This is a genomic window from Streptomyces sp. NPDC055254 (assembly GCF_053606025.1).
On record NZ_JBSGQV010000003.1, the window covers coordinates 1 to 57,671 of the forward strand.

General features: G+C 74.0%; 41 protein-coding genes, 2 pseudogenes and 1 riboswitch (1 of these 44 running past the window's edge). Of the genes and pseudogenes, 32 read left to right on the top strand and 11 right to left on the bottom strand.

The annotated features are described in order from the left end of the window. Positions 1-464: 464 nt before the first annotated feature. The 3 genes from ACWFQ8_RS04165 to ACWFQ8_RS04175 all read left to right on the top strand — a co-directional run bounded on the left by ACWFQ8_RS04165 (position 465) and on the right by ACWFQ8_RS04175 (position 3,984). The gene (locus ACWFQ8_RS04165; protein WP_453784629.1) at positions 465-1,565 is read left to right on the top strand and encodes a protein phosphatase 2C domain-containing protein; all 1,101 of its coding nucleotides are present in this window, start codon (positions 465-467) and stop codon (positions 1,563-1,565) included. Positions 1,566-1,640: 75 nt separating this feature from the next. After that, the gene (locus ACWFQ8_RS04170) at positions 1,641-3,383 is read left to right on the top strand and encodes a pyruvate dehydrogenase (protein WP_453784630.1); all 1,743 of its coding nucleotides are present in this window, start codon (positions 1,641-1,643) and stop codon (positions 3,381-3,383) included. A gap of 211 nt (positions 3,384-3,594) precedes the next feature. Beyond that, positions 3,595-3,984: an ATP-binding protein gene (locus ACWFQ8_RS04175; RefSeq protein ID WP_453784869.1), complete on the top strand. Its 390-nt coding sequence runs from the start codon at positions 3,595-3,597 to the stop codon at positions 3,982-3,984. A gap of 76 nt (positions 3,985-4,060) precedes the next feature. On the opposite strand, the gene ACWFQ8_RS04180 is transcribed toward ACWFQ8_RS04175, so the two are convergent. Both ACWFQ8_RS04180 and ACWFQ8_RS04185 read right to left on the bottom strand, forming a co-directional pair. Beyond that, positions 4,061-5,146 carry a DUF2637 domain-containing protein gene (locus ACWFQ8_RS04180; protein WP_453784631.1) on the bottom strand — a complete coding sequence of 362 codons (1,086 nt, stop codon included), beginning with the start codon at positions 5,144-5,146 and terminating at the stop codon, positions 4,061-4,063. A gap of 191 nt (positions 5,147-5,337) precedes the next feature. Continuing rightward, positions 5,338-6,213, bottom strand: a complete 876-nt coding sequence (locus ACWFQ8_RS04185; protein ID WP_453784632.1) for a (2Fe-2S)-binding protein — start codon at positions 6,211-6,213, stop codon at positions 5,338-5,340. A 138-nt stretch (positions 6,214-6,351) separates the two neighbouring features. Here ACWFQ8_RS04185 and ACWFQ8_RS04190 point away from each other — a divergent pair, with 138 nt between their 5' ends. Beyond that, a complete protein-coding gene (locus ACWFQ8_RS04190; protein WP_453784633.1) occupies positions 6,352-7,050 on the top strand; it encodes a GntR family transcriptional regulator in 699 nt (232 codons plus the stop codon). Positions 7,051-7,159: 109 nt separating this feature from the next. On the opposite strand, the gene ACWFQ8_RS04195 is transcribed toward ACWFQ8_RS04190, so the two are convergent. Together ACWFQ8_RS04195 and ACWFQ8_RS04200 are read right to left on the bottom strand one after the other, a co-directional pair. Then, entirely contained in the window at positions 7,160-7,951 is a 792-nt protein-coding gene (locus ACWFQ8_RS04195; RefSeq protein ID WP_453784634.1) for a hypothetical protein, read from the bottom strand. A 187-nt stretch (positions 7,952-8,138) separates the two neighbouring features. After that, a complete protein-coding gene (locus ACWFQ8_RS04200) occupies positions 8,139-9,824 on the bottom strand; it encodes a PucR family transcriptional regulator (protein ID WP_453784635.1) in 1,686 nt (561 codons plus the stop codon). 254 nt (positions 9,825-10,078) lie between these two features. Between ACWFQ8_RS04200 and ACWFQ8_RS04205 the strand changes: the two genes are divergently transcribed. The 6 genes from ACWFQ8_RS04205 (at position 10,079) to ACWFQ8_RS04230 (ending at position 18,529) form a co-directional block, all read left to right on the top strand. Then, positions 10,079-10,975 (top strand): FAD binding domain-containing protein, encoded by an 897-nt coding sequence (locus tag ACWFQ8_RS04205; RefSeq protein WP_453784636.1) that lies wholly within the window; start codon positions 10,079-10,081, stop codon positions 10,973-10,975. A 2-nt stretch (positions 10,976-10,977) separates the two neighbouring features. Beyond that, complete coding sequence (locus ACWFQ8_RS04210) at positions 10,978-11,598, top strand: (2Fe-2S)-binding protein (protein WP_453784637.1); 621 nt, start codon at positions 10,978-10,980, stop codon at positions 11,596-11,598. Between the two features lie 2 nt (positions 11,599-11,600). Then, on the top strand, positions 11,601-14,006 hold the full coding sequence (locus ACWFQ8_RS04215; RefSeq protein WP_453784638.1) for a xanthine dehydrogenase family protein molybdopterin-binding subunit: 2,406 nt from the start codon (positions 11,601-11,603) through the stop codon (positions 14,004-14,006). Between the two features lie 317 nt (positions 14,007-14,323). After that, entirely contained in the window at positions 14,324-15,787 is a 1,464-nt protein-coding gene (locus tag ACWFQ8_RS04220) for an NCS2 family permease (protein ID WP_453784639.1), read from the top strand. Between the two features lie 104 nt (positions 15,788-15,891). Next, entirely contained in the window at positions 15,892-17,055 is a 1,164-nt protein-coding gene (locus ACWFQ8_RS04225; protein WP_453784640.1) for an XdhC family protein, read from the top strand. A gap of 217 nt (positions 17,056-17,272) precedes the next feature. After that, entirely contained in the window at positions 17,273-18,529 is a 1,257-nt protein-coding gene (locus ACWFQ8_RS04230) for a YncE family protein (protein ID WP_453784641.1), read from the top strand. A gap of 77 nt (positions 18,530-18,606) precedes the next feature. Here ACWFQ8_RS04230 and ACWFQ8_RS04235 read toward each other — a convergent pair whose 3' ends face one another. After that, on the bottom strand, positions 18,607-20,823 hold the full coding sequence (locus ACWFQ8_RS04235; RefSeq protein ID WP_453784642.1) for a terpene synthase family protein: 2,217 nt from the start codon (positions 20,821-20,823) through the stop codon (positions 18,607-18,609). 388 nt (positions 20,824-21,211) lie between these two features. On the opposite strand from ACWFQ8_RS04235, the pseudogene ACWFQ8_RS04240 reads away from it, so the two are divergent. After that, positions 21,212-22,093: pseudogene (locus tag ACWFQ8_RS04240) on the top strand (acyltransferase family protein); the annotation flags it as partial. Between the two features lie 145 nt (positions 22,094-22,238). Here the strand turns inward: ACWFQ8_RS04240 and cobN are convergent. Then, complete coding sequence (cobN, locus tag ACWFQ8_RS04245) at positions 22,239-25,916, bottom strand: cobaltochelatase subunit CobN (RefSeq protein ID WP_453784643.1); 3,678 nt, start codon at positions 25,914-25,916, stop codon at positions 22,239-22,241. Between the two features lie 40 nt (positions 25,917-25,956). Next, a riboswitch (cobalamin riboswitch) is annotated at positions 25,957-26,092 on the bottom strand. A 325-nt stretch (positions 26,093-26,417) separates the two neighbouring features. Here cobN and ACWFQ8_RS04250 point away from each other — a divergent pair. Genes ACWFQ8_RS04250 through ACWFQ8_RS04260 form a run of 3 tightly spaced genes read left to right on the top strand, consistent with a single transcriptional unit; the run spans position 26,418 to position 30,123 of the window. Then, a complete protein-coding gene (locus ACWFQ8_RS04250; RefSeq protein ID WP_453784644.1) occupies positions 26,418-27,941 on the top strand; it encodes a cobalamin biosynthesis protein CobG in 1,524 nt (507 codons plus the stop codon). Next, positions 27,938-28,585 (top strand): precorrin-8X methylmutase, encoded by a 648-nt coding sequence (locus ACWFQ8_RS04255; RefSeq protein ID WP_281207629.1) that lies wholly within the window; start codon positions 27,938-27,940, stop codon positions 28,583-28,585. Before ACWFQ8_RS04250 ends, ACWFQ8_RS04255 begins: the two co-directional genes overlap by 4 nt. Next, positions 28,582-30,123 carry a precorrin-2 C(20)-methyltransferase gene (locus ACWFQ8_RS04260; protein WP_453784645.1) on the top strand — a complete coding sequence of 514 codons (1,542 nt, stop codon included), beginning with the start codon at positions 28,582-28,584 and terminating at the stop codon, positions 30,121-30,123. Before ACWFQ8_RS04255 ends, ACWFQ8_RS04260 begins: the two co-directional genes overlap by 4 nt. A 72-nt stretch (positions 30,124-30,195) precedes the next feature. Here the strand turns inward: ACWFQ8_RS04260 and ACWFQ8_RS04265 are convergent, their stop codons facing one another. From ACWFQ8_RS04265 to cbiE, 3 genes are all read right to left on the bottom strand, one after another. Beyond that, positions 30,196-31,026: a cobalt-precorrin-6A reductase gene (locus ACWFQ8_RS04265; protein ID WP_453784870.1), complete on the bottom strand. Its 831-nt coding sequence runs from the start codon at positions 31,024-31,026 to the stop codon at positions 30,196-30,198. Between the two features lie 109 nt (positions 31,027-31,135). Continuing rightward, a complete protein-coding gene (gene cobM, locus ACWFQ8_RS04270; RefSeq protein ID WP_453784646.1) occupies positions 31,136-31,885 on the bottom strand; it encodes a precorrin-4 C(11)-methyltransferase in 750 nt (249 codons plus the stop codon). After that, positions 31,882-33,129: a precorrin-6y C5,15-methyltransferase (decarboxylating) subunit CbiE gene (gene cbiE / locus ACWFQ8_RS04275; RefSeq protein ID WP_453784647.1), complete on the bottom strand. Its 1,248-nt coding sequence runs from the start codon at positions 33,127-33,129 to the stop codon at positions 31,882-31,884. The genes cobM and cbiE overlap by 4 nt, the downstream gene beginning before the upstream one ends. Before the next feature lie 262 nt (positions 33,130-33,391). Between cbiE and ACWFQ8_RS04280 the strand changes: the two are divergent. The 3 genes and pseudogenes from ACWFQ8_RS04280 to ACWFQ8_RS04290 all read left to right on the top strand — a co-directional run. After that, positions 33,392-33,493 (top strand): annotated as a pseudogene (locus tag ACWFQ8_RS04280) (transcriptional regulator); the annotation flags it as partial. A gap of 146 nt (positions 33,494-33,639) precedes the next feature. Beyond that, the gene (locus ACWFQ8_RS04285; protein ID WP_453784648.1) at positions 33,640-34,572 is read left to right on the top strand and encodes an oxidoreductase; all 933 of its coding nucleotides are present in this window, start codon (positions 33,640-33,642) and stop codon (positions 34,570-34,572) included. A gap of 76 nt (positions 34,573-34,648) precedes the next feature. After that, positions 34,649-36,133, top strand: coding sequence for an NAD(P)/FAD-dependent oxidoreductase (locus ACWFQ8_RS04290; protein WP_453784649.1), 1,485 nt, complete (start codon positions 34,649-34,651; stop codon positions 36,131-36,133). Positions 36,134-36,199: 66 nt separating this feature from the next. On the opposite strand, the gene ACWFQ8_RS04295 is transcribed toward ACWFQ8_RS04290, so the two are convergent. Further along, a complete protein-coding gene (locus ACWFQ8_RS04295) occupies positions 36,200-37,195 on the bottom strand; it encodes a trypsin-like serine peptidase (RefSeq protein WP_453784650.1) in 996 nt (331 codons plus the stop codon). Between the two features lie 250 nt (positions 37,196-37,445). Here ACWFQ8_RS04295 and ACWFQ8_RS04300 point away from each other — a divergent pair, with 250 nt between their 5' ends. From ACWFQ8_RS04300 to ACWFQ8_RS04370, 15 genes are all read left to right on the top strand, one after another. Then, positions 37,446-38,141: a hypothetical protein gene (locus ACWFQ8_RS04300; RefSeq protein WP_453784651.1), complete on the top strand. Its 696-nt coding sequence runs from the start codon at positions 37,446-37,448 to the stop codon at positions 38,139-38,141. A 344-nt stretch (positions 38,142-38,485) separates the two neighbouring features. Then, positions 38,486-39,067, top strand: a complete 582-nt coding sequence (locus tag ACWFQ8_RS04305) for a DoxX family membrane protein (RefSeq protein WP_453784652.1) — start codon at positions 38,486-38,488, stop codon at positions 39,065-39,067. Positions 39,068-39,368: 301 nt separating this feature from the next. Then, complete coding sequence (locus ACWFQ8_RS04310; protein ID WP_453784653.1) at positions 39,369-40,667, top strand: hypothetical protein; 1,299 nt, start codon at positions 39,369-39,371, stop codon at positions 40,665-40,667. Beyond that, positions 40,664-42,730: a VMAP-C domain-containing protein gene (locus tag ACWFQ8_RS04315; RefSeq protein ID WP_453784654.1), complete on the top strand. Its 2,067-nt coding sequence runs from the start codon at positions 40,664-40,666 to the stop codon at positions 42,728-42,730. The genes ACWFQ8_RS04310 and ACWFQ8_RS04315 overlap by 4 nt, the downstream gene beginning before the upstream one ends. A gap of 77 nt (positions 42,731-42,807) precedes the next feature. Continuing rightward, the gene (locus ACWFQ8_RS04320; RefSeq protein WP_453784655.1) at positions 42,808-43,905 is read left to right on the top strand and encodes an AAA family ATPase; all 1,098 of its coding nucleotides are present in this window, start codon (positions 42,808-42,810) and stop codon (positions 43,903-43,905) included. Further along, complete coding sequence (locus ACWFQ8_RS04325; RefSeq protein ID WP_453784656.1) at positions 43,902-47,684, top strand: SAV_2336 N-terminal domain-related protein; 3,783 nt, start codon at positions 43,902-43,904, stop codon at positions 47,682-47,684. The genes ACWFQ8_RS04320 and ACWFQ8_RS04325 overlap by 4 nt, the downstream gene beginning before the upstream one ends. 242 nt (positions 47,685-47,926) lie before the next feature. After that, complete coding sequence (locus tag ACWFQ8_RS04330; protein ID WP_453784657.1) at positions 47,927-48,526, top strand: acyltransferase; 600 nt, start codon at positions 47,927-47,929, stop codon at positions 48,524-48,526. A 432-nt stretch (positions 48,527-48,958) separates the two neighbouring features. After that, positions 48,959-50,128: a hypothetical protein gene (locus tag ACWFQ8_RS04335; RefSeq protein WP_453784658.1), complete on the top strand. Its 1,170-nt coding sequence runs from the start codon at positions 48,959-48,961 to the stop codon at positions 50,126-50,128. After that, the gene (locus ACWFQ8_RS04340; RefSeq protein WP_453784659.1) at positions 50,125-50,898 is read left to right on the top strand and encodes a WecB/TagA/CpsF family glycosyltransferase; all 774 of its coding nucleotides are present in this window, start codon (positions 50,125-50,127) and stop codon (positions 50,896-50,898) included. Before ACWFQ8_RS04335 ends, ACWFQ8_RS04340 begins: the two co-directional genes overlap by 4 nt. Next, on the top strand, positions 50,898-52,154 hold the full coding sequence (locus ACWFQ8_RS04345) for a nucleotide sugar dehydrogenase (RefSeq protein WP_453784660.1): 1,257 nt from the start codon (positions 50,898-50,900) through the stop codon (positions 52,152-52,154). The genes ACWFQ8_RS04340 and ACWFQ8_RS04345 overlap by 1 nt, the downstream gene beginning before the upstream one ends. A gap of 3 nt (positions 52,155-52,157) precedes the next feature. Beyond that, positions 52,158-53,291: a non-hydrolyzing UDP-N-acetylglucosamine 2-epimerase gene (gene wecB / locus ACWFQ8_RS04350; protein WP_453784661.1), complete on the top strand. Its 1,134-nt coding sequence runs from the start codon at positions 52,158-52,160 to the stop codon at positions 53,289-53,291. Between the two features lie 132 nt (positions 53,292-53,423). Beyond that, positions 53,424-54,155, top strand: a complete 732-nt coding sequence (locus ACWFQ8_RS04355; protein ID WP_453784662.1) for a chain length determinant protein — start codon at positions 53,424-53,426, stop codon at positions 54,153-54,155. After that, positions 54,152-55,705, top strand: coding sequence for an oligosaccharide flippase family protein (locus ACWFQ8_RS04360; RefSeq protein WP_453784663.1), 1,554 nt, complete (start codon positions 54,152-54,154; stop codon positions 55,703-55,705). The genes ACWFQ8_RS04355 and ACWFQ8_RS04360 overlap by 4 nt, the downstream gene beginning before the upstream one ends. A 377-nt stretch (positions 55,706-56,082) precedes the next feature. Continuing rightward, positions 56,083-56,823, top strand: a complete 741-nt coding sequence (locus tag ACWFQ8_RS04365) for a hypothetical protein (protein ID WP_453784664.1) — start codon at positions 56,083-56,085, stop codon at positions 56,821-56,823. 2 nt (positions 56,824-56,825) lie between these two features. Next, positions 56,826-57,632, top strand: coding sequence for a glycosyltransferase (locus ACWFQ8_RS04370; RefSeq protein ID WP_453784665.1), 807 nt, complete (start codon positions 56,826-56,828; stop codon positions 57,630-57,632). 25 nt (positions 57,633-57,657) lie between these two features. On the opposite strand, the gene ACWFQ8_RS04375 is transcribed toward ACWFQ8_RS04370, so the two are convergent. Continuing rightward, positions 57,658-57,671: the 3' end of a glycosyltransferase gene (locus tag ACWFQ8_RS04375; RefSeq protein WP_453784666.1), read on the bottom strand. It continues 958 nt past the right edge of the window; only the last 14 of its 972 coding nucleotides appear in the window; its start codon lies beyond the right edge, outside the window; the stop codon is at positions 57,658-57,660.

Below are 57,671 nucleotides of genomic sequence, written 5' to 3' on the forward strand. Positions count from 1 at the left end.
CGCCCACCGTGCCTGCGCCCGGGCCGCCGGCCGCGCCCGTCGTGCCCCCAGCCGGGCCGCCGCCCGCGCGGGCTGTGCCTGCGGCCGGCCCACCGGTTCCGCCCGCTGTGCCTGCGGCCGGCCCACCGGCCTCGCCCCCGTCCCCCGTGCCTGCGTCCGGGCCGCCGCCCGCGCCCGCCGTGCCTGGGTCGGGGCCGCCGCCCGCGCCCGTCGCGCCCGCGTCCGGGCCGACGTATCCGCCGCCCGCAGCCGGGCCGCCGCCCGCGCGGGCTGTGCCTGCGGCCGGCCCACCGGATCTGCCCACCGCGCCCGCGGCCGGGCCGCCCGCCGTGCCTGCGTCCGGGCCGTCGACGCCTGCGGCCGGGCCGCCGCACCACCCTGCGGGCCGGTCGTCGCCCGGGCAGGCGGCGGCCGGGGCGCCCTACGGGGTGCTGCCGCCGCCGCGGGATCCGCGGGAGGGCGGGGTGACCGGGTACGCGCTCGGCGGTGTCGACGTGCCACCCGTACGGGAGCCCGGGCCCGGGGCCGTAGCGGAGTCCGAGCCGCCGGTGCGGCGCGGGGAGGCGCCGCGCGAGGACGCCCCCGCCCCGCCGGCGCAGCCCCCCGCCCCGCCGGCGCAGCCCCCGGCGGCTCCGGCACCGTCCGTCGCCAGGCCCGAGGTACGGCACCTCGGCGACCGCGCCCCCACCTACGCCGCCGAGCCGGGCGCGCTGCCGCCCGCCGATCCGGGCGCCGTCCACGCCCTCACCCCCGACACCGTCCTGGAGGGCGCGCGCTACGGCACGTACACCCTGCGCGCCGCCTCCCTGCGCGGGGACTCCGCCCGCTACCGGGGCGAGTCCCGCCGGGACTTCCTGCTCACCGCCCGCTTCGGCAGCGGCGACGACGCCCTGGTCCTGGTCGCCCTCGCCGGCGGCGACCGCGCCGCACCCGGCGCGGCGGAGGCCGCCGCCGAGCTGTGCCGCACGGTCGCGGCGGCCGTCGGGCGCAGCCAGGAGCGGCTGGCCGAGGACATCCGGGCCGGCCGGCGCGACGCCCTGCGCTCGGGGCTCCAGCGGCTCACCGACCGGGGGTACGGCCGACTGCGCGCCCGCGCCGCCGAGCTGGGACTCCCGGAGACCGCGTACTCCGCCGGGATGCGCGGGCTGCTCCTCCCGGTGGACCCGCAGTGCCGGACCCGGGTGTGCTTCGGCGCCGGCGCCGGCGGGCTCTTCCGGCTCCGCGGGGGCCGCTGGCAGGACCTGGAACCCGCCGGAACGGCGGAGACCGCACCGGCCACCGCCGCCGCACCCGGCGCGACCGCCGAAGCGGCCGCGGCCGCCGCCCCCGCCGAGCCCGCCGAGTTCCGGTTCCGCGCTTCCGTGGCCCGGCCCGGAGACACCCTCCTGCTGTGCACCGGCGGCCTCGCGGAGCCGATGCGGGAGGAGGCGGCGCTGTCGGCCGAGCTGGCCGCACGCTGGGCCGAGCCGGAGCCGCCCGGGCTCGCGGCCTTCCTCGCGGACACCCAGCTCCGCCTCAAGGGCTACGCCGACGACCGCACCGCCGCCGCGGTCTGGGAGGCGTAACCGGCGCATGCGTGGCTGGATGGGAGGCACACGTCCCGCAGGACAGGACCGCAGACCGCGAAGGGTGCCCCCCTCATGGCCAAGCAGAACGTGGCGGAACAGTTCGTCGACATCCTCGTACGCGCCGGCGTGCGCCGGATGTACGGAGTCGTCGGCGACAGCCTCAATCCCGTGGTGGACGCGATCCGCCGGACCGGCGACATCGAATGGATCCAGGTCCGCCACGAGGAGACGGCCGCCTTCGCGGCGGGCGCCGAGGCCCAGATCACCGGCCGCCTCGCCGCCTGCGCGGGCTCCTGCGGGCCCGGCAACCTGCACCTGATCAACGGCCTGTACGACGCCCAGCGGTCGATGGCCCCCGTCCTCGCGCTGGCCTCGCACATCCCCTCCGGCGAGATCGGGCTCGGCTACTTCCAGGAGACCCACCCCGACCAGCTCTTCCGGGAGTGCAGCCACTACAGCGAGCTGATCTCCAACCCGCGCCAGATGCCCCGCCTGCTCCAGACGGCCGTGCAGCACGCCATCGGCCGCAGCGGGGTCAGCGTGGTCGCCCTGCCGGGTGACGTCGCCTCCCTCCCGGCGCCCGAGAAGGCGGTGGAGAACGCGCTCGTCACGGCCCGGCCGACGGTGCGTCCCGGCGAAGGGGAGATCGAGAAGCTGGTCCGGCTCGTCGACGAGGCCGACAAGGTCACGCTCTTCTGCGGCAGCGGGACCGCCGGGGCGCACGCCGAGGTGATGGAGTTCGCCGGCCGGGTCAAGGCGCCCGTCGGGCACGCCCTGCGCGGCAAGGAGTGGATCCAGTACGACAACCCGTACGACGTCGGGATGAGCGGACTGCTCGGATACGGTGCGGCCTACGAGGCCACGCACGAGTGCGACCTGCTGATCCTGCTCGGCACGGACTTCCCGTACAACGCCTTCCTGCCCGACGACGTGAAGATCGTCCAGGTGGACATCAGACCCGAGCACCTGGGCCGCCGCTCCCGGCTGGACCTGGGCGTCTGGGGAGACGTACGGGAGACGCTGCGCGCCCTGAACACCCGGGTCAGGGCCAAGACCGACCGGCGCTTCCTCGACCGGATGCTGAAGAAGCACGCGGACGCGCTGGAGGGCGTGGTCAAGGCCTACACCCGCAAAGTGGAGAAGCACACGCCGATCCACCCCGAGTACGTCGCCTCGGTGCTGGACGAACTCGCGGACGAAGACGCCGTGTTCACCGTCGACACCGGCATGTGCAATGTGTGGGCGGCGCGCTATCTTTCCCCGAACGGCAAGCGCCGCATCATCGGCTCCTTCAGTCACGGCTCCATGGCCAACGCCCTCCCGCAGGCCATCGGCGCGCAGTTCACCGACCGGAACCGTCAAGTGGTCTCGATGTCGGGTGACGGCGGGTTCTCTATGCTGATGGGAGATTTCCTCACCCTGGTGCAGTACGACCTGCCCGTCAAAGTGGTCCTCTTCAACAACTCATCCCTCGGAATGGTCGAGTTGGAGATGCTGGTTTCCGGCCTTCCCTCCTACGGGACCACGAACAAGAATCCCGACTTCGCCGCGATCGCACGTGCGGCGGGCGCGTACGGGGTCCGCGTGGAGAAGCCCAAGCAGCTCACGGCGGCTTTGAAGGACGCTTTCCGGCACAAGGGACCGGCTCTGGTGGACGTGGTGACCGACCCCAACGCCCTGTCGATCCCGCCCAGGATCAGCGCCGACATGGTGACCGGATTCGCACTGTCGGCCAGCAAGATCGTGCTGGACGGGGGAGTGGGCCGGATGCTCCAGATGGCTCGATCCAACCTCCGCAACGTGCCCCGCCCGTAACCCCGAAGGAGTGCGGACCGGCCCGGGGGGCATGCATCCCGTAGGCCTGTTCGAGGGGCCGTCCGTTCCGGAGGAATGACGGGGGAGGTACATCGCCGTGCGGGTGGGGGCGAAGACCGGGAAGCTGTGGAAGAGAGGGCAGCCGGTACCGCGCGAGCCGTCCGCCACCGAGGACGGGGACACCGTGGACGCGCTCCGCATCACCCGGAGCGTGCGCCGGGCCGATCTGAAAGCGGTGGGCGAAGTCCGCAGGGCCGCACGGGAGTTGATGCGCCACCGGTGCAGGGCCGACGCCGCCGAGGCGGCGGAGCTGCTGATCACCGAACTGGTGACCAACGCCCTCGTCCACACCGACCAGGGCGCCGAGGTGAGCGTGATCCTGCGTGCCACCCGCCTGCGGGTGGAGGTCCGGGACTACGCCGCCCGCCGGCCCCGACCGCACGTACCGACCGCCGACGACGGTACGCACGGCCGGGGACTGGTGCTGGTGCAGGCGCTCGCCGACGCCTGGGGCGTGGATGCGCCGGCCCCGGACGGCAAGGTGGTGTGGTTCGAGCTGGAGGGCGCTCGCGACGGGGTGTACGAAGGAGGACCCGCCTGATCGGGCGGGCCCTCCCGGCCGTACGGGGTCCGGTGGGCCGGCGGAGTCCGGGGACGCCGCGGCTGCCGGGGTCCCGTCAGCCGAACTGCTGCTCCAGGTCCTTCAGTTTGCGCTCCAGCGAGTCGAGCCGGGGAATGGTCTGGGTGTCGTCCTCGGCGGTGAGGTCCACCGTGCGGGGGCCCGTCACCTCAGTGGACTCGGTTCGGTTCACGGCCTGGAGGGAGGGCCGGCCGGAGCCCCCGCCCAGGGGCAGCCGCGGAAGTGACGGCAGGTGTCCCGGGTCCGCTATGGCCGGCTCCGCGCCGACCGGCGCGGAGCCCGTTCCGGGGGCCAGCCCCGGCATGTCGCCCTCGCGGGCGCGTGCCCGGCCGAAGGCCCGGTTCTGGCGCCCCAGTGCCTTGATGTGCGCGCGGTCCAGCCGGTGCTGCTCCCGCCTGCGGTGGCGGTCCCGCTCCTTCTCCTTCTTGTCCTCGCGCACCTCGTCCACGGCCTCGTCGAGGGTGCGGACCCCCTCCAGCAGCATCAGCGACCAGGCGCCGAAGGTCTCCCGGGGTGCCCGCAGCCAGCGGACCATCCGGATCTGCGGCAGCGGCCGGGGGATCAGGCCCTGCTCGCGCAGGGCCGCCCGGCGGGTCTGCTTGAGGGCGCGGTCGAAGAGGACGGCCGCCGAGAGCGACATCCCGGCGAAGAACTGCGGTGCCCCGTCGTGGCCGAGACCCCGGGGCGCGTGCACCCAGTTGAACCAGGCGGCGGCGCCCGCGAACAGCCAGACCAGCAGGCGGGAGCCGAGCGCGGCGTCCCCGTGGCTGGCCTCGCGCACGGCGAGCACCGAGCAGAACATGGCGGCGCCGTCGAGGCCGAAGGGGACCAGGTACTCCCAGCCCCCGGTGAGGTTGAGGTTCTGCCGGCCGAAGCCGACCAGCCCGTGGAAGGAGAGCGCGGCGGCGACCGCCGCGCAGCAGAAGAGCAGGACGTACGAGGCGGTCCCGTAGACGGCTTCCTTGCGCCGTCTGCGTTCCTCGCTGCGCTCCCAGCTGTCCTCGGCCGCGGCCTTCTCGCTCTCCCGCCTGCCCCGGGCCAGTACCGCAACTGCCGCAAGTACGCCCAGGATCAGCAGGCTGCCGGGCAGCAACCAGTCCAGCGATATGTCGGTCAGTCTCATGCGGATGTCCCTTGCCTCGCGTATGCGGCTTTCCGGGCGCCATAGTGGCGCAGCCGGCCGGCCGTGCACGCGGGTTTCGGGTCAAGTGGACGCCAACGGGGGGCGGGGCCCGCCGGATAGGGTGTTGTCCTTCGAACTGGTGCCCGTGGAACGGGAATTCAGTTCGATTACGGCCACCCCTACGGGTGGGTTCAGGCGGTGGCGGCCGCCGTGAGCCGGGCGACGCGGTCCGCGTCGCAGGTCCGGGGGCAGGTCACGCAGGTGTCCTGCGGGCGGATCGTGTAGAAGAAGCAGCAGCCGGCCCGGTCCCGCGTGGGCAGCTCCGTGCCGTCCGGCCCGGTGAGCGTACGGAATCCCGCGCTCCCCGTGTACGGGGCGGTCGAGCCGGGCAGCAGTGCCTCCAGCTCGGACATGGCCCGCCCCTCCTCGCCGAGCAGGTGCCCGATGTACCAGAGGCTCTCGACGAGCTCGTCGGTCGCCATGCCCCACAGGGCCCGGCGGCCGCGCCGCATGCGCGGGCCGAAACCTTCCAGCACGGCGCCGAGGTGCTCGGCCACCGCCGCCCGCACCTCGTCGCGCAGCGCTGCCTCGTCGGGCACGACCCGGGCCCCGGGCAGAGCGGCCGCCGGGTCGTCCGGCAGGCAGGCGAAGGCCTCCGCGCGGACGGCCATCCGGCCGAGCGTCCGGTGGAAGGCGACGTCGGCGACGGGCAGCCGGGGCACCCGCCGGTGCAGGAACCACGGCATGGTGATCAGCAGGCAGGCGGGCCACGCGTAGCGGTGCAGCCCGAAGCCCGCGATGACATCGGGGCGGGCCCGCTGCCCGTAGTCCCTCAGCACCTGGGCGTCGTCCCAGGCGAGGAAGGCGTCCAGGGCGGCGCCGCCCGCCGCGAGCTCGTCCGCGCCGACCCATCCCGCACCGCGAGGGCCGGGTTCGTGCGCGGCCAGCTCCATCACCCGCAGCCCGCTGAAGACCTCGCCCAGCCGTGCGTACGCGTCCGCCATCGGCGAGCCGGTCGGGGCGGAACGGACGCTCGGCGGGGCACTGGGTGCACCGACGGAAGCCATGACGGACATGACGAACCACCGAATCACGCGATCGTTAACAGGTAAGCCTTACCTTACCTGATCAGTGGTGATCCGTCTCCTCCCGGCCCCGGCCGCGTCACCTATCCTCGGAGAGGTCGAAACCGGTAGGAGGACCGAGTGCACGACGCGGCCCACGCCACCGTAGAGACACACCCGTCGGTCCCGACGCAGAAGACACCCGGAACCCCCCGGCGCGTACTGCGCCATTCGGTGCGCGGGCAGATCCTGGACGCCCTGCGGGCGGCGCTGATCAACGGCGAGCTGGTCCCCGGGGAGATCTACTCGGGCCCGGCCCTCGGGGAGCGCTTCGGCGTCTCCGCGACCCCCGTGCGCGAGGCGATGCAGCAGCTGGCCCTGGAAGGGGCGGTGGAATGCCTGCCGAACCGGGGCTTCCGCGTCCTGGCGCGCACCCCGCGGGACCTCGCCGAGCTGGCCGAGGTCCGGGCACTGCTGGAGGTCCCCGTCATGCTGCGCCTGGCCCGTACGGTGCCGCCGGCCACCTGGGAGGCCCTGCGCCCGGCGGCGGCGGCCACCGCCGAGGCGGCGGCGGCCGGTGACGTACCCGGCTACGCGGACGCGGACCGGGCCTTCCACCGGGAGGTCCTGGCACTCGCCGGGAACAGCCGGCTGGTCGAGGTGGCGGAAGAACTCCACCGCCGCGCCCAGTGGCCCCTCCCGGGCGCTCCGCAGGTGCGGCGGGCGGATCTCGTCGCCGACGCGGCGGAGCACGCGGCGCTGCTGGAGTCGTTGATCGCGGGGGACCTCGCGGTCGTGGAGTCCCTCGTGCGCGAGCACTTCGCGGGTGCGTCGGCCTGACCCCGGGGGCCCCGCCCCGCGCCTCGAACGCCGGCGGGGCCGGACCTGCCGCCCGTCGAGGCGCGGCGTCCGGGGCCCCCGTGTCGGTACGGCGGCCGGGAGTCGGGAGCTACGCCGCAGGCGAAGGGGCGGGCGGGGTCGGCTGGAGTTGGTCCGCCAGCCATGTCGGGATGCCGCCCAGCAGGTGGAACAGCCGCCGCGCCTCAGCCCGCAGCCGGGCCGCCTCCGGCTCCGGTTCGGCCTCGGCCAGCGCCGCCAGCGCCGGGGCGGTACCGATCAGGAAGCCCAGTTCCTCCCGGATCCGCAACGACTCCGCGAAGCCCTTGCGCGCCTCCGCCACCTCGCCCTCCCGCAGGGCCAGCGCGGCCAGGTGGCGCCACGTGAACGACAGCAGCAGCGTGTCCCCGTGGGCCAGTGCCCCCGCGTGGGCCCGCCGGTAGGCCGGCCGGGCCGACTGCGGGGCGTCCGCCAGGTGCTCGGCCACCAGCCCGCGGCGGAAGTCCATCAGCGGCCGGGTCCGGGAGCCCGGCGGCAGCAGCGCCGCAGCCCGGCCCAGCGCCGAGCGGGCCTCGTCGGCCCGGTCCCGGACGCCCAACACGGTGGCTGCGTAGGCCAGTTGGCCCCGCTCGCAGGCGGCCGCCCCCCGGTCCTCGTCGTCCTGCGCGACCGCCTCGGCGATCCGCAGCGCGTCCTCCGCCTCGGCCCACCCCTGCCCCGTGAACAGGCAGCGCTCGACCAGCAGCGCCGTGCGCTGCACGGCGGCTCCGGCGTGTTCCACGTGCGGTGTCAGCAGCGCCGCCGCGTCGGTCCAACAGCCGCGCGAACGCAGCCGCCATATCGCCCGCTGGAGGGGGTCGTCCCCTCCGGTCGTTCCGGCACCCGACATGGCGGTATCCGCCACATTGCCCTCCCCAAAGCAACCAAGCAGCACATCGTTGAGCCCTGGGGCGAAATGAGAGCACGAATGGACCAGCTCGGCCAAGGGGTCGGGTGAACTCTTTCACAAAGTCCTGAAACCGCGTCGGCCGCCTCCGGCCGGATGCGGCCGGTCCGGGGGTGGATCGGGGGTGGATCAGGGGTGGATCGGCTCAGCTCATGCGCAGTGCGAGGAAGAAGTCGAGCTTGTCCTCCAGCCGCGAGAGGTCCCGCCCCGTCAACTGCTCGATTCGCCCTACCCGGTACCGCAACGTGTTGACGTGCAGGTGCAGCCGCGTGGCGCACCGGGTCCACGAACCGTCGCAGTCCAGGAAGGCCTCCAGGGTCGGGATGAGCTCCGCGCGGTGGCGCCGGTCGTAGTCCCGCAGCGGGTCCAGCAGCCGGGCCGTGAAGGCGCGCCGCACGTCGTCCGGTACGAACGGCAGCAGCAGGACGTGCGAGGCGAGCTCGTGGTGGCCCGCCGCGCAGACCCGGCCGGGACGTGCCGCGGCGACCCGGCGGGCGTGCCGGGCCTCCTCCAGCGCCCCGCGCAACCCCTCGGCGGAGTGCACGGCCGCGCTGACGCCCAGGGTGAGCCGGCCGTCGTCGGCGAGGCCCGCCGCCAGGGGGTCGCGTACGGCCGCCAGCAGCGTGTCGGCGTGCAGGGCGCCGACGGGGCCCTTGTCCTCCCCGTCGACGGACAGCGCGGGCAGCGGGACGAGCGCGATGGCCTCGTCACCCGAGTGGGCCACCGCGAGCCGGTCGGAGGGCTCGGGACCCGGGCCCTGCGACCGGCTCGGGTCGACGAGGATCTCCTCCAGCAGCGACTGGGCCACCGGACCGCCGGGGATGTCCCCGCCGTCCCAGTCGACCCGCGCCACGACGACCTGCCAGTGCGGCGCGGCGCCCACGCCGGGCAGCAGCACCGGGGCCGCCACCCGCAGCCGGGCGGCGATCTCGGCGGGCGGAGCACCCGTCTGGACCAGTTCCAGCACTTCTTGTGCCAGGCGGCGGCGCACCGTGCGCGCCGCGTCGCGCCGGTCGCGTTCGACGGCGATCAGCTGCGTGACGCCCTGGAGCAGGTCGAGGCGCTCCGCGGGCCAGTCGCCCGCGTCCGCCTCGACGGCCAGCAGCCAGTCCGACAGCACGCTCTCGCGCACGTCCCGGGTGGCCGTTCCGGCTGCTCCGCGCCCGTGTCCCCGGATCGGGAAGAGCGAGTAGGTAATACCCTGGATGGAGATCCGGTGCGGTCCCCTGCGGCCCGTCCGGACCGCCGCGAGGTGCTCGCTCGCCAGTGCTGCGCAGACGCCCGGTGCCAGCGGCTCGCCCGCCCCGGCGATCTGCCGGCCGGTGGGGGACAGCACCCAGGCCCGGAGATCGAGGTCGGTGGTGAGCAGATCCAGCACCACGTCGGGTCCGCCGCCGGCCGGACCCGACGTCATGAGGCGGCGGTGGCGGTCCACGACCGCCGCGAGATCGCCCGCGCGCTCTCCCGAGACCTGGCGCACCACGTACTCGGTGATGGTGGCGAATGCAACGTCTTCGTTCACGGCGAACAGCGGCAGCCGGTTGCGCCGACAGGCTGATACCAGATCGTCGGGGATGTCCCCGAGCTCCGCTTCACCCGCCGCGAGGCCCGCCACGCCCGCGCTCGCGAGGATTCGTACGAACGGCTCGGAGTCGGCTGAATTTCTTCGCCATGCCAGGCCGGTGAGGACGAGCTCGCCCCCTGTGAGGTATCGGCTGGGATCACGCAGGTCGGTCGTCATGACCCCGCGGACCGTCCGGTCGAGTTCGTCCTCGCCGCCCAGCAGCCGCAGCCCCAGCGCCTCGGTTTCCAGCAGTGCGCGCAGCCGCATGATGTCGCCGCCGATCTGTCTCGAATGTTGCCGTTGGAAATCGGGCAGGTGGTTGCATCCTGCCTTTCATACGAATCTACAAGACGGGAGAGGCCGCCAGCCAACTCCTTCATGGTTTCGGTGACTGCACCCGAGGGACACGTGGCTTGTGTACTGGCTCCACACCGCGTTAACAGCACGTGAACGTCCAGTCGAGGGCCGTTGGGCCTCCTGGCTTGAAGTGAACGACCCGATTGAGAAGAAGAGAGCCACACATGGACTTCCTTCGCCCCGCCAGCTGGGAGGAGGCGCTCGCCGCTAAGGCCGAGTTCCCCTCAGCTGTGCCGATTGCGGGTGGCACCGATGTGATGGTCGAGATCAACTTCGACCACCGTCGGCCGGAGTACCTCCTGGACCTGAACCGCATCGGCCTGCTGCGGGAGTGGGAGGTCGGCGAGGACGTGGTTCGTCTGGGCGCCTCCGTCCCGTACACCCAGATCATGGAGAACCTCCGCACGGATCTTCCGGGTCTCGCGCTCGCCTCGCACACGGTCGCGTCCCCGCAGATCCGCAATCGCGGCGGCGTCGGCGGCAACCTCGGTTGCGCCTCGCCGGCCGGCGACTCGCACCCCGCGCTCCTCGCGGCCGGGGCCGAGGTCGAGGTGGAGTCCGTACGCGGCTCCCGCCTGATCCCGATCGACGAGTTCTACACCGGCGTCAAGCGCAACGCGCTCGCCGCCGACGAGCTCATCAAGACCGTCCACATCAAGAAGGCGGACGGCCCCCAGCAGTACTCCAAGGTCGGCTCGCGCAACGCGATGGTCATCGCGGTGTGCGCGTTCGGTCTGGCGCTGCACCCGCAGACCCGCACGGTCCGTACCGGCATCGGCTCCGCCGCGCCGACCCCGATCCGGGCGAAGGCCGCCGAGGAGTTCCTGAACGCCGCGCTCGAAGAGGGCGGCTTCTGGGAGTCCGGCAAGGTCATCACTCCGTCGATCGCCAAGCAGTTCGGTGACCTCGCCTCCGGCGCGGCCAACCCGATCGACGACGTCCGCGGCACGGCGAAGTACCGCCGTCACGCGGTCGGCATCATGGCTCGCCGCCAGCTCGTCTGGACCTGGGAGCAGTACCGCGGTACCGGCAACGGCCGCTCGCTTGAAGGGGCTGCGTAATCATGCGCGTCAATTTCACTGTCAACGGTCGTCAGCAGGAAGCCGACGACGTGTGGGAGGGCGAGTCCCTTCTCTACGTGCTGCGTGAGCGTCTGGGCCTGCCCGGCTCGAAGAACGCCTGCGAGCAGGGCGAGTGCGGTTCCTGCACCGTCCGTCTCGACGGGGTGCCGGTCTGTTCGTGTCTGGTGGCCGCCGGCCAGGTCGAGGGTCGCGACGTCGTGACCGTCGAGGGCCTGGCGGACTTCGCCAAGCAGCGCGACGAGCACGGCCACGGCGGTGCCTGCGGCACCGGCGGCGGCTGCGGCGGCAAGGGCGGAGTCTCCCTGGACGCGGCCAAGCAGTGGCAGGCGCACGGTGGCGGCCGGGCGGGCGACTCGCAGACCGGCGACGGCGCCCCGCTCTCCACCATCCAGCAGGCGTTCATCGACGCCGGCGCCGTCCAGTGCGGTTTCTGCACCCCGGGCCTGCTGGTCCAGGCGGACGCGCTGCTGGAGGAGAACCCCTCCCCGTCCGACCAGGACATCCGTGAGGCCCTCTCCGGCAACCTGTGCCGCTGCACGGGCTACGAGAAGATCCTCGACGCGGTCCGCCTCGCGGCCGCCCGTCAGGCAGAGGCGGTCTGACCATGGCTCAGAACACGCGCACGGTTCCGGCGGGTACGCCGACCAACGTCACGCAGAAGCACACCAAGGGCGGCATCGGCGAGTCCACGCTGCGCCCGGACGGCACCCTCAAGGTCACCGGCGAGTTCGCGTACTCCTCGGACATGTGGCACGAGGACATGCTGTGGGGCCAGACCCTGCGCAGCACCGTCGCCCACGCCGAGATCGTCTCCATCGACGTCTCCGAGGCGCTCGCCATGCCCGGCGTCTACTCGGTGCTGACGTACGACGACCTGCCGGCCGAGATGAAGAACTACGGCCTGGAGATCCAGGACACCCCGGTCCTCGCCAACGGCCGGGTACGCCACCACGGTGAGCCGGTCGCCCTCGTGGCCGCCGACCACCCGGAGACCGCCCGCCGCGCGGCCGCCAAGATCAAGATCGACTACCGCGAGCTGCCGCTCGTCACGGACGAGGCCTCCGCCCTCGCCGAGGGCGCGCCGCTGATCCACGAGGACCGCGACGACCACCACATCGGTCATGTCCCGCACCCGAACATCGTGCACCGCCAGCCGATCATCCGCGGCAACGTGGAAGAGGCCCGCAAGCGCGCCGACGTCATCGTCGAGGGCGAGTACACCTTCGGCATGCAGGACCAGGCCTTCCTCGGCCCGGAGTCCGGCCTGGCCGTGCCCTCCGAGGACGGCGGCGTCGAGCTGTACGTCGCGACCCAGTGGCTGCACTCGGACCTCAAGCAGATCGCGCCCGTCCTCGGCCTGCCCGAGGAGAAGGTGCGCATGACGCTCTCCGGCGTCGGCGGTGCCTTCGGCGGTCGCGAGGACATCTCGATGCAGATCCACGCCTGCCTCCTGGCCCTGGCCACGAACAAGCCGGTCAAGATCGTCTACAACCGGTTCGAGTCCTTCTTCGGCCACGTGCACCGCCACCCGGCGAAGCTCTACTACGAGCACGGCGCCACCAAGGACGGCAAGCTCACGCACATGAAGTGCAAGATCGTCCTGGACGGCGGCGCCTACGCGTCGGCCTCCCCGGCGGTCGTGGGCAACGCGTCCTCCCTCTCGGTCGGTCCGTACGTCCTGGAGGACGTGGACATCGAGGCGATCGCGCTCTACACGAACAACCCGCCCTGCGGCGCGATGCGCGGCTTCGGCGCCGTCCAGGCCTGCTTCGCGTACGAGGCCCAGATGGACAAGCTCGCGGCCCGGCTGGGCATGGACCCGGTCGAGTTCCGCCAGCTGAACGCCATGGAGATGGGCACGGTCATGCCCACCGGCCAGGTCGTGGACGCGCCGGCGCCCGTCGCCGAGCTGCTGCGCCGGGTCAAGTCCCGCCCGCTGCCGCCGGAGCGCCAGTGGGAGTCGGCCGGGGAGGGCGCGGACGTCCGCGCGCTGCCGGGCGGTCTGTCCAACACCACCCACGGCGAGGGCGTCGTCCGCGGCGTCGGCTACGCGGTCGGCATCAAGAACGTCGGCTTCTCCGAGGGCTTCGACGACTACTCCACCGCCCGCGTGCGCCTGGAGGTCATCAACGGCGAGCCCGTCGCCATGGTCCACACGGCCATGGCGGAGGTCGGCCAGGGCGGCATCACCGTCCACGCGCAGATCGCCCGTACCGAGCTGGGTGTCACGCAGGTGACCATCCACCCGGCCGACACGCAGGTCGGCTCCGCCGGCTCCACGTCCGCCTCGCGGCAGACGTACATGACCGGCGGCGCCGTGAAGAACACCTGTGAGGCCGTCCGCGAGGCCGTCCTGGAGATCGGCCGCCGCAAGAAGGGCTCGTACCACCCCGCGTGGGCGACCGCCGAGCTGCTGCTCGAAGGCGGAAAGGTCGTCACCGACGGCGGGGAGGTCCTCGCGGACCTGGCCGACGTCCTGGAGGGCGAGGACGCGATCGACCTGGAGCTGGAGTACCGGCACCACCCGACCGTCCCGTTCGACCTGGTCACCGGTCAGGGCAACGGCCACGTCCAGTACACCTTCGCCGCGCACCGCGCGGTCGTCGAGGTGGACACCGAGCTCGGCCTGGTCAAGGTCGTCGAGCTCGCCACCGCTCAGGACGTCGGCAAGGCGCTCAACATGCTCTCCGTGGTCGGCCAGATCCAGGGTGGTACCACCCAGGGCCTCGGCGTCGCGATCATGGAGGAGATCATCGTGGACCCGAAGACCGCGAAGGTGCGCAACCCCTCCTTCACGGACTACCTCATCCCGACCATCCTCGACACCCCGACCATCCCGGTCGACGTCCTGGAGCTCGCCGACCCCAAGGCCCCGTACGGCCTGCGGGGTATGGGCGAGGCCCCGACCCTCTCGTCCACCCCGGCCGTCCTCGCGGCGATCCGGCAGGCGACCGGTCTGGAGCTCAACAAGACGCCGATCCGTCCGGAAGCCCTCACCGGCACCCTCTAGGACGGCACGGTCCGGGGGCCGAGAGGCCCCCGGACCCCCTCGACTTCCGGGTGGTGCGACGCGGGAACGTCACACCTTCCAGTCGCACCGCCCGGAGCACGGAGTACCGCACCGCTCGCGGTCCCCCCACCTCGCAGTACCCCCGCGAGGACCCCCACGTAGTACCAGCGGTCACCCCCGCACTACCCGCAGTACACGCAGTGAACATTCGCGTCGCCTCGGGCCGTCACCCCGGGTCGTGCAGCCAACGCAGTTCCCAAATCCCGCGTCTCCAATCTTTATGCGGGTGCCCCTTTGAACCTTGGGAGTCAGGCACCATGACCCAGTCGTCTGTGGAGCCCAAGACCACCGCGGAAGAGGCCGGCGACGGCTCTCGTCCCCCCGCGGGGCGTTCTTGGCTCGATCGGTATTTCCACATAACCCACAGAGGATCCAACGTCGGCAACGAAGTTCGTGGCGGCATCACGACCTTCATGGCCATGGCGTACATCCTCCTGCTCAACCCGCTGCTCCTCTCGGGCAAGGACGCCGCGGGCACCCTGATGGACGGATCGGCGATCATCACCGCCACCGCCTTCGCCGCCGCCGTCACGACGCTCCTCATGGGCTTCGTCGGCAAGGTCCCGCTCGCGCTCGCCGCGGGTCTCTCCGTGTCCGGCGTGCTCGCCTCGCAGGTGGCGCCGCAGATGACCTGGCCGCAGGCCATGGGCATGTGCGTGGTCTACGGCGTCGTGATCTGTCTCCTGGTCGTCACCGGCCTCCGCGAGATGATCATGAATGCGATCCCGCTCGCGCTCAAGCACGCCATCACCATGGGCATCGGCCTCTTCGTCGCCCTGATCGGCTTCGTCAAGGCCGGCTTCGTCGGCAACGGCGGGGAGTTCATGCCCCCCGTCCAGCTCGGTGCGACCGGTGAACTGTCCGGCTGGCCCGTGCTGCTCTTCGCCGTCACCCTGATCGCCATCTTCATGCTCCAGGCCCGCAAGGTGCCCGGCGCGATCCTGATCGGCATCGTCGGTGGCACCGTCCTGGCCGCGATCCTCAACGCCATCGTGGACATCGACCCGAAGGCCTGGAAGAACGGCCCGCCGGTGCTCGACGGCTCCGCGATCTCGATGCCGGACTTCTCGCTCTTCGGCGACGTCTCCTTCGGCGGCTGGGGCGACGTCGGCTACATGACGGTCGCCATGATCGTCTTCACGCTGGTGCTCGCCGGCTTCTTCGACGCCATGGCGACCATCATCGGCGTCGGTACCGAGGCCAAGCTGGCCGACGACAAGGGCCGCATGCCGGGCCTGTCCAAGGCGCTGTTCATCGACGGCGCCGGTGGCGCCATCGGTGGCGTCGCGGGCGGCTCCGGCCAGACCGTGTTCGTCGAGTCCGCGACCGGCGTCGGCGAGGGAGCCCGCACGGGCCTCGCCTCCGTCGTCACCGGCCTGTTCTTCGCCGCCTGCCTCTTCTTCACCCCGATCACGCAGATCGTCCCGGGTGAGGTCGCCTCCGCGGCCCTGGTCGTCATCGGCGCGATGATGATGCAGAACGCCCGCCACGTGGACTGGGCCGAGACCTCGACCGCGATCCCGGTCTTCCTCACCGTCGTGATCATGCCGTTCACGTACTCGATCACCGCTGGTGTCGCCGCGGGCGTCATCTCCTACGTCGCCATCAAGGTCGCTCAGGGCAAGGCGCGCGAGATCGGCGGTTTCATGTGGGTGCTGACCGCCGTCTTCGTGGTGTTCTTCGCCCTGCACCCGATCGAGGGCTGGCTCGGGGTCGGCTGACCCGGGCCGTCTGGCGGTCCGACCGTCCGACCGTCCTGAGCACACGAAAACCGCACGCTCCACGTATCAGATACTGGAATCCGAACCCCTCCGAGGAGGCCCCCATGCTGGACATCGCCGAAGAACTGAACCGGTGGGTCGAGCAGGGACGTGACTTCGCCGTCGCCACGGTCGTGGCGGTCGGCGGGAGCGCGCCCAGGCAGCCCGGGGCGGCCCTCGCCGTCGACGGCGAAGGCACGGCCATCGGCTCGGTCTCCGGCGGATGCGTGGAGGGTGCGGTGTACGAGCTGTGCCGGCAGGCGCTGGAGGACGGCGAGACCGTCCGGGAGCGCTTCGGCTACAGCGACGACGACGCCTTCGCCGTCGGTCTGACCTGCGGCGGGATCATCGACATCCTGGTCACCCCGGTTCCCGTGGGCTCTCCCGTACGGGAGGTGCTCGCCGCCGGTCTGGCCGCCGCCGCCCGCGGGGAGGCGGCGGCGGTCGCCCGGATAGCGCAGGGGCCGGCCGAGCTGATGGGCCGCGCCGTGCTCGTCCGTACCGAGGGCGCCCACCGGGGCGGCTTCGGCGGACACCCCGAGCTGGACCGCACCATCGCCGCAGAGGCCCGCGCCATGCTCGACGCCGGCCGGACCGGCGTACTGGAGATCGGCGCCGACGGCCGCCTCTGCGGAGAGCCGCTCGAAGTGCTGGTCGAGTCCAGCGTGCCGCCGCCGCGGATGCTCGTCTTCGGCGCCATCGACTTCGCCTCCGCCCTGGTGCGGATCGGCACGTTCCTGGGCTACCGGGTGACCGTGTGCGACGCGAGGCCCGTCTTCGCGACGAAGGCCCGCTTCCCCGAGGCGGACGAGGTCGTCGTCGACTGGCCGCACAGCTACCTGGAGGCCCAGGCGCGGGCAGGAGCCGTCGACGGCCGGACCGTCCTGTGCGTCCTCACCCACGACGCCAAGTTCGACGTCCCGCTCCTCGAACTGGCCCTCAGGCTTCCCGTCGCCTACGTCGGCGCCATGGGCTCCCGCCGCACCCACGAGGACCGCAACAAGCGGCTGCGCGAGGTCGGTGTGACCGAGCTCGAACTGGCCCGGCTGCGCTCCCCGATCGGCCTGGACCTCGGCGCCCGCTCCCCGGAGGAGACCGCGCTGTCCATCGCCGCCGAGATCGTGGCCAACCGCCGCGGCGGCAGCGGGGCGGCCCTCACCGGGGCGCACATCCCGATCCATCCCGACGTCTCGAACACGGTGGTGGGGCGGATCGGCTCCGTCGCTTGACGGAACGAGGGCCGCGGCACGCGAGGGCCGCGGCACGCGACGGCCGCGGGCGAGACGGCCGCGCACATGACGGCCGCGCGCGATGGTACGCGTGACGGCCGTACGCGAAAAAAGGGCGCACCCCGCGGGGGTTGCGCCCTTTCGGCGTTCCCCCTATTTTACCGGCCGGTAATCGGAGGCGCTTTCTCCGTCCCTTCCCCGCAACGGAGTTGAACGGATGTTACGTACCGTGCGAAGCCTCGGCGTGCTCGCCGCGGCCGCCCTGCTCGCCGCCGTCCCGGCGGCGTCCGGCCAGGCCGCCCCCGCCGCCGCTCCCGCGGGCGGCCTGCGCCAGGTGTTCTTCGTCGGGAACAACTGGGAGGGCACCGCGGACGTCCTCGCCTCGACCGGCACCCTCGCCAAGATCGGCCGCATCGATGTGATCCCCGACAAGGAGGAGCGGCTGCGGGAGATCTACCTCAACCCCGTGAAGCTCGCCTTCTTCCTGGGCATCCGCACCACCGCCGGCGAGGGCCACGACCAGTTCGTGGACGACATGTACACCACTCCGGACGGCTCGGCCGTGGTCGTCTCCCGTCCCAGCTTCGCCGACGTCGTCTCCCTCGACCTGGGCACGGGCCGCATCAACTGGCGCTTCCCGGTCGCCGGTCACCGCTCCGACCACATGGCCGTGTCCCCGGACGGCACCCGCGTTGCGGTGTCCGCCTCCACCGCCAACACCGTGCACGTCCTGGACATCGCCACCGGCCGCCAGGTGGGCTCCTTCGGCACCGGCGACAAGCCGCACGAGAACACCTTCACCCGTGACGGCCGTTTCCTGTGGAACAGCTCCATCGGTGAGGTGAACACCGCTCTCGACGCGCCCTGGCTGGACTGGACGAAGGGCGACCGGAAGATCACCGTGGTCGACGCGCAGACCTTCCGCACGGTGCGGGTGATCGACATGCGCGAGCGGCTCGACGCCTTCGGCCGCTCCGACCTCTCCGATTCCGTCCGTCCGGTCGCCTTCAGCCCCGACGAGTCGAAGTTCTACTTCCAGGTCTCGTTCTTCAACGGATTCCTGGAGTACGACGTGGCCACCGACCGGATCACCCGCCTCAAGACCCTCCCCGCGAATCCGGCCACCAGCACCGACCGCACCACCTGGGTCAACGACTCCCGTCACCACGGCATGTCCATGAGCCCGGACGGCTCCAAGCTGTGCATCGCCGGCACCATGGACGACTACGCCACCGTCGTGGACCGCGCCACGCTCACCGAGGGGCCGCTGGTCCCCGCCTCCAAGCCGTACTGGGCCACGGTCGACGGCGACGGCACGGGCTGCGTGATCTCCGAGAGCGGCGCCGACCGGGTCACGGCCATCGACTTCGCCACCGGGGCCAAGCGGGTGTCCGTCCCCGTCGGCGACCACCCGCAGCGCGTGCGGCTGGGCCACGTCCCGGCCGGCTGGACCGGTCCGGCCCGTACGGGTTGACCGGGGCGGGGCGGGGCGGGGCAGGGCGGTCGGGGCAGGGCGGTGCGGGGGCGGGCGGACCGCCCCCGCACCCGGGATCAGGCGGGCAGGGAGATCCGGGCGGCCGACATGCCGAAGCCGTTGCCGAGTACCCCGGTGGACAGCTGACCGGGCAACCGGTGCAGGTCCTCCTCGCGGTAACGACGGCACTTCTGATGCCAGTTGAGGATGCCCGAGAGCCAGTCCTGGAGCTCGCCGACGTACGCGTCGAGCCCGGCCCGGGCCTCGGCGTCCAGCTTCCAGTCGTCGTAGAGCACCGGCAGCTGATGGGCGACGATGTGCTCGAACTCCTCGGTGCGCCGGGTCATCAGCGAGTGGCAGATGTGCAGCGCCTCGGGGTAGTCGAGGTCGAAGAAGTTGCGGGTGACCAGGACGTAGTTGTGGACCTCGCCCTCGACCTCCACCTCCTTCTGGTAGGAGAAGATGTCGTTGATCATGCAGGCGGTGTCGGCGGCCGCGTTCTCCAGGGACCGGATGGTCCCGGAGGCGTAGATCTCGTCCGGGATGCCGCGCCCGGCCTGGCCGAGCCGGCACAGGTACATCGTGAGGTGCGAGCCGAAGGTGTGCCGGCGCATCTCGGCGTAGTCCACGGGGTCCGGGATGCGGTTCTGGATCTGGTTCTCCACCTCCCACAGCCAGCTCTCCACCATGGACACGAGGGTGGCCCGGAACTCGGCCCGGACGGTCGGGGCCATGCTCTCGCTGGTACGCACCCACAGGTCGGCGAGTGCGCGTTCCATCGCGGTCAGCGGCGTGCCCTGTTCGGCGTGGTCGACCGGGATCAAGGAGACGAGCCGCGCCGTGGCGGCCTTGGCGGCGGCCAGGTTCTTGGTGTGGGCGAAGACCACCGGGTAGTAGTCGTCCCCGTACGTGCCCCAGGTCAACCAGCAGGCGTTGAGGAGCAGTGCCTCGGGCGTCGCGTCGGGGTCGATCCCGGCCGAGCAGAGCGCGAAGTCGTAGCCGCGCATCTTCGCCTCGGTCCAGATCGCGGATCCGGGGTCGCCCGGCTGCGGGTCCAGCAGGCCCATCCGCCGGGCCCAGCCGACGGAGCCCTCGCGGGCGTGGTCCAGGTGCGGGCTGAGGCTGAGCTCGAACGGCATGTAGACGTCCGGGATCACGGACGGGCCGGTGCGCTCGAAGGGGACGTGGGTGAAGGACCGGCGGCGCATCTCCATCGAGCGCCGGTTGAAGACGGACCGCAGGTCGAGGGCGGTGCTGCCCAGCCCGGTCGGCAGGAAGGGCAGGGTGAGCGGGCCGGTGGTCCGGGCGCCCTTGTTCATGTACCGGCTGGAGACCATGTGCCACTCGTGCCCGCCGGACTGCCAGTCCTGCAGGCCCTTGGCGTAGGCGAGGACGGCGGCGATCTCCGCCGGGTTCATGGCGTGGTCCGCGAAGAGCGCGGGGAGCTCGACGAGCGCGGTCTGCTCGAACTGCTGGAGGCGGGAGGTGAGCAGGTCGTTCGAGGCCTCGGCCGCCGCCTGGGTGTCCCAGCCGAGGAAGGTCTCCAACACCAGGATCGCGTTGGAGAGTTCGCCCTCGTCGGCGACCTCGCGCTCGTAGGAGAAGATGTCGTTCCTGATGTGCACGGCGTCGGAGAAGGCGTCGCGCAGCACGGCGAGCGGCCGCGCGTGCGCGACGCGCGCCGGGACCTCGGCGGAGACGTACTCGATCAGACCGGCGGACCAGGGGGCGCCGCCGACCTTGCGGCGCATCTCGATGTATTCGAGCGGGTTCGCCACGCGGCCGATGTTGATGTTGGCGAGCTCCCACATGGACTCGTTGAGCAGGTTCTTCGTGGACAAGGAGAACCGTTCCCGCCAGTCCATCGACATGGCCGGGACGGTGCGCGCCCAGAGGTCGGCGAGTCCGGCCTCGACCGGATTGGTGGCCTCGGGGAAGCCGTGGGCGAGGTCCATCGGCATGAAGGCGGCGAGCTTCTCCAGGTACGCGCGGGCGCCCTCGCGGTCCTGCGAGCGCTTGTACATCTCCAGGAAGTGGTCGTCGAAGAAGAAGACCCACACGTACCAGTCGGTGACGAGGGAGAGCGCCTCGCCGTCGCAGTCGGGGTGGGTGTACGAGCACAGCAGCGCGTAGTCGTGGGAGTCGAGGTCGCTCTCCTCCCAGACGCCGGAACCCTCCAGCATGCCGAGGTCGCGTGCCCACCGCTTGGTGTGGACCCGGGCGTCCTCCAGGTGGGGGTTCAGTCGCGCCGGGTAGGGCACATAGAAGTCCGGCAGTTGGAACGGCTGCGTCACGACGGGGTCGGCCTTTCGTCCATGGGCGCGGGGGCCGGTGGTCCGACCCCCGCACGAGATCAGCAGTGCCCTACCCCTGGTGCCCGTGGGATAAGGGGAATTTCACTTCTTCAGGTGACGGACCCGTCGTTCCGCCGCGCGGGGGCCCGAGGCGGGGTAGCGCTCCGGTCCGGGCGGACGGCCCGCCCGCGCCCAGGGGGAACCGCGGGCCGGGGTCTCCGTTCACCGCACGAGCAGGGGCCTTAGTAGGATCTGCCGGGTGCTGAACCACCTGATACCGACCCCGGCCCGAGAGGCGGCTCCGGCGCCTGTTCCTGCGCCTGCTCCGGCGGCCGGGAAACGTCCACGGCTGGCGGCTTTGGACGGGCTGCGGCTGCTCGCTGCCCTTATGGTGGTTTTCCATCATTATGTCGGTTTCGGTGGTCACGCCGAAGCGTCCAAGAACGCCTGGACGAAGCCGGTGGATGTGGTGTTCCCCACTGCGTCCTGGCTGGCGTCCTACACCTGGACCGGCGTCGAGTTCTTCTTCATCATCAGCGGCTTCGTCATCTGCATGAGCAGCTGGGGCCGCAGCCTGGGCGACTTCTTCACCTCGCGGGTGGTCCGCCTCTATCCCGCGTACTGGTTCGCCGTTCTCGCCACGACGGCGGTGGTCACGCTCTGGCCGTTGGTCGTGCAGCCGCTGGGCGTGAAGGACGTGCTCCTGAACCTCACGATGCTCCAGGAGCCCTTCCGGGTCGGTTCGGTGGACGCCGTCTACTGGACGCTCTGGGTCGAGCTGCGCTTCTACCTGCTGTTCGCCCTGGTGGTGTGGAAGGGCGTCACCTACCGCCGGGTGGTGCTCTTCTGCGTGCTGTGGACCGTCGCCTCGGTGCTGGTGACCGCTGGGCGGGCGCCGTTCCTCGACTACATCGTGATGCCCGAGTACTCGCCCTACTTCATCGCGGGCGTCGCCATGTACTTGATGTACCGTTTCCGGCCGACCTTGCTGCTGTGGGGCATCATCGCGATCTCGTGGCTGTTCTCGGTCCGCCAGGTCAGTCTCTACAACGACGCTCTGGCGGTCGGCCTCGGCCGGACGATGGACTCCGAGCCGGCGATCGCGCTGATGACCCTGGGCTACCTGGTGATGATCGTCCTCGCCCTCGGCGGGCTGTCCTGGGTGCGCGGGAAGTGGCTCACCGTGGCGGGCGCGACCACGTATCCGCTCTACCTGCTCCACGAGCACATCGGCTGGACCGGCATCCGGCTGCTGCGCCACCACCTCTCCCCGTGGGTGCTGGTCGCCGTGATGACGCTCGGCATGCTCGTCGCCGCATGGCTCGTCCACCGCTTCGTGGAGCGCCCCTTGTCCGCCGTTCTCAAGCGCGGTCTCACCCGGGCCTTCGATTCCCTCCGCGTCCTCCCAGGACGGGTCAGTCCGCTTCGCCCTCCAGGTTGCCCTCCGTGTCCAGGTAGACCTGGCGGAGGGCTTCGAGGATCTGCGGGTCCGGCTTCTCCCACATGCCGCGGGACTCGGCCTCCAGCAGGCGTTCCGCGATGCCGTGCAGGGCCCAGGGGTTGGCCTCCTCCAGGAAGGCGCGGTTCTCCGGGTCCAGGACGTAGGTCTCGGTGAGCTTGTCGTACATCCAGTCCGCGACCACGCCCGTCGTGGCGTCGTAGCCGAAGAGGTAGTCGACGGTGGCGGCGAGTTCGAAGGCGCCCTTGTAGCCGTGGCGGCGCATCGCCTCGATCCACTTGGGATTGACCACGCGGGCGCGGAAGACGCGCGAGGTCTCCTCGACCAGGGTGCGGGTCTTGACCGTCTCCGGGCGGGTGGAGTCGCCGATGTACGCCTCGGGCGCGGTGCCGCGCAGGGCGCGGACCGTTGCCACCATGCCGCCGTGGTACTGGAAGTAGTCGTCCGAGTCCGCGATGTCGTGCTCGCGGGTGTCCGTGTTCTTGGCCGCGACCGTGATGCGCTTGTACGCGGTCTCCATCTCGGCACGGGCCGGACGGCCCTCCAGGCCGCGGCCGTACGCGTACCCGCCCCAGACCGTGTACACCTCCGCCAGGTCGGCGTCCGTGCGCCAGTCGCGGGAATCGATCAGCTGGAGGATGCCGGCCCCGTACGTGCCCGGGCGCGAGCCGAAGATACGGGTGGTGGCCCGGCGTTCGTCGCCGTGGAGGGAGAGGTCGGCCTGGGTGTGGGCCCGGATGTAGTTTTCGTCTGCCGGCTCGTCCAGGGACGCCGCCAGCCGGACCGCGTCGTCCAGCAGGCCGATCACGTGCGGGAACGCGTCGCGGAAGAAGCCTGAGATGCGCAGCGTCACATCGATGCGCGGGCGGCCCAGCTCCGCGAGGGGGACCGGTTCGATGCCCGTCACGCGGCGCGAGGCCTCGTCCCAGACCGGGCGGACGCCCAGCAGCGACAGCGCCTCCGCGACGTCGTCGCCGGAGGTGCGCATCGCGCTCGTGCCCCACAGGGACAGGCCGACGGAGGCGGGCCACTCGCCGTTGTCCGTGCGGTAGCGGGTCAGGAGGGACTCGGCGAGCGCCTGCCCCGTCTCCCACGCGAGGCGGGAGGGAACGGCCTTGGGGTCGACGGAGTAGAAGTTGCGGCCCGTGGGAAGGACGTTGACCAGGCCGCGCAGCGGGGAGCCGGACGGGCCCGCCGGGATGAAGCGGCCGTCCAGGGCCGCCACCACGTGCGCGATCTCGTCCACCGTGCCCGCCAGGCGCGGGACCACCTCGCGCGCCGCGAAGTCGAGGACGGCGGCGACGTCCGCCGAGTGGGCCGACGCCACCGTCGCGACGGCCGCCGGGTCCCAGTGCGCGTCCTCCATCGCCTGTACCAGGGCACGGGCCTGCTCTTCGACGGCGTCCGCCGAGGTACGGGTGGCCGCCGACTCGTCCAGGCCCAGCGCCTCGCGCAGGCCCGGGAGCGCCGTCGTACCGCCCCAGATCTGCCGGGCGCGCAGGATGGCGAGGACGAGGTTCACCCGGGCCGGGCCGGTCGGGGCGCCCCCCAGGACGTGCAGGCCGTCGCGGATCTGGGCGTCCTTGACCTCGCACAGCCAGCCGTCGACGTGAAGCAGGAAGTCGTCGAAGCCGTCGTCGTCCGGACGCTCGTCGAGGCCGAGGTCGTGGTCGAGCTTCGCCGCCTGGATCAGGGTCCAGATCTGGGCGCGGATGGCCGGCAGCTTCGCCGGGTCCATGGCGGAGATCTGGGCGTACTCGTCCAGGTGCTGCTCCAGGCGGGCGATGTCGCCGTACGACTCGGCCCGCGCCATGGGGGGTACGAGGTGGTCCACCAAGGTGGCGTGCACGCGGCGCTTGGCCTGCGTGCCCTCGCCCGGGTCGTTGACCAGGAACGGGTAGATCAGCGGCAGGTCGCCGAGGGCGGCGTCGGGGGCGCAGGAGGCGGACAGGCCGGCGTTCTTGCCGGGCAGCCACTCCAGGTTGCCGTGCTTGCCCAGGTGGATCATCGCGTCGGCGCCGAAGCCGCCGTCCTCCGCGCGGGCCTGGATCCAGCGGTACGCGGCCAGGTAGTGGTGCGAGGGAGGCAGGTCCGGGTCGTGGTAGATCGCGATCGGGTTCTCGCCGAAGCCGCGCGGCGGCTGGATGAGGATCAGCAGGTTCCCGCGGCGCAGGGCCGCGAGCACGATGTCGCCCTCGGGGTTGGCGGAGCGGTCGACGAACATGTTCCCGGGGGCCTCGCCCCAGTGCTCCTCCACGCTCGCGCGCAGGTCGGCCGGGAGCTCGGCGAACCAGCGCCGGTAGTCGGCGGCCGGGATGCGGACCGGGTTGCGGGCGAGCTGCTCCTCGGTGAGCCAGTCCTGGTCGTGGCCGCCGGCCTCGATCAGGGCGCGGATCAGCTCGTCGCCGTCGCCGGAGACCAGGCCGGGGATGTTCTCGACGGGACCGAAGTCGTAGCCGCCGGCGATCAGCGTGCGCAGCAGTTCGACGGCGCTGGCCGGGGTGTCGAGGCCGACCGCGTTGCCGATGCGGGAGTGCTTGGTGGGGTACGCGGAGAGGACCAGCGCGACCTTCTTGTCGCGCCGGTCGATGTGCCGCAGCCGGGCGTGGCGTACGGCGATCCCCGCGACGCGGGCGGCCCGTTCGGGGTCGGCCACGTAGGCGGGCAGGCCGTCCTCGTCGAACTCCTTGAAGGAGAACGGGACGGTGATCAGGCGTCCGTCGAACTCGGGCACGGCGACCTGGGTGGCGGCGTCGAGGGGGGAGAGGCCCTCGTCGCTCTCCTGCCAGGCGGCGCGCGACCCGGTCAGGCACAGGGCCTGCAGGATGGGCACGCCGAGGGAGGCGAGGGCGCCCGCGTCCCAGGACTCGTCGTCGCCGCCCGCAGAGGCGGTGGCGGGGCGGGTGCCGCCGGCCGCGAGGACGGTGGTGACGACCGCGTCGACGCCCTCCAGGGTGGCGAGCAGTTCCGGCTCGGGGGTGCGCAGGGAGGAGACGTAGAGGGGGAGCGGCTGGGCGCCGTGGGCCTCGACGGCCTCGCACAGGGCGTGCACGAAGGCGGTGTTGCCGCTCATCTGGTGGGCGCGGTAGTACAGCACGGCCACGCGGGGGCCGTCGGTCCGGCCGGGGGTGCGCTCCAGCGGGCCCCAGGTGGGGGCGGGGGCGGGCGGCTCGAAGCCGTGGCCGGTGAGCAGGACGGTGTCGGAGAGGAACCGGGCGAGCTGGGCGAGGTTGGCGGGGCCGCCGTGCGCGAGGTAGGCGTGGGCCTCGGCGGCGATGCCGATGGGGACGGTGGAGGCCTCCATCAGCTGGGCGTCCGGGGCCTGTTCGCCGGTGAGGACGACGACGGGACGGGGCTGGTCGGCGGCGAGGAGGAGGTCGAGGCCGTCCTGCCAGGCGCGGAGGCCGCCGAGGAGGCGTACGACGACCAGGTCGACGCCGTCGAGGAGGGCGGGTAGGTCGTCGAGGGGGAGGCGGGAGGGGTTCGCGAAGCGGTACGGGGCGGGTGCCGGGAGGGGCGCTGGGTTCGTGGGGTCCGCCGGGCTCGGCGGGGGCGTGGGGTTCGCCGTGGTGGCCGTGTTCGCGGCGCGGGCGCTGAGCAGATCGGTGTCGGACGTCGACAGCAGCAGGATCATGCGGCGGCAGGCCTTCCTCGGGGTTTCCGCGCCCCGGGCAGTGAGGACAGCGGGAGTTCCTGACTCACCCCGTTGATCGCGTGATCGCTCCGCGGGGGTTCACAGTGGCGGGACCGCGCCGGAATCGCACCGGGCTTCCTCCCATGTCGCCGTCCTCGGCGACGGCGGGCCGGTGTGGTCCGCCGGTGGTCATCCTAGGCGGCCTTTGCCCTGGCCGGGAGCGTGGGGGTCGGGCCGGGTCGGACCGCGCGGGTGGGGTGGCGGTGGGGGTGGTCGGTGCGGTGGCGCTGCCGGGGCTCTGCCCTGGGCCCCGCGCCTCAAACGCCGGCGGGGCTGGAGGGCGCCTCGGACGCCGGCGGGGCTGGAGGGCGCCTCGGACGCGGGCGGGGCTGGAGGGCGGGGCGGGGCCGGGTTGGGTCGGGGCGCGCGGGGTGGGGTGGTCGGGTGGGGGTGGCGACGGACACAGGTCGGGGGTGGGGAATCGTGGGTATGCTCGCCGCCATGCCCCAGCCCCCTTCCGCCGCATCGCGGGATGAACCCGTCATACGGGAGCGCGGTGACTCCTGCCCCGGCGCGCTGCGCCTGCACGCGGCGGACGACGGGTACCTCGCGCGCGTGCGGATTCCGGGCGGAGAGCTGAGTGCCCACCAGGCTTCGGTGTTGGGCGTGGCCGCCGACCGGTTCGGGGACGGCCATCTGGAACTCACCTCGCGCGGCAACGTTCAGTTGCGCGGTCTGCGGGAAGGTTGCGGCGCCGGTCTGGCGGAGTTGCTGGACGCCGCCGGGCTGCTGCCCGCGCCCAGCCACGAGCGCGTGCGGAACATCGTGGCCACCCCGATGTCCGGTGTGCCCGAAATCATGGAATGCGATTCCGGTTCCGGACGATCCGAGGTCGGGCGGCTCGATGCCGGTTCCGGGCGGTCCGAGGTCGGGCGGCTCGACGTTTCCCGGCCTGCCTCCGGCCCTGTGCGGCCCGGTTCCGGCGGGTCGGGTTCCGGTGGCGCTGACGCCGGATGCACGTCCCGGCCCGATGTGATGCCGTGGGTGCGGGAGTTGGACCGGTTGCTGTGCGGCAACGCGCGCGTCACCGCGCTGTCCGGGCGGTTCCTGTTCGCCTTCGACGACGGGCGGGGGGACGTGGTCGCGCTGGCGGCGGACGTGACCGTGCTCGGGCAGGCGGACGGTCGGGCGCTCGTGCGGCTCGGCGGGGCCCCCGGCGCCGTGGCCGTGGACGCGGCGGACGCGCCGAGGGCGGCGCTGCTCGCCGCCGAGTACTTCCTCGACGCCGCCGACGCGGCCGGGACGCGGGCCTGGCGGGTGCGCGAGCTGCCCGACGGACACGCCCTGGACGAAGCGGAGTTGACCGGCAGGCTCGCCGCCGCCGGGATCGCCGCGCAGCCGGTGCCCGTGGTGCGGTGGCCGTACGCGCCGCCGCCGGTGCCCGGGGGTTCGGGCAGCGGCCGGGGCGCGCCGCTGTGCGTACTGCCCCCGCTCGGCAGGCTCAGCACCGCCCAGTGGCGGGCGCTCGTCGAGGTCGCCGACCGGGCCGGCGGCGGGATGCGCATCACTCCGTGGCGCACCGTCGTCGTCCCGAACGCGCCCGTCCCGCCACCGCTCGACGCCCCGGCCCGGCTGCGCGCCGCCGGGCTCGTCGTGGACCCCGACAGCCCCTGGCAGGGCGTCACCGCCTGTACCGGGCGCCCCGGTTGCGCCAAGGCGCTGGCCGACGTACGGGCCGACGCGCGCGCGGTCGTCCAGGCTGCGCGGGGGCCGCTGCCCGTGCACTGGTCCGGCTGTGAGCGCCGCTGCGGGCATCCGCGGGGGACGGCCTGGGTGGACGTCGTGGCCACCGGGTCCGACCAGGGGCCGACCGACCAGGGGCGGTCCGACTACGGGCTGTCCGTCCACGGGCGGGCCGTGGCGCACGGCGCCGGCCTGGCGGCCGCCCTCGCCGTCGCCCGCAACGTCCCCGTTCCTTCCGATGAAGTACCAGAAGCACCGTCCGTAGACGCAGTGAAGAAATGAGCGAGTACACCGTGTTCGAGTACGAGAAGGACGGCGCCGCGATCTACCGCCAGTCCTTTGCCACGATCCGCGCCGAGGCGGACCTCTCCGGGCTGCCCGCCTCCGTCGCCCAGGTCGCGGTGCGCATGATTCACGCCTGCGGAATGACCGACCTCCCGCAGGACCTCGGGTACACGCCCGAGGTCGTGCTGCGGGCCCGCGCCGCCCTGGAGGCGGGCGCGCCGATCCTGTGCGACGTGCAGATGGTCGCCAGCGGGGTCACCCGCAAGCGGCTGCCCGCCGACAACGAGGTGATCTGCACGCTCTCCGACCCGGCGGTGCCGGAACTGGCGGCGCGGATGGGCACCACGCGCAGCGCCGCCGCGCTCGAAGTGTGGCGCGACCGGGGCCTGTTGGAGGGCTCTGTGATCGCCGTCGGCAATGCGCCGACCGCGCTGTTCCGGCTGCTGGAGATGATCGAGGAGGGCGCCCCGCGCCCCGCCGCAGTCATCGGCGTGCCCGTCGGCTTCATCGGCGCCGCCGAGTCCAAGGACGCCCTGGCCGCGCACCCCTCCGGGCTCGACCACCTGATCGTGCGCGGCCGCCGGGGCGGCAGCGCCATCGCCGCCGCCGCCGTGAACGCGATCGCGAGCGTGGCCGAATGAGCACCGTGGAGCACCGGGCCGACACCACCGCGGGCGCCGCCGGCGCGACGGCGGCAAAGGGCCGTCTGTACGGGGTCGGGCTCGGACCCGGCGACCCCTCCCTGATGACCCTGCGCGCCGTCGAGGTGATCGCCGAGGCGGACGTCGTCGCCTACCACAGCGCCCGGCACGGCCGGTCCATCGCCCGCTCGATCGCCGCGAAGCACCTGCGGGCCGACCACGTCGAGGAGCCGCTGGTCTACCCGGTCACCACCGAGACCACCGACCACCCCGGCGGCTACCAGGGCGCGATGGAGGAGTTCTACGAGTCCGCCGCCGCCCGCCTGGCCGTCCACCTGGACGCCGGCCGGACCGTCGCCGTGCTCGCCGAGGGCGACCCGCTCTTCTACAGCTCGTACATGCACATGCACAAGCGGCTCGCGGACCGGTACGAGACCGAGGTCGTCCCCGGGGTCACCTCGGTGAGCGCCGCCGCGGCCCGGCTCGGCACCCCTCTCGTGGAGGGCGAGGAGGTCCTGACCATCCTCCCCGGCACCCTGCCCGAGGAGGAGCTCACCGCCCGCCTCGCCGCCACCGACTCGGCGGTCGTGATGAAGCTCGGCCGTACCTTCCCCGCCGTGCGCGGCGCGATGGAGAGCAGCGGCCGGCTCGCGGAGGCCCGGTACGTCGAGCGCGCGACGATGGCCGGGGAGCGCACCGGCCGGCTCGCCGACACCGACGCGGAGAGCGTCCCCTACTTCGCCGTCGCCGTCGTCCCCAGCCGGATCGGCAATCCGGGCAGCGTGCCGTCCGGCCCCGGCGAGGTCGTCGTCGTCGGCACCGGCCCGGCCGGTCCGCTGTGGCTCACCCCGCAGACCCGGCGGGCGCTGGCCGACGCCGAGGTGCTCGTCGGCTACACCACGTACCTCGACCGGGTGCCGGTGAAGCCGGGCCAGGTCCGGCACGGCTCCGACAACAAGGTGGAGTCGGAGCGCGCCGAGTTCGCACTCGACCTGGCCCGGCGCGGCCTGCGGGTGGCCGTGGTCTCCGGCGGCGACCCGGGTGTGTTCGCCATGGCGACCGCGGTCCTCGAAGTCGCCGGCCAGGACGAGTACAAGGGCGTCCCGGTACGGGTCCTGCCGGGCGTGACCGCGGCCAACGCGGCGGCCGCCGCTGCCGGCGCCCCGCTCGGCCACGACTACGCCACCATCTCCCTCTCGGACCGGCTCAAGCCCTGGGAGGTCATCGCCGAGCGGCTGCGCGCGGCCGCGGCGGCCGACCTGGTGCTCGCGCTGTACAACCCCGGTTCCCGCAGCCGCACCTGGCAGGTGGCGCAGGCCCGCGAGCTGCTGCTGGAACTGCGCTCGCCGCAGACCCCCGTGGTCGTCGCGCGGGACGTGGGCGGTCCGCAGCAGTCGGTGCGGATCGTGACGCTCGCCGAACTGGTGCCGTCCGAGGTCGACATGCGCACGATCCTGCTGATCGGCTCGTCGCAGACCCGGGTCACCGAGCGGGCCGACGGTACGCGGATCACCTGGACGCCGCGCCGCTACGGCTGAGTCGGAGGGACGCAGCCGGCCCCCGGGTTCCAGGTGCGGCGCCCGGGGCGGGCTGCCCCGGGCGCCCGAGCGTCAGGCCGGGCGCCCGAGCCAGTGCAGGGCGTCGGCCACGGTGCCGGCCTCCGGTACGCCCCTCGGGACGCCCGGGCGGCGTACAAGGAGGACCGGGATGCCCGCCTCGCGGGCCGCGGCCAGCTTCGGGGCGGTCGCCGAGCCGCCGCTGTCCTTGGTGACGAGGACGTCGACGCGGTGCCGGGCGAGCAGCTCCCGTTCGTCCTGGAGGGTGAAGGGGCCGCGCGCCAGCACGACGTCGAGGCGCGGCGGGACGGGACCGGCCGGCGGGTCCACCGAACGCACCAGGAACCAGGTGCCGGTGAGGTGGGCGAAGGCGTGCAGGCCCATCCGGCCGGTGGTCAGGAACACCCGGTCGCCGAGGGAGGGGAGCACCTCGGCCGCCTCGGCGAGGGAGTCGACGAACCGCCAGTCGTCGCCCGGCTCCCGTGTCCAGCCCGGGCGGCGCAGCGCGAGCAGCGGGACCCCGGTGCGGGACGCCGCATCGGCCGCGTTGAAGCTCATCCGCTCCGCGAAGGGGTGGGTGGCGTCGACGAGACGGGTGACCCGGTGCGCGGTGATCCAGTCGGCCAGGCCGGCGGGCCCGCCGAAACCGCCGATCCGGGTCTCGCCCGGCGGGAGCGCCGGGTCGGCGACCCGGCCGGCGAGGGAGGTCGTCACGCGGGGCCGGGCGGAGCGTGCCGTTCCGGCCGCGGCCGGTTCCGCAACGCGTTCGGCGGCCGGTTGCACCGCGGCCCGTTCCGCGGCCGGTCGCACCGGGGACGGAACCGTGTCCGCCGCGGTCAGGGCCACCGCCAGGCGGCGGGCCTCCGTCGTGCCGCCCAGGATCAGGACATGCCCGTCCGGCGCGTGTCCGCCCCGCGCGTGTCCGTCCCGCGTGTGTCCGTCCGGCCCGTGTCCGCCCCGGGCGTGCCCGTCCGGGGCGTCGCGGGGGCCCCGTTCAGCAGGCATGCCGGTCGCGCTCGGGGGAGTACAGGTGGCTGTCCCGGAACTGCTCGGCACCCAGCGTGCGGCCCACCAGGATGACCGCGGTGCGGACCAGGCCGGCCTCCTTCACCTGTGCGGCGATGTCGCTCAGGGTGCCGCGCAGGACCAGCTCGTCGGGCCGGCTGGCCATCGCCACCACCGCCGCCGGGCACTGGGCCCCGTAGTGCGGCAGCAGTTCGTCCACCACACGGTCCACGTAGCGGGTGGCCAGGTGCAGCACCAGCAGCGCGCCGCTGCGGCCCAGCGTGGCCAGGTCCTCGCCGGGCGGCATGGGGGTGGCCTGCTGGGCGATCCGGGTCAGGATCACGGTCTGCCCGACGGTGGGCACGGTCAGCTCCCGCTTCAGCGCGGCCGCCGCCGCGGCGAAGGCCGGGACGCCCGGGACGACCTCGTACGGGATGCCGGCCGCGTCGAGCCGCCGCATCTGCTCCGCCACCGCACTGAAGATCGACGGGTCGCCCGAGTGCAACCGCGCCACGTCCTGGCCCGCCGCGTGGGCCCGTACGCACTCGGCGACGATCTCGTCCAGGTTCAGCTGCGCGGTGTCGACGAGGCGCGCGTCCGCCGGGCACTGCGCCAGCAGCTCGCGCGGCACGAGGCTGCCCGCGTACAGGCAGACCGGGGCGGCGGCCAGGGTCCGGGCACCGCGCACCGTGATCAGGTCGGCGGCGCCGGGGCCCGCACCGATGAAGTACACGGTCATGTCTGGTTCTTCTCCTTCGTCACTGACCACTGGGTGACCGGCATCGCCTGCCGCCAGCCCGTGAAACCGCCGACCGGCACGGCGTGCGCGACGGCGAGCTTCACCAGCTCGCCCCCGTGCCGCCGGTAGCGCTCGGTGAGCACCGCTTCCGACTCCAGGGTGACGGTGTTGACCACGAGTCTGCCGCCGGGACCCAGCGCGTCCCAGGCCGCGTCCAGCAGCCCCGGCGCGGTCAGCCCGCCGCCGATGAACACGGCGTCGGGGGCGGGGAGTCCGGCCAGGGCCGCTGGCGCCGCGCCGACGACCACGTGCAGGCCCGGTACGCCGAGCGCCGCCGCGTTGCGGCCGATCCGCGCGGCCCGGTCCGGTACGCGTTCCACGGTGACCGCCCGGCAGGAGGGGTGGGTACGCATCCACTCGATGCCGATGGAACCGGAGCCGCCGCCGATGTCCCACAGCAGCTCACCGGGGGCCGGGGCCAGCGCGCACAGGGTCGCGGCCCGCACGTGGCGCTTGGTGAGCTGCCCGTCGTGCTCGTACGCGGTGTCCGGCAGGCCCGGGGTCGCGCCCAGGCGCGGGGGACCGGCGGCGGCATCCCGTACGCACTCCACGGCCACGACGTTCAGCGGATCGCCGGGGGCGCGGTCCCAGCCGTCCGCCAGGCCCTCGTACGCTTCCTCGCGCTCGGAGCCGAGCTGTTCCAGCACCCGCATCCGGCTCGGGCCGAAGCCGCGCTCTCGGAGCAGGGCGGCGATCTCGGCGGGGGAGCCCGCGCCCGCGCTCAGCACCAGCACCCGACGTCCTTCGTACAGGGCGGCCGAGAGCCGGGCGACGGGGCGGCCGACCACCGTGACCACCTCGGTGTCCTCGACGGGCCAGCCCAGGCGCGCGCAGGCGTAGGACACCGACGAGGGGTGCGGGTGGACGAGCAGGGAGGACGGTCCGAGTTCCCGGGCCAGGGCCCGGCCGATCCCGTAGAACATCGGGTCGCCGCTGGCCAGTACCGCGATCCGGCGGCCCGCGTGCTCGGCCATCAGCTTCGGTACGGCCGGCAGCAGCGGGCTCGGCCAGGCCACCCGGGCGCCGGGGCACTCGCCGGTGGGCAGCAGGTCCAGCTGGCGCGGCCCGCCGATCAGCACCTCGGCCGAGGCCAGCGCGGACCGCGCGGCGGCGGCGAGCCCGGCCCAGCCGTCGGCGCCGAGGCCGACGACCGTCACGGGGAGGGGGAGCGGTGCGGAGCTCACTGCGCGGTACCTCGGGGAAGGGGAGAAGGGGAATGCGGGGGCGGACCCGCAGCCTACTGGGGCGCAGGCCGGGCCCCAGTGCCAGGGTGACCAGGACGGAGGCACCGGCCAGCGCGGTGATCGCGACGGCCGGCGAGGTGTACTGGGCTGGAGGGGGTCCCGCCGGCACGCGCTGGTGTACCCGTGCGAGGGGCAGCTCGCCCAGCCGGCCGCCGGGGCGCCGCAGGCGCTGGTCCGGCTGCTGGGGCCGGTCCGGGCCAGGGTGCTGGTCCTGCTGGAGAGCCCGAAGTCGACCACGCAACTGGTGGCGCTGACCGGGCTGAGCCTCGGCGCGGTGGCCGGGCAGCTCAAAGTGCTGCTCGACGCCGGGCTGGTCCTGCGGCGGCGCGCGGGCCGGAGCGTGCTCTACGTCCGGGTCGCGGCCGGGACGTGCTGGTGTCGGCGGCGAACGGCCCCGAGTAGGGTTGCCGGAGTTACCAGAGGTAATCCGCCCGTCGCGAGGGAGCTGCCATGCCCGGCTGGAACGCCGCGAACATCCCCGTCCAGACCGGCCGGACCGCGGTCGTCACCGGAGCCAACAGCGGGATCGGCTACGTCACCGCCCGTGAACTCGCCCGGCGCGGCGCCTGCGTGGTGCTGGCCTGTCGCAGCGCCGCGCGCGGCCGGGCGGCCTTGATCCGGCTCCGGACGGAAGTGCCTTCCGCGGAGGTGGAGTTCGCCGAGCTCGACCTCGCCGACCTGGCGTCCGTAAGGGAGTTCGCGAAGGCCTACGGGGAGCGGCACGCCTCCCTCGACCTGCTCGTCAACAACGCCGGCGTGATGGCCCTGCCGTACGGGCGGACCGCCGACGGGTTCGAGACGCAGTTCGGGGTCAACCACCTCGGGCACTTCGCCCTGACCGGGCTGCTGCTCCCGAAGCTGCGGGCCGCCCCGCCCGGGGCGCGGATCGTCAACGTCTCCAGCGGCTTCCACGTCCTCGGCGACATCGACCTGGACGACCTGGCGTCCGAACAGGGCTACCGGCGCTGGGTCGCGTACGGGCGCTCCAAGACCGCCAACCTCCTCTTCACCCACGAGTTGTCCCGGCGCTTCGCCGCCGCCGGCTCCACGATCGTCGCCGCCGCCGCGCACCCCGGCTACGCGTCCAGCAACCTGCACGCCGGGGCGTCGCGGCTGGAGGGCCCGAGCCTCAACTCGCGGGTGGCCGCCTTCGGCAACGCGATCGTCGCCCAGCCCGCCGCCACGGGTGCGCTGCCCACCCTGTACGCGGCCACCGCTCCGGGGGTCCGGCCGGACACGTTCGTCGGCCCGCGGTTCGGCTGGCGCGGTGCGCCCGTCCGTTCCTGGCGGGCGAAGTGGACCCTCGACGACAGGTCCGGCGAACAGCTCTGGGCGGCCTCCGAGAAGCTCACGGGGGTCTCGTACGCGTCCTTGCCGCGCTGACGCGCCCCCGGGGTGCCTCCGGGCGCCCCCGGACGGGCCCTGATCCGTACGCTCCGTGCACCGCAGACTCGGCGGTATGGGCGACGACGACACGGACAACCACCGGGAGAGCCGACCGGAAAGCCGCCAGGAGAGCCACCGCGAGGATCGTCCGGGGAACCGCCCGGAGGGCCACCCGGCGGCCGACCGCCACGCCGTGGTCCTCGGGGCCGGCCTGGCCGGGCTGCTCGCGGCCCGGGTGCTCGCGGAGCGGTTCGAGCGGGTGACCGTGGTCGAGCGGGACGAACTGCCCGAGGACGGTCCGGCGTTCCGGCCCGGGGTACCGCAGTCGCGGCACGTGCACGTGCTGTGGTCGCGGGGCGTCGAGCTGCTGGAGGAGCTGCTGCCCGGCATCACGGACGGACTCCGGGCCGGCGGGGCGGCGCTGCTGGACTCGCCCAGGGACTTCCTGTGGCTGAGCCCGGCGGACTGGTTCCGCCCGCTGCCCGGCGCCCGGATCCTGCTCGGCAGCCGCGAACTGCTCGAATGGACCGTACGGCGGGAGGTGCTGCGGGACGGGCGCATCCGCATCCGCGGCGGATCCCTGGCCGCCGGGCTCGTCGCCGGGCGGGACGGGCGCTCGGTGACCGGCGTGGAGCTGCGCGGCGCCGAGCCGCTCGCCGCACGGTTCGTGGTGGACGCGACCGGCCGGTCCTCCAGGGCCCCCGCCTGGCTCGCCGCCCTCGGCTACCCGGCGCCGGAGGTCACCCGCTACGACTCCCGACTCGGCTACTCCAGCCGCTACTTCGCCGTTCCACCCGGCCCCCGGCCGAGCTGGCGCGGCATGTACGTACAGGGGCGCCCGGACAGCCCGCGCGGAGGCGTGCTCGTCCCGCTGGACGGCGACCGCTGGCTGGTGACCCTGATCGGCAACGGGGAGCACGCGCCGCCCACCCGGGAGGAGGAGTTCCTCGGCTTCGCCCGCGGGCTGCGCAGCCCGGCCCTGTACGACGCCATCCGCGGAGCCACGCCCCTCTCCGCGCCCGTCGGCTTCCGCGGTACCGCGAACGAGCGGCGCCACTACGAGCGCATGGGCCGCTGGCCGGACGGGTTCGTCGTGCTCGGGGACGCGGCCTGCCGGTTCAACCCCGTGTACGGGCACGGGATGACGGTGGCCGCCCTGGCCGCCGACGTGCTGCGCCGGGAGATCCGTACCGAGGACGCGGCGGACATCCCGGCCTCGGCGCGCCGGATCCAGCGCCGGGCCGCGGCCGCCGCCGAGGTGGCCTGGCAGATCGCCACCAGCGAGGACATGCGCTACCCGGAGACGGAGGGCCCGCCGGCGGACCGCACGACGCGGCTCCTGCAGCGCTATATGTCACGGGTGATGGTGGGCGCCAATACGGACCCGGCCATCGCCGACCGCTTCTTCGGGGTGCTGTCGCTGTCCGCCTCGCCGAACACGCTGCTCGCACCGGCCACGATGCTCCGCGTCCTGTCCAAGTGGCGCTTGCCCGCCGCCCCGGCGACGGCCGCCTACCCGCCCCACCACGACCCGCCCGAGAGCCGGTCAGGCGGGTGAGGCGGCTGAGGCGGTGACGCGGCGACGCGGGGAAGCGGTGAGGCGGCCCTACGCTTCGGGGCGCGGTCATCCGCCACCGGCCACCCGGCCCTGCCGCGGCCCTGACACGGCGGCGGTGTCCGGGTTCTTGGTGGCGCGTTCGTACAGGGCCCGGACGTCGTCACCGAAGTAGGCGCTGTACGAGGTGCGTTCGTCGCCGCCGCCGTCGCGGCCGCCGACCACCCCGATCAGGGTGCGGCCGTCGGTCAGGACCGGTCCGCCGCTGCTGCCGTCCGGTACGCCCGCGCAGTCCAGCCGCAGTTGCGTCGGTCCCGCCGCGACGGCGGTGTTGCGGCAGTCCACCGGCTCCTCGGAGGCGTTGGGATAGCCCACGACCCGCGCCGGGAGGGGCAGTCGCGGGCGGAAGGCGATGGTCGGGGCGCCGGTGACGTCCTCCAGCCGCTGGCCGGGGTACCCGGGGCGGCGCAGCCGGACGAAGGCGACGTCGTGGTCGGGGTCCTGGTCCTCGATCCAGCGGGGGTCCACGTCGATCCGGGTCGGCACCCAGACACCGTACGGTGCGACCGCGTCGCGGTAGCCGGGCACGAAGGCGAGGTTCGTGCGGAAGCCGGCCCGGTACACGCAGTGGGCGGCGGTGGCGACGAGGTCGCCGCCGGGGGAGTGGACCACGACGCCCGAGCAGTGGTGGTCGGAGTCGGCGTCGGTGCCGGGGGAGAACAGCGCGCCGATCGCGGGCTCGGGCGCGGCGGGCCGGGCCTCCAAGGGGTCGGAAGGCCGCCACCCGCCGGACCGCCAGTCGGCGGGGCCGCCGCCGGCGCCGAAGGCCCGCGAATCCGTGGCCGGTTCCGGGTCCTCGTGGACGATCCCGTCGAGCACGGCGGAGGCGGTCCGGTCGGCGCGCTCCGGGTCCTGCTGGTAGACGCCGGCTTCCGGATCCCCGCCGGAGAGGTGGGCGACGTAGCCGCGCAGCTCCCAGAGGTACGCTCCGCCCCAGGCGAGCAGCGCGCAGACGCCGACGAGCAGGAGGACCCGTACGGCCCGCCCGTGAACCCTGCCGACCATGTCGCACTCCCGCCCCGCCCGCACCTGTGACCCATCTGTTCGATGAGGGTGCGCCGGGCCGGGTTCCGGACTTCGTACGTGTCCGTCCTCACAACTCGCGAGCCCGGAGCGGTGAACTGGACAAGCCGCGGCCGGGCGGACGACGATGCGGTGAAGAGTGCCGCGGGCAGTACCGGGGGCGGCGGGGAACACGCAGTCCTCCGGACGTGCTGCCGTGCGTCCCCGCACTGCCACGGAGGAACACCCCGAGATGAGCTTCGGCGACCCGAACAACCCCTACGGGCAGCAGCCCCCGCAGGGCCAACCCGGCTACGGATACCCGCAGCAGGCCCCGCAGGGCGTCCCGCCGCAGGGCGGTTACGCGTACCCGCAGCAGCAGGGGTACCCGGGCGCGCCGGCCGGCTACCCCGGCGCACCGCCCGCGTACCCCGGCGGGCCGCCGGGGTACCCCGGCGCCGGATACCCGGGCGGCCAGGTCGAGATGCCCGGCGGTGCGAAGGCCGCCCGCGTCATCCTCTTCGTCCTGGGCGGCCTGCAGATCCTGGGCGGTCTGGCCGTCTCCGTCGGCGGCGCGCTCTTCGCCTCGCTCTTCTCCGGCTCCTCCAGCTCCACGGCGCAGGACGTGGGCTCCGTCCTCGCCGTCGTGTTCGTGATCCTGGGCGTCCTCCTCCTCGGCCTGTCCACGTGGCCGATCCTGACGGCCGCCAAGATGAGCAAGGGCCGGGGCGGGGTCCGCGTCTCCGGCATCATCTACGGCTCGCTCCAGGCCCTCGGCGGCGGTTTCAGCCTCCTCGCCAACCTGGCCGCCCTCGGCGCCGAGACCCACGCGCCGGTCGGCACCTCCGTCTTCGGCGTGATGATGGCCGCGATCGGCCTCGGTCTCGGCATCTGGATCGTCGTCGGCCTGGCCAAGGCCGGCGACTACTTCCGGCGCCCGGCCTACTGAGACCCCCGCCGGCCGTACCCGCGCCGCAGGCCGCCTCCCGCGATCCCGGGGAGGGCGGCCTTCGCCGTACGGGCCGGGGGGCGCAGGTCCCGCGGGCCACGGCCGGCTCACGCAAGGGCCCGCGAGCACGCGGGCCGCGAACGCGCGAGCCCGCGGGGCGCGAAGGCCCGCGGTCCGCTGCCCCGCGGCCGTCCCGCCGTCGCCGTGTCGTCCGCCCGGTGGTCCGCCCGTGCCCCGTCCGGCGGATCTTGCGGCGGGCGGGGGGCCGCGGCGGCCGGAGCGGATACGTATGAGCGGACCCCTCCGCGCCGGCTCCGGCCGGGCCCACTCACCGGGAGACCTCGATGACCCGCATCAACCGACGTGACCTCGCCCTGCTCGCCCTGCGGACCGGTACCGGGGCGGTGCTGGTGGCGCACGGGACGCAGAAGCTCTTCGGCTGGTTCGGCGGGGCGGGCCTGGAGAAGACGGCGGCCGCCATGGAGCAGATGGGCTACCGGCCCGGACGCCCGAGCGCCGTCGCCGCCGGCCTGGGCGAGGCCGGCGGCGGGGCGCTGCTCATCCTGGGCCTGGCCACGCCGGCCGCGGGGGCGGCGGCGGCCGGGGCGATGGCGGGTGCGGTGGCGGTGCACGCCCCCGCCGGGTTCTTCGCGCAGGGCGGCGGCTTCGAGTACCCCGCCTTCCTCGGGTTCACCGCGGCCGCGATCGGGCTCGCGGGCGCGGGCCGGTACGCCCTGGACCACGCCACCGGTCACACTTTCGACCAGCCGTGGACCCTCGCCCTGGCCTTCGCCGGCAGCGCGCTCGCGGCCGGCGCGGTCGTCACCCGGCGCGCCAAGGCGGCGCAGGCGGAGGGGGAAGCACAGGCGCAGGCACAGGGAGAGGCACAGACGGAGGCGGACGCCACCGACGGGCAGGGCGCGTAGCGCGACGACCGAGGGGCGGCGCCGAGAACCTCCGCACCGAACAACGGCGCGAGCGCGCCCGTCGGCGACCTGCTGGTGCGCACCGGCGTCGCACCGGCGTCGCACCGGCGTCGCACCGGCGCAGGCAACAGCGCTGCCGCTGGGCCTGACCGACCGTCGATCCGTCCGTGCCGCTGGAGTGTGCCGCCCTCACGTCGGTGGCGGCCCCGGGGCGCCGAACCGGGCGTTCCGGGCCCCCGGTCGACCGCGCGGCGCTAGGGTGCCGAGCGGGGACGACTGTACGAGGGGGACGGTGTCGGCGATGCGTTTTCTCTTTGTCCACGGTACGGGCGTGCGGCGCGAGCGGCACGACACGCTCTTCGCGCTGGTCCGGGAGCGGCTCGCGGCCCGCTTCCCCGGGGCGGACGTCGACTCCTGCTACTGGGGGGACCGGTTCGGGGCGACCCTCGGCGCGGGGGGCCGGTCCGTACCGGGCCTGCGGCCGCTGCCCGATCCGGTGGACGCCGAGACGGCGGAGTGGGCTCTCCTGGTCGCCGATCCGCTGTGCGAGTTACGGGTGCTGGCGGAGGCGGGCTGGGAGACCGGGCCGCCCGGACCCGCCGGCGGCGACGAGGGCGGCGACGAGGACGGCGACGGTTCCGCGGACGGCTTCGGTAGCGCCTACGACGACGGCTTCGCGATGCCCGGCGTCCGGTCCGCCGGCGCCCGTGTGCTCGAACTCCTGGCCGCACTGCCGCCCGTGCCGGACGCGACCGACGGCGAGCTCGCCGCCCTGCTGCACGGGACCGGCCTCGCCGCCGGCTTCCCGGCCGCCCTGCACTCCACCGCCTGCTCCGCCGAGGCGGACCGCGCCGGTGCGCGCGCCACCGGGGACCCGCAGGCGCGGGAGCTGGCCACCGCCCTGGCCCGCGCCGTGACCGCCGCCGCCCTCGCCGCCGCGGGCGCCGACGCCGACTGCACCGGCGCCGAACGGGACCGCCTCGTCGAACTGCTCGTCACCCGCCTCGGCGGCGACGCCCGGGTCCCCGGCGCCCGCGTGGCGGCGGTCCTGGGGCGACTCGCCCAGCGGGTCACCACGCAGCCCCTGCTCAACGCCTGGCGCGGCTCGCTCACGGTCGGCGCCACCCCCGCGCTCGGCGACATCCTGCGCTACCAGGCCCGGGGCCACGACCTGCGGGACTTCCTGCACGCCCGGATCACCGCCGCACCGGGGCCGACCGTCCTCATCGGCCACAGCCTCGGCGGGATCGCCCTGGTCGACCTCCTCGCCCTGGCCGCCGCCCGGGGCGAGCCCGTCCCCGGCGCCGCCCTGCTCGTCACGGTCGGCTCGCAGGCCCCCTTCCTCTACGAGCTCGGCGCGCTGACCGCGCTCGCCCCCGGCGCGAAGCTCCCGTACGGCTTCCCGCGCTGGCTCAACGTCTACGACCGCCAGGACGTCCTCTCCTACCTCGCCGCACCCGTCTTCCCCGGCGACGAACGGATCAGCGACCACGAGATCGGCAGCCGGCAGCCCTTCCCCGCCTGCCACAGCGCGTACTGGAAACAGCCCTCCCTCTACCGGCGGATCGAGGAGGCGGTGGCCGAAGCGGAGATAGGGTGACGTCCCCCGGCCTGCTGCCCCCGGGCCTCGGACCGGGGCGCACCTTCGCGCTCGTCGCCGGTGTCGAGCGGTACGACATCAGCCATCGGTGGAACCTGCGCGGCCCGGCCCGCGACGCCCTGCGCTTCGCCCGGTGGCTGACCGGGCCCGGGGAGGTTCCGGCCGGCAACGTACGGCTGCTGCTGTCCCCGCTCGACGGGCCGGAGGCGCTGGAGTGGCCGGACTCCCCGGCCATGGCAGCGCTGCGGACGGCGTACCGGCCGGCGACCGAGGAGAACGTCAAGTCCGCGCTGCTCGACGAACTGCCCCAGTGCGACGGGGACCTGCTCTGGATCTTCTGGGCCGGGCACGGCTACCTCGGCCCCCGGCAGGAGCTGATGCTGCCCTGTGCCGACGCCCGCCCCGGTCAGATCCGCCACCTCAACCTCGACTCCGCGCTGCGCTGGTGGCGCACCGACCTCGTCAAGCAGCGGCGGTTCCCGCTCCAGGCCGCCCTCGTGGACTCCTGCCGGGTCGACGCGCCGCGCGACAGCCGGTGGAATTTCGGCGCCATCGACTACGGCGGTGGGAACGCGGTGCCGGGGCGCCGCCAGTTCCGGCTGTACGCCTCCCGCGAGGGCGAGGCCGCGCAGAACGACGCCGAGCGGGGCGCCGGCCGGTTCACGGAGGCGCTGCTCGGCGAACTCGGGGAGCGGTCCGTACGGGAGGGCGTCACCGGGCTCGCCGGCGCCGCCCGCAGCATCCACCGCACCTTCCGGGAACTGCGCGAGCGCGGCGAGGGCTGGCAGCTGCCGCAGTTCGTGGTGGACCGGGACTGGGACTCCTGCTCCTTCCTCGACGACGGCCTGCCCGGCGCCGCCCCCCGGCCGGCCCGGCTCGACCAGCGGGCCTGGGACGAGCTCGGTGCCCTCTTCGAGGGCCGCGAACTGCCGCGCGGCGCCCACGAGGCCTACGCCTGGGCGTTCAAGGCGGCGGGCTGCGCCGCTCCGGTGGGCGCCGGCCTGCCCGGGGACACCCTGCTGGAGGTGGTCCAGGACCTCGACGAACGCCAGGGCGGCCGGAGCGGGATGCCCCTCGCCGTGCCCTTCGTACGCTGCCTCGCGGACCGGGCCGCCGAGGCGGGCCACGCGGCGTGGGCGCTGCGGCTGCGGGACTGGGTGGACGCCACGCGCCACCGGCTCGCGCTGCCCGTGCTGGCGCCGCCACCGCCCGCGCCGCGCAGGACGGCCGTGCACGTCCGGCTGGAGGTGCCGCCGTCCGGCGAGGACGGGTACCTGGCCCGCATCTGGCTGCGGGGCGCACGGGCCGACCACGTCTGGGAATCGGAGCGCGCCCCGGTCGCACTGGACGTCGTACGCGAGGAGCTGGTGCGGCAACTCGACCTGATCGGCGAGGGGTCGGGGCCGCCGGACGACACCGCGCCGCAACGGCCGTCGTACGGCGCGGTGGACCGGATCGAGTTCCACGTGCCGTACGAGCTGCTGGAGGCCGAGTTCGACCTGTGGCCGGTGCCGCGCGGGCCCGGCGGCCGGGTCCGCGCGCTCGGCCTGCTGTACCAGGTGGTGGTCCGGTGCCCGCAGGAACGGGCCGGCGCCCGGGCCGAGTGGCACACCGCGTGGCGCTGGCTGTGCGCCCGGGGCGGCCGGCATCCCGAAGCCGTCCGGGTGGTGGGGGACGGCGAGGTCACCGACACCCTCGGCATGGAGCTGGCGGCCGGACCGGCGCCCGCGTGCGTCCTGGCGCACACCCGCGCCGGTCCCTATGACGGGCTGCTGGAAGCGGTACTGGAGGGGGGAGTGCCGGTGGCGGTGTGGCGGCGCGGGGGCGGCGTGCCGGAGCCCGCGCTGCTGGACCTGCTCGCCCCGGCCGGACCGGACGGCCGCCCCGACCCCGGCGCGCTGGACGTGCTCGGCCTGCCCGCGCGGGTGCGGGAGGTGCGCCGGGCGGCCGCCGGCGCGGTCACGGGCGCCGCGCGCGCCCGGCAACCGGTCGCGGGGGGAGACCGGTTGGTGCTGCTGTGGGACGATCCCGACGACGTGCCGGGCCTGCGCTCCCTGACCTGAGCCCGGCGCCCGCCCCCCGCCCGGGGCCTTTCCGAGCCCGTTCCCCTCCCGACCACTGACAGACGGCGACACCGACGATGGAGGCAGAGGCAGTGGCGAAGGACTGGTGGCTGTACCACGGCACCGGCGCGGGCGCGGACCGCTGCGCCCGTCTGGAAGGCGTATCCCCGCCGCCCTGGCGGGACTTCACCGGCACGCCCGACACCCGCTACGCGCCGCCCGGGTGCGCGGGGCCGGCGTGGGAACGCACCCGGCGGCGCGGGGAGGGCTACGTACCCGGCGAGCAGGAGAAGGACGTCGTCAACACGGCCCTGCACCTGCGCAGGCCGCTGCTGATCACCGGGAAGCCGGGCGTCGGCAAGTCCACCCTCGCCTACAGCATCGCGGCGGACCTGGGGCTCGGGCCCGTCCTGCACTGGCCGATCACCAGCCGGACCGTACTGCGGGACGGGCTGTACCTGTACGACGCCATCGGGCGGCTCCAGGAGGCCGGGCTGGAGCAGCTGCGCACGCCGGGCGCGGCGGCGGCCGTGGTCCCGGGCGCGGCGTCGGGGGTCGCCCCGCCGGACGCTCCCGCCCCCGCCCCGTCGATCTCCCGCTACCTGCGGCTCGGACCGCTCGGTACCGCCCTGCTGCCGCAGGACCGGCCGCGCGTCCTGCTCGTGGACGAGATCGACAAGAGCGACATCGACCTGCCCGGCGACCTCCTCACCGTGTTCGAGGACGGCGGATTCGACATCCCCGAACTCGCCCGCCTCGCCCAGGAGGACCCCACCGTCGCCATCGGCACCGACGACGACCCCGAAGCCGCCGTACGCATCACCCAGGGCCGCGTCCAGTGCCGCTACTTCCCGGTCGTCGTCCTCACGAGCAACGGGGAGCGCGACTTCCCGCCCGCCTTCCTGCGCCGCTGCGTCCGCCTCCACCTGGAGCCCCCGGGGCCGGAGAAGCTCGCCCGGATCGTCCGCCGCCGCCTCGGCGTCGACATCGAGGAGGTCGAGGAGTACCAGGAGCTGGTCAGGAGCTTCCTCGAACGCGCGGAGGACGGGGACCTGGCCACCGACCAGCTCCTCAACGCCATCCAGCTCCGGCTCGCGGGAGCCTGGTCGGCCCCCGCGGACCGCGACCGGTTCCTCTCCACCGTCATGCAGCACCTGACCGGGCCCACGGCGTGATCGAGAGGCTGATCGCCGCCCTCGCCGGCGCCGTCCCCGGTAACGGGGACGGTGACGGGGACGGCGGGCCGAGCCCGGCGATCGGGGCGGAGGAGATCGCCGACATCCTGTGGCTCGCGGCCCGGGTCGATCCCGCCGGGGGCCGGGCGTCCGCCCCCGCCGACCCGGCGGCCGATCCCGCGGCCGGGCCCGGACCGCCGCCCGACCGCGGACCCGTGCCGCCGCCGACGTGGCCGCCGACCGGACGGACCCCGGGGGAACCGGCCGTGGAGCTCTTCCCGAACACCGTGCGCGGCCCGGCGGGAAAGCCGGCGGACACCGGCGGCGGCCGCCGCGGTACGCCCCTGCGGCTGCCCCGCACGGCCGCCCTCGACGACCCGCTCGGCCTGATGCGCGCCCTGCGCCCGCTCGGCCGCCGCTCCATCGGCGGGCCGGGGGACGCGTTGGACGAGCAGCTCACGGTGGAACGCAGCATCGAGCGGATGGTGCCGACCCCGGTCCTGCGCCCCGCCGAGAGCCGCTGGCTGGACCTCGCCCTGGTCGTCGACGGCCACCACTCCATGCTGCTCTGGGCCGACCTGGTGGACGAACTGCGCCGGGTGCTGACCCGCAGCGGGGTGTTCCGCGACGTACGCACCTGGCAGCTGACCGGCACCGGACCCGGCGGCACCCCGACGGTGCGCCACGGCCGGGGAGGTCCGCCCCGCCGTCCCGCGGAGCTGGCCGACCCGGCGGGGCGCCGGCTGATCCTCGTACTCTCCGACACCGTCGCGGGCGGCTGGCGGCAGGCCCCGGTGCAGGACGTGCTGCGGCAGTGGTGCGCGCACAACGCGGTGGCCGTGCTGAACGTGCTGCCCGAACGGCTGTGGACGCGCGGGGCGGTCGAGCCCGTCCCGTTCGCCCTGCGCGCGGACCGGCCCGCCGCCGCCACCCGTGCCTGGCAGCGGATCCCGGTCGTCCGCCGGGCCCGCGGCGCCGGCGCCCGTACCGCCCGTACGGGCGCCGGCGTCCGTACCGCCGGTGCCCGGGACCGGTCGGGGCGCGGGCACGGCGCGGCGGTCGTGGCGCCGGCGGTCGTGGTCCCGGTGGTCGGGCTCGCACCGGGGAGCCTGGGCCGGCTGGTGCGCGTGGTGTCCGGGGACGGGCGGTGGCGGCGCCTGGCCTGCCTGCGGCTGGACGCGGAGCGGGGCGCGCCGCCGCGGGCCGACGCCGGAGCCGATATGCCGGACGACGTGCCGGGCGACGCGCCGGACCAGGGTCATGACGGGCTGGAGGCGGTGGAGCGGTTCCGTGCGAGCGCCTCCCCGACCGCCCAGCAGCTCGCCGCCCACTTGGCCGCCGTACCGCTGACCCTGCCCGTCATGACCCTGGTCCGGCGCTCCCTGCTGCACGACGCGGAGCACGGCCACCTGGCCGAGGTCGCCCTCGGTGGTCTCTTCGCGCCCTGGACCGCCGAACAACCGCCGGACGAGACGGAGTTCGAGTTCCGGCCCGGCGTACGGGAGGCCCTGCTCGGATCGCAGCTGCGCGGCGACGTGGCCGCCGTACGGGAACTGGTGCGCCACCGGGTCTGGGAGTTCATGTCCCGCAACCGGGGCGGCGGCCCGGACTTCTCCGCGACCCGGGTCACGGCGGGGCAGCCGGGCCGCAGACCCGTGGCCGAGGGGGCACTGCCGTTCGCGGCGAGGCCGGGGCCGGAGCCGGACACGGTGCCCCCGCCGGATCCGGGACTCGGGGCGCGCGTCGTACGGGTCCGCTTCGAACCGGCGCGGGAGTCCCAGGAGGTCGGCACGCTGCTGACGCCCCGGCTGGTGCTCACGGTCGGGGACGACCGGCTCGGGTCGAACGCGGTCGCCTGGGTCCGGGCGGGCCACCGGGAGGCGCTCTGCCACCCCGCGTGGTGGGACGACGCGTCCCCGCGGGTGTTCCTGCTGGTGGCGGACCGGGACCTGGTGGACCCGGGGACCTGGCCCGATCCGCTGCCCTGGGCGGAGCCGCCGCAGGGCCCGGAGCGGGTCCGCGTCGACGGGTGTCCGGACCAGGGCGGGGCGGTGGCGCTGACGGCCGAGGTGGCGCCGTACGAGCGGGCCCGCAACGGCGAGCTCGTCCGGCTGTCCGCCGAGCCGGACGGCTGGACGCACTACCGGGGCGGACCCGTCTCCCGCGACGGGAGGCTGCTCGGGGTCGTGCACGGGGTCTGGCCCGACCGGATGGTGTTCCTGTCGGGCCACGCCCTGCTGGAGCAGCCCGGCTTCCGGGCGGTCCTGGACGCGCACACGACGGCGCCGGGGCCGGGGGAGAGGGAGGAGGCGGTCTCCCTGGTGGTGACGGCCCGCCCGGGGGCGGGAGCGCGGACGACCGGCGGGACGCGTCCGCTCGCCGTCCTGTTCCGGAAGCTGCTGCTCGACACCGAGGTGAGCGGGCAGGTCATCGAGACGGACACCCCGTCGGAGTTGCTGGTCACGGTGGACGCGCCGGCAGCCCTGGCGGAGGCCGGTCGGCTGCTGTCCGAACTGCCGCGACGGCTGGAGCGGGCGGCAGCGTCGTCACCGCCCCTGCCGACCCCCCTCGGGGTGACCGTCGGCGCGGGCCCGGGCCGGCCCGACGAGGAGGCGGACCGCCCCGGCGGGCTGGAGCGGGCGGAGGCGGTGCGCCTGGCCGAGGTCCCGGAGTTCCGGCGGCGGCCGTGGCCCGTACCGCGCTCCCTTCCGCTCCACCTCGTCCTGTCCCCCGCCCTGTACCGGGACCTGCGGAGCCTGCTCCCGCCCGCCGTACGGGCCGCCCTCGTGCCCCTGGCCGGCGGGGCCGGGGGCTGGCTGTGCGTCGGTGACCCCGGCGAGCTGGGCCGCGCGTTCGCCGAGGCCGCCCGGCTGCGCGACACGGGCCCGGAGTGGCCGCACTGCGGGCTCGCCTCCTCCTCCGAGGCGCCCGGATGCCTCGGGATCCGTCCGCCGGGCTACGGCCGCTGCCTGGCCCACCTCGGCCACGCCGAGCAGGAGGCGTTCCTCGCGACGCTCGGCCCCGGGTCGCCGGTGGACCTGCGGGGCACGACCTTCGAGCACCGGCTGCTCCAGCGGGTCCTGGACGCCGTACGGGAACCGGGCACCCGGCGCGTACGGCTCGGGCGGGCCGAGTTCGGCCGGGCGCGGTTCGTGGACGGCTGGAACGCGCGGGGCGCCGAGTTCTCGGGCCGGGTCTCCTTCGACCGGGCGGCCTTCGCGGGGCGGGCGCTGTTCCACGAGGCGGCCTTCGAGGGACGGGCCTTCTTCGACGGCGCGGTCTTCGAGCGCACCGCCGCGTTCGACCGGAGCCGCTTCGGCCGGCCGGCCAGGTTCCGGGGCGCGGTCTTCGGTGGCGCGGCGGGCTTCACCGACGCCGCCTTCCTCGCCGAGGTCTCCTTCGCCCGGGCGGTCCTGGAGGACGCGGCGGACCTGGACGGGGTCCGGGCGGCCGGGTCGGCGGACTTCACCGGTACCGCCTTCCGGGGGCCGACCGGGCTCAGCCGGGCGGTCTTCGAGGAAGCCGCGACCTTCTCGCACGCGTCATGGGAGGACGGTCTGGTGGCCGACGGGACCGTGTTCGAGGGCCCGGTCGCCTTCGACGCCGCCGCCTTCACGGGCCGGGTGCGCTTCGACGACGTGCGCTTCCTGTCCGCCACGGACGCCGAGCTGCCCTCCGCGGGCCGACCGGACCGCTGGGAGGTGGAGCGGCTCCCGGGCCGTGCCTTCCGCCTGCGCCTGCTCGACGAAGGGGACGAGGAGGAGCCGCCCGCGGACTGACCGGGGCGGCTCCCGCCGGCCCCTCACGCTCCCGGGTGCGCCCCCCGAAGCGGGCGGACGGGTTTCACCACCAGCGCCCCCGAATGCGCCGTGCGCCCGGGCGTGCTGCCGACCGGGTGTCCGGGGCTCCAAGTCCGGTGCGTGAACAGTCGGTTGATCCACCGGTGCGGGCGGTGGGGCGCGCCTATGCTCGGGCGAGCGTTCGTACGTCCGTGCCTCGCGAACCGTAAGGGGACCGCCCGGTGAGTGTCCGTATTCAGCCCTCCTCCCAGGTCGACGAGAGCGCCGAGCTCGGGGAGGGGACCACCGTCTGGGATCTGGCGCAGGTGCGGGAGGACGCCCGGCTCGGGCGGGGGTGCATCGTGGGGCGGGGGGCGTACGTCGGTCCGGGCGTGCGGATCGGGGACCACGTGAAGCTCCAGAACTACGCGCTCGTCTACGAGCCCGCCGTACTCGCGGACGGGGTGTTCATCGGTCCCGCTGCCGTGCTCACCAACGACTTCTACCCGCGCGCGGTCGACCCCGACGGGCGGCAGAAGCGCGGCGGCGACTGGGAGGCCGCCGGGGTCGTGGTGGCCGAGGGTGCTTCCCTCGGGGCCCGGTCGGTGTGCGTGGCCGGGGTGCGCGTAGGGCGGTGGGCGCTCGTCGCGGCCGGGGCCGTGGTGTCCCGCGACGTGGCGGACTTCGCGCTCGTCGCGGGGGTGCCGGCCCGCCGGATCGGCTGGGTGGGGCGGGCCGGGGTGCGCCTCGTGGAGCGCGAGGACGAACCGGGCGTATGGGAGTGCCCGCGTACCGGCGCGCTGCACGACGAGAAGGACGGCACGCTCACCGAGCGCACCTGACGGTACGTCGGCGACTTGAGTCACCGGCATTTCCTCAAAAGCGCAATCAACGAACATCCGTGGGCATACCTTGTCCCTGTACACGGGATCTGACCAGGCAACGGCCTGTGTTCAGTGGGGGGTTGTACACGACGAGGGCATCGCGGGCAGGGTGACGGCCGGCGCGGGAGACCGCGCCCGTCCGCCGCTGCCGCCTGCGCGTGCTCCGGTCCGCGGCATCGCTGGGGGGTCCAGTCGCCGGCCGTCGGACGGTTCGCGCCGTCGGTGGGAGCACACCGCCGGGCGCGGGCGCCGTCATGCGCGATCCCCCTCCACGGAACGACGACCGCCAGGTCCGTCCGAGGAGAGATCAGAGGGGGTAGGTGTGTTGGAGCCGTACAGCTCGGACATGCGAGGTGCGCACAGCACCGGGGGAACCGGGGTGGGATCCCGATGACCGCCACGCGATTAGCAACACTGGCCCACGAGGCCCCGCCGCTGCACGCCCTCGCCGAGCGATTGCTCGCGCTGGCCGAGGCGGGACTGCCCGCGATGTACCTGCCGGGCGCCGAGACCTTCGTGTTCACCCGGGCGGGGACCGTCTCGCCCGAGGGCGTCCGGCGGCTGGAGGCCCGCGGTACCAGCACCCGGTACGCGGCCATCACCGCGCTGGGCGCCCGGTTCCTGCCCGAGGACCGCCAGCGCGCCCTGTTCGGCGGACGCACGGCCGAGGAGTTCACGGGACTGCTGGTGCAGCGCCTGCCCGGCGTGAGCAACCTCGGGGACGCGGCGCTCGTCGCCTGGGCCGCCGCCGAGACCGGCCACCCCAAGCTCTCCGACGCCCTCGACCGGGTGGCCGCCCTGGACCTGCCCGGGAGGCCGCAGTACACCGTCGAGGCGGCCTGGGTGCTGTCGGCGCTCGCGGCCGCCCGCGCCACCGTCGACGTGGAGGACCGGATCGGCGCCGCCCGCGCCCGCCTGCTGGCGGCCCGGACCGGTGACGGGCCGCTCTTCGCGCACGCGACCGGGCCCGGGCTGGTGCCGGGGTACCGGTCCCACGTGGCCTGCTTCGCCGACCAGACCTATCCGCTCCAGGCGCTGGCCCGGCTGCACGCGAGCGGCCCCGACCCGCAGGCCCTCGCGGCCGCCGACGCCTGCGCCGCCCGCATCTGCGCCCTGCAGGGGGACGGCGGGCAGTGGTGGTGGCACTACGACTCCCGCCACGCGACCGTGGTGGAGGGCTATCCGGTCTACAGCGTCCACCAGCACGCGATGGCCCCGACCGCGCTGTTCGACCTGGCCGAGGCCGGCGGCACCGACTTCGGTGCGGCCATCCGCCGGGGGCTGCGCTGGATGGCGGACGTACCCGAACTGACCGGGCCCGCCGGAGCCCCCCGCGAGCCGATGATCCGCGAGGACTTCGGCGTCACCTGGCGCAAGGTGTACCGCGGTGACCCGAAGAAGGCCGTCCGCGCCGCCCGCGGGCTCACCACCCGAATCGCGCCGCAGGCGCGGCTCGCCCCCCTGGACCGGCTCTTCCGCCCCCTCGCGGTGGACCGCGAGTGCCGTCCGTACGAGTTCGGCTGGATGCTGTTCGCCTGGCTCGGGGGGCCGCGGGGATGACGACGCGAAGAAGGGTCCTCTTCGGGGTCGAGCTCGACGCCCTGACCATGGACGAGACCGTGGCCCGCTGCCTCGACGCCGTGCGGCGCGGCGAGCGCATCGAGATCGGCATGGTCAACGCCGCGAAGCTCGTCAACATGCGGCGCGACCCCCGGCTCGCCGAAGCGGTCGGCGGCTGCGACCTGGTCCTGGCCGACGGCCAGGCGGTGGTCTGGGCCGGCCGGGTCCTCGGCGTGCGGCTGCCGGAACGGGTCGCGGGCATCGACCTGTTCATGCGGCTGCTCGCCGCCGCCGAGACCGCGGGCATCTCCGTCTACCTGCTCGGGGCCCGCAAGGACGTCCTGGAGCTGATGCTCGGGCAGATCGCCGAGCGCTTCCCCGAACTGCGGGTGGCGGGCAGCCGCAACGGCTACTTCGACGACTCCGAGCAGGAGGCCGTCGCCGAAGCGATCGCCAAGAGCGGCGCCCACCTGCTGTTCCTCGGCATGACCTCGCCCAAGAAGGAAATCTTCACCGCCGGGCACGGCGAGCGCACCGGCGCCCACGTCGTGCACGGCGTCGGCGGCTCCTTCGACATCCTCGCCGGCATCACCAAGAGGGCGCCCCTCGGCTGGCAGCGGCTGGGACTCGAATGGTTCTACCGCACCCTCCAGGAGCCCCGCCGCCTCGGCAAGCGCTACCTCACCACCAACGCAGCCTTCCTCCTCATGACGGTCCGCGAGCTCATCCGCCGCTCGCCGTCCGCCCGTTCCGCGAACAGGAGTCACTGATGCGCGTCCTCGTCGTGGGACAGGGATACGTCGGACTGCCGCTGGCCATCCGCGCCGCCGAGGTCGGGCACCAGGTGATCGGTTACGACGTGGACGCGCGGCGGGTCAAGAGCCTCGCCGCCGGCGAGTCGTACGTGGAGGACGTGTCCGGCGAACGGCTGGTACGGGCGCTGGAGCGCGGCACGTACCGGCCCAGCGAGCTGGCCCGGGACTGCGGCGGCTTCGACGTCGCGGTCGTCACCGTGCCGACGCCGCTGACGGAGGGCACCCCCGACCTCCGCCACATCGAGGAGTCGGCGCGCACCCTGGCCCGCTACCTGCGCCCCGGCGCCACCGTCGTGCTGGAGTCCACCACCTACCCGGGCACCACCGAGGAGCTGTTCGCACCGATCCTGGAGGACGGGTCCGGCCTGACGGCCGGAGTCGACTTCCACCTCGGCTACAGCCCCGAGCGGATCGACCCCGGGAACGCGGTCTGGGGCTTCCAGCAGACGCCCAAGGTCGTCTCGGGCGTCGACCAGGCCTCGCTGAAAGCCGTCGAGGCCTTCTACGGGGAGCTCGTCGACACCACGGTCCCGGTGGGCTCCCCCAAGGAGGCCGAGCTCGCCAAACTGCTGGAGAACACCTTCCGGCACGTGAACATCGCGCTGGTCAACGAGATAGCGATGTTCGCCCGCCACCTCGACATCGACGTGTGGCAGGCCATCGAGGCGGCATCGAGCAAGCCCTTCGGCTTCATGAAGTTCACGCCGGGCCCGGGCGTCGGCGGACACTGCCTGCCGATCGACCCCTCGTACCTGTCCTGGCGGGTGCAGCGCGAGCTGGGCCAGAGCTTCCGCTTCGTCGAGCTGGCCAACGACATCAACAGCCACATGCCCGAGTACGTGACCCGCCGGGTCATGGACGCGCTGAACGCCAAACGCCGCTCGGTCAACGGCTCCCGGATCCTGCTGCTCGGGCTGGCGTACAAGAAGAACACCGGCGACGCCCGGGAGTCACCGGCGGTGCGCGTCTCGCAGCTGCTCCTCGACATGGGGGCCCGCGTCCGCGCGGCCGACCCGCACGTGGTGGAGAACATCACGGTCGACGCCCGTCTCGTCCGCGTCGAACCGACGCGCAAGGAGCTGGCCGCCGCCGACGTCGTGGTCCTGCTCACCGACCACGACTCCTTCGACTACGACCTGGTCACCGAGCACGCCTCCCTCCTGCTCGACTGCCGCAACCGGCTGTCCGGACCGACGGTGGAGGTGCTCTGAGACATGACCGGACCCACCAGGATCGTGTGCGTCGCCGGAGCACGCCCCAACTACATGAAGATCAAACCGGTGATGGACGCACTGGAGCGCCGCGGCGCCGAGGTGGTCCTCGTCCACACCGGCCAGCACTACGACGAGTCCATGAACGACGTGTTCTTCCGGGACCTCGGCATCCGCACCCCCGACCGCTACCTGGGTGCCGGATCCGGCACCCACGCCGAACAGACCGGCCGGGTGATGGCCGCCTTCGAGCCGCTGCTCGCCGAAGTGGCCCCGGACGCGGTCGTGGTCGTCGGCGACATCAACTCCACCGTGGCCTGCGCCCTGGTGACCGCGAAGGCCGGCCCGCTGCTGGCCCACGTGGAGGCCGGCCTGCGCAGCCGCGACTGGGGCATGCCGGAGGAGGTCAACCGCGTCGTCACCGACCGGCTCAGCGACTACCTGCTGGCCCCCTCTCCCGACGCGGCCGCGAACCTGCGGGCGGAGGGCTACCGGGAGGACCAGATCCACGTCGTCGGCAACGTCATGATCGACACCCTCCTCGCCAACCTGGACCGGGCCAGGCGCTCCGACGTCCTGGACCGCTACGGGCTGACCAGGGGCGAGTACGGCCTGGTCACCCTGCACCGGCCGGCCAACGTGGACGATCCCGCGGCGCTCGGCGGCCTGCTCAAGGCCCTCGGCGAGATCGCCGGCCGCTGCCCGCTGCTGCTGCCCGTGCACCCGAGGGCCGCCCAACGGCTGGCGGACGTCGGGGTACCGGGCGGGATCAGACTCGTACCGGCCGCCGGATACCTCGACTTCATCGCCCTGCAGGACGCCGCCCGGGTGGTGCTCACCGACTCGGGCGGCATCCAGGAGGAGACCACCGTCCTGGGCGTGCCCTGTGTGACGCTGCGGGAGAACACCGAGCGCCCCGTCACGGTCGAGGAGGGCACCAACGTGCTGGCGGGCACGGACCCGGAGCGGATCGTGGCCACCGTCCACGGGGTGCTCGACCGTCCGCCCGCGCCCCGCTGCCCCGAACTGTGGGACGGCCGGGCGAGCGAGCGCATCGCCGAGGTGCTGCTGGGCGGCGGGACCGCCCGGACCCGGCCGCGGCCCACCGACCTCGTCCCCGACCGGTCCACCGGCTGACCGACCGATCCACAGGCTGACCGGCCGGCTGGTGGATCGGCCGGCCGACCGCCACTACCACCGTATCCAGCGCGATGACAGAGCGGCCGCGCCACGCAGGGCGACGCGGCCGCGAGGGGGAAGAGGAAGACCATGGACCTCGCGGAGATCTGGCGGGTCATGCGCAGGCGCTGGTACGTCCTGCTGCCCGGACTGCTGCTCACGGCGGCGCTGACCGCCGGCGTGTACCTGTTGGTCCCGGTGGAGTACCGGTCGCAGGCCACCGTGACCCTGCTGAATTCGAAGAAGGCCACGGTCGCGTTCGACGGCAACCCCTTCCTCAGCACCCAGGCCTCGCTCACCGGCATGGCCGACGGCCTGGCCCGCAACCTCAACTCCGACGACTCCGTCGCCGACCTCAAGTCCCTGGGCCTCACCGGGAAGCACGAGGCGAAGATCGCGGACAACGCCCAGGGACCCTTCATGTGGCTCAGCGTCACCGGGACCGACCCGGATGCCGTGCTCAGGTCGGACGAGATCTTCACCGGGTACGCCGAGAAACGGTTGCAGGAGTTCCAGACCCAGCAGTCGGTGGCCCCGGAGGCCATGATCCGCATGGCGACGATCGTGCCGCCCCAGAAGGCGGAGGCGGACACCAAGACCAGGCTCCAGTACCTGATCATGGCGGGCGCCCTGGGCTTCGTCCTCAGCCTGGTGGCGACCTTCTTCGTGGAGGCCCGACGGCGCGTTCCGCCCGCGAGCGACGTTCCGGCCGGGAGCGGCGTCCCCGCCGGGGACAGCGCGCCCGCCGGCCCCGGCCCGCACCGCCCCGCCCGCGGCGCGGCGGCCGAACCGGTGGCGGCTGACGCCGCCGGACCGTCGTGACCGGCACCGCGAGCGGCGCGGAGGCCACCGCGGCGCCGCCGTCGCTGGGCCGCAAGGTCGGCTCCGCGGCGAAGTGGAGCCTGATCAACACCGTAGTGATGCGGCTCGGCAACTTCGCCACCGGCATCGTCCTGGCCCGCTTCTTCCTCGGGCCCGAGGCCTGGGGCGTGTACGGGATCGCCCAGACGGTCCTGCTGGTGCTGCTCTCCGCGAACGAACTCGGGGTCTCGCTGGCGATCGTTCGCTGGGAGGGCGACCCGCGCCGCTTCGCCCCGACCGTCCTCACCCTCAGCGCCGTCTCCAGCTGCCTGCTGTACGCCGTGTTGTTCGCGGTGGCCCCGGCGGTGGCCGCGGTGCTCGGCGCGCCCGAGGCCTCCGGCGTCCTGCGCGTCATGTGCGTGTGCGTGGTCCTCGACGGCCTGTCCCAGGTGCCCGCGGGGTTCCTCACCCGGGAGTTCGCCCAGGGTCGGCGGATGGCCGTCGACGGGCTCAACTTCGTCCTCAGCACCGCCGTGACCCTGCTGCTGGCGGTCCAGGGCTGGGGCGCGATGAGCTTCGCCTGGGGTTCGGTGGCGGGCAACGCGGCCGCACTCGTCGGCTGCTGCCTCGCCGCCCCCGGAACCCTGCGGTTCGGTTGGGACCGGGAGCAGGCCGGGGCCCTGCTGCGGTTCGGGCTCCCTCTCGCCGGCGCCAGCATGCTCGCCCTCGGCGTGGTGAACGTGGACACCATGGTCGTGGGCGCGTCCCTCGACCAACTGGCCCTGGGTTTCTACGTGCTGGCCTTCAACATCTCCGGCTGGCCCGTACGGATCGTCTCCGAGGCGGCCCGCCGCGTCTCCTTCGCGGGATTCTCCAGGCTCGCGGACTCGCCCGGTGCGCTGGCGGACGGATTCGGACGCGCCCTCGGCGTGGTCATCACGGCCACCGTCCCGCTGTGCGTCCTGCTCGCCGCTCTCGCCGGACCGGTCGTGCAGCTCGTCTACGGCGCCCGCTGGCTCCCGGCGGCCCCGGCACTGCCCTGGCTGATGGCGCTCGGGCTGGTCCGGATCGCCTGCGAACTCGCCTACGACTGCCTGGTGGCCATCGGCCGGCGCCGCTCCCTCATCGCCGTCCAGGGGCTGTGGCTGCTCCTGCTGATCCCGGCCCTCGTGATCGGCGCCCGCCTCGACGGCATCGTGGGCGTGGCGCAGGGGCACGTCCTGGTCGCCGGCGTCGTCGTGGTGCCGGTTTTCCTCCTCGCGCTGCACCGGGGCGGCATCGGCCCGGGCACCGTGGCCCGGGCCTGCGCCTGGCCCTTCCTCGGCGGCGCGGTGATGACCGCGGTGGTCCTCGGACTGGAGCGGCTGCTCGGCGACGGCGTACTCGCGCTGCTCGCGACGGGAGCCGGCGGCACCCTGTGCTACGTCCTGTGCGTCCTGCCGGGCCGCGCCCGGCTCGGCGGCGGGCCCGGCTCACCGGCCGGGGGACCCGGGACGGCGGCGCAGGACGCCGACGCCGGTCCGGCCGGGGCCGCCGCGACCGGCGGCCCCGCCGGAACGGTCAAGGGGTAGGCGCGGTGGCCCGGCGCAGGCGCCTCGCGATGTGGTTGCTCGTCCCGGTCCTGATGGCGTTCGCCCTGGCCCTGTGCCAGGCCGGCCGTACCGGGGTGAGGGAGGCCCCGACCGGTCCCTGTCCGGCCGGGGAACTCGTCTGCCCCGGCGCCCCGGGCACGACCCCGCACGAGTCCCCGCCACCCTCCGCAACTCCGACCGCCACCCCCTCCGGGAGCCCCCCGTCCGGTGCGGCCACGCCTTCGCCGACCGTTCCACCGGGGTCGAGCGGCCCGCCGTCCGCCGCCGGAGCCTGCGCATCGCCCGGCGCCTGCGGATTCCCGGACGCGCGGACCACCGGCCCTCGGATCGCACTCGAACGGCACGACACGGGGAACATGTCGATCAGGACCGACGGCACGGTCATCAAGGGCTGGGACATCCGCGGCTCGCTCGACGTCTACGCCGACGACGTCACCGTCATCGACAGCAGGATCACCTCCACCAACTGGTGGGGGATCAACCTGCGTCCGGGATTCAGCGGGCTGAGGGTGCTGCACACCACCATCACCGCCGTACCGGGCGAGGGCCCCGACAACGGAGGGGTGAACTACGCGGTGTCGAACATGGGCGGCAGCTCCGTCGAGGTCGGCTGGTGCGACGTCTCCGTGTTCGGCAACGCCCTGTCCATGGGACAGGGCGACCTGCACGACAACTACGTGCACGACATCGTCCCCTTCGTGAACAAGGGCGGCGAGTGGCAGCACACCGACGCCGTGATCAGCGGCGGCGGAAACAAGGGACGCCTCACCATCCGGCACAACACCCTGCTCAACCCCGTCCCGGTGGACCGGGGTGCCACCGCGAGCGTCGGCCTGTTCGCCGACACCGGGGTCGTCTCCTCCGTCGTCGTCGACCGCAACTGGCTGGCCGGCGGGGCGTACACGCTGTACGGGGGCGGCCCGGGCGCCACCGGCATCCAGGTCACGGACAACGTCTTCTCCACCCAGTACCACCCGGCCGCCGGGGCCTACGGCCCGGTCACCGCGTGGAACGCGGGCGGCGCCGGGAACCTGTGGCGCGGCAACCGCATGTCCGACGGGCGGCCCGTCGTCCCCGAACCCACCACGGAGCGTTGACCATGCGCCGCATCGCGCGAGCCCCCTGGGAGCTGCTCAAGCGGGCCTTCGGCTGGCTGGTGCTCTTCGAAGCCCGGAACAAGGTCCTGCTGGCCCCCTCCGCCGTGCGGCTGCGCCGCTTCGAGGACCGTGAGACCACCCGGCTCGCGGACCTGCTGGGGACGCCCCCGGCCGCGCTGGTCGCCACCGTGATCGCCACCCACCGGCGCCCCGAGGCGCTGCGCGCCGCCGTCCGCTCGGCACTGGAGCAGACGGTGACCGACCAGGTGGTCGTCGTCGTCGACGACGGCGCCGGACTGCCCGAACTCCCACCCCATCCACGGTTGTTCGCCGTCTCCCTGGCCCGCAACACGGCCACCGCGGGCGTCGTGCGCAATGTGGGGATCCGGCTGACCGCCTCCCGCTACGTGGCCTTCCTGGACGACGACAACCTGTGGGAGCCCGACCACCTGGAGCAGGCCCTGGCGGTCCTGGAGCCGCCCGGCGGACCGGACGCCGTCTACACCGCGCTGCGCAGGGTGCTGCCCGACGGCGTCGAGCGCGACGTCCTGTCGGTGCCCTTCGACCGCCGCCGCGCCGCGCACGAGGCCTTCCTGGACACCAACGCCTTCGTCGCACGGCGCACCCCCGCCCTGTACTTCAGCCGGCTCCGCCGCACCCCCGAGGTGCTGCCCCGCGAGGACTGGGAGCTGGTGCGCCGCTACAGCCGCCGCCACGAGGTGCGCCACCTGCCCCGTCCCACCGTGCGGTACCTGGTCAACCCGGAGAGCTTCTACACCGCCTGGGACGGCGACAGGCCCTCCGGGTGACCGGCTCGGCGCCCGTACCGCCCGGTCAGGGCCCCGGGG

Bases quoted from the DNA above. Each gene is read 5' to 3' on its own strand.
- ACWFQ8_RS04345 (WP_453784660.1), top strand. From the start codon at position 50,898: ATGCGCGTCCTCGTCGTGGGACAGGGATACGTCGGACTGCCGCTGGCC.
- ACWFQ8_RS04200 (WP_453784635.1), bottom strand. From the start codon at position 9,824: ATGCGGCTGCGCGCACTGCTGGAAACCGAGGCGCTGGGGCTGCGGCTG.
- ACWFQ8_RS04220 (WP_453784639.1), top strand. From the start codon at position 14,324: ATGACCCAGTCGTCTGTGGAGCCCAAGACCACCGCGGAAGAGGCCGGC.
- ACWFQ8_RS04305 (WP_453784652.1), top strand. From the start codon at position 38,486: ATGACCCGCATCAACCGACGTGACCTCGCCCTGCTCGCCCTGCGGACC.
- ACWFQ8_RS04310 (WP_453784653.1), top strand. From the start codon at position 39,369: ATGCGTTTTCTCTTTGTCCACGGTACGGGCGTGCGGCGCGAGCGGCAC.
- cobM (WP_453784646.1), bottom strand. From the start codon at position 31,885: ATGACCGTGTACTTCATCGGTGCGGGCCCCGGCGCCGCCGACCTGATC.
- ACWFQ8_RS04365 (WP_453784664.1), top strand. From the start codon at position 56,083: ATGTCGATCAGGACCGACGGCACGGTCATCAAGGGCTGGGACATCCGC.
- ACWFQ8_RS04370 (WP_453784665.1), top strand. From the start codon at position 56,826: ATGCGCCGCATCGCGCGAGCCCCCTGGGAGCTGCTCAAGCGGGCCTTC.
- ACWFQ8_RS04180 (WP_453784631.1), bottom strand. From the start codon at position 5,146: ATGAGACTGACCGACATATCGCTGGACTGGTTGCTGCCCGGCAGCCTG.
- ACWFQ8_RS04210 (WP_453784637.1), top strand. From the start codon at position 10,978: ATGCGCGTCAATTTCACTGTCAACGGTCGTCAGCAGGAAGCCGACGAC.
- ACWFQ8_RS04300 (WP_453784651.1), top strand. From the start codon at position 37,446: ATGAGCTTCGGCGACCCGAACAACCCCTACGGGCAGCAGCCCCCGCAG.
- ACWFQ8_RS04230 (WP_453784641.1), top strand. From the start codon at position 17,273: ATGTTACGTACCGTGCGAAGCCTCGGCGTGCTCGCCGCGGCCGCCCTG.
- ACWFQ8_RS04290 (WP_453784649.1), top strand. From the start codon at position 34,649: ATGGGCGACGACGACACGGACAACCACCGGGAGAGCCGACCGGAAAGC.
- ACWFQ8_RS04250 (WP_453784644.1), top strand. From the start codon at position 26,418: ATGCCCCAGCCCCCTTCCGCCGCATCGCGGGATGAACCCGTCATACGG.
- ACWFQ8_RS04215 (WP_453784638.1), top strand. From the start codon at position 11,601: ATGGCTCAGAACACGCGCACGGTTCCGGCGGGTACGCCGACCAACGTC.
- ACWFQ8_RS04355 (WP_453784662.1), top strand. From the start codon at position 53,424: ATGGACCTCGCGGAGATCTGGCGGGTCATGCGCAGGCGCTGGTACGTC.
- ACWFQ8_RS04225 (WP_453784640.1), top strand. From the start codon at position 15,892: ATGCTGGACATCGCCGAAGAACTGAACCGGTGGGTCGAGCAGGGACGT.
- ACWFQ8_RS04320 (WP_453784655.1), top strand. From the start codon at position 42,808: ATGGAGGCAGAGGCAGTGGCGAAGGACTGGTGGCTGTACCACGGCACC.
- ACWFQ8_RS04205 (WP_453784636.1), top strand. From the start codon at position 10,079: ATGGACTTCCTTCGCCCCGCCAGCTGGGAGGAGGCGCTCGCCGCTAAG.
- ACWFQ8_RS04285 (WP_453784648.1), top strand. From the start codon at position 33,640: ATGCCCGGCTGGAACGCCGCGAACATCCCCGTCCAGACCGGCCGGACC.
- wecB (WP_453784661.1), top strand. From the start codon at position 52,158: ATGACCGGACCCACCAGGATCGTGTGCGTCGCCGGAGCACGCCCCAAC.
- ACWFQ8_RS04170 (WP_453784630.1), top strand. From the start codon at position 1,641: ATGGCCAAGCAGAACGTGGCGGAACAGTTCGTCGACATCCTCGTACGC.
- cobN (WP_453784643.1), bottom strand. From the start codon at position 25,916: ATGATCCTGCTGCTGTCGACGTCCGACACCGATCTGCTCAGCGCCCGC.
- ACWFQ8_RS04185 (WP_453784632.1), bottom strand. From the start codon at position 6,213: ATGGCTTCCGTCGGTGCACCCAGTGCCCCGCCGAGCGTCCGTTCCGCC.
- ACWFQ8_RS04260 (WP_453784645.1), top strand. From the start codon at position 28,582: ATGAGCACCGTGGAGCACCGGGCCGACACCACCGCGGGCGCCGCCGGC.
- ACWFQ8_RS04255 (WP_281207629.1), top strand. From the start codon at position 27,938: ATGAGCGAGTACACCGTGTTCGAGTACGAGAAGGACGGCGCCGCGATC.
- ACWFQ8_RS04340 (WP_453784659.1), top strand. From the start codon at position 50,125: ATGACGACGCGAAGAAGGGTCCTCTTCGGGGTCGAGCTCGACGCCCTG.
- ACWFQ8_RS04335 (WP_453784658.1), top strand. From the start codon at position 48,959: ATGACCGCCACGCGATTAGCAACACTGGCCCACGAGGCCCCGCCGCTG.
- ACWFQ8_RS04295 (WP_453784650.1), bottom strand. From the start codon at position 37,195: ATGGTCGGCAGGGTTCACGGGCGGGCCGTACGGGTCCTCCTGCTCGTC.